This window comes from Pseudomonas sp. DSV-1, assembly GCF_035830915.1.
Lineage (GTDB): Bacteria > Pseudomonadota > Gammaproteobacteria > Pseudomonadales > Pseudomonadaceae > Aquipseudomonas.
The window spans coordinates 5213086-5258677 of the sequence record NZ_JAYMYG010000001.1; the positions used below are offsets into that span (position 1 = coordinate 5213086).

The window sequence follows — 45592 nt, forward strand, 5'->3', positions numbered from 1 at the left end:
ATGAGGCCGATATGCAGGCGTTGTATGCCTACTTTATGAAGGGCGTGAAACCTGTCGAGCAAGTGAACCAGGAGGCCGATATTCCGTGGCCGCTGAGCATGCGCTGGCCGTTGGCGATATGGCGCTGGCTGTTTGCTCCGCAGGTTGAAGACTTCAAGCCGCAAACCGGGCAAGACGCGGTGACAAGTCGCGGTGCGTATCTGGTAGAAGGCCTTGGGCACTGCGGTGCGTGCCACACGCCACGGGCACTGACCATGCAGGAAAAAGCCCTGAGTGCCAGCGACAGCCCGGCGTTTCTGTCAGGCAGCGCACCACTGGAAGGCTGGATCGCGAAGAACCTGCGCGGTGACCACAAGGACGGTCTGGGCAGTTGGAGCGAGGCGCAACTGGTGCAGTTCCTCAAGACCGGGCGCAGTGATCGCAGTGCTGTATTTGGTGGCATGAGTGATGTGATCGTGCACAGCATGCAGTACATGTCCGAGGATGATCTGACCGCTATCGCTCGATACTTGAAGTCGTTGCCTGCGGTTGATCCGGCTGACGTGCCCCATCAGTACGATCCGGCGGTAGCGGATGCCCTGTGGAACGGTGACGACAGCAAGCGCGGCGCTGCGGTGTATATCGATAACTGCGCGGCCTGCCATCGCACTGACGGTCATGGCTACACCCGAGTGTTCCCTGCCCTGGCGGGTAACCCGGTGTTGCAGTCGGCGGACCCGACGTCGCTGATTCATATCGTGCTTAAAGGTGGGACGTTGCCGGCGACGCATACGGCGCCGTCGACCTTCACCATGCCTGCTTTCGACTGGCGTTTGTCGGATCAGGAAGTGGCCGATGTGGTCAATTTCATCCGCACCAGTTGGGGTAACAAGGCGGGTGAAGTGAAAGCCGGGGATGTGAAGGCGATTCGCACACCCTGAGTATCGGTTGGGAGCGGGCTTGCTCGCGATGCAGTTGACTCGGTATGCCTGAATTACCGATTCGATCCCATCGCGAGCAAGCCCGCTCCCACAGTGGGTATTCAGGGTTGTTTTGCACCCATCCCGAACCATTTCTGCGACAAGGCCTCCAGCCGGCCATCGGCCTTGATCCGCTGCAGTGCCTTGTCCAGGCTGGCCTGGAACGCCGGGTTGCCTTTCTGGAAGGGAATGGCCAGGGCAACTTCCTCATCAGTGACCGGCGCTTTCTGCGCCACGGTTACCAATGGCCCGCGGTCGACAAACGCGTTGCCCTGAACTACGCCTAATGTCTGGCCCTGCAACATGGCAAGGCTGTTGGGTGAGCGCGGTGGTTCCTGCCGGGCTATCGTCTGCGCTTGCAGGTGGCTGTAAGGCTCGCTGAAGTCGAAACGATCCTGAAGTTCGGGAGTCAAAGCGATGTGGTTGATGGCAACGTCGTATTTGCCGCTCTCAACGCCCGGCAACAGGTCATTGCTGTCCGTCACAAGAATGGAGGGATGCACTTCCAGTTCCTGAGCCAGCAGCTCGCCCAATTCAACGTCAAAGCCGGTCAGGCGCCCGTCTTGCTTGAAGCTGAACGGGGGCATGTCGGCCTCAAGGGCGATGCGCAGTTCGCCTCGGTCGTTCACGTCGTCGATCAGTTCGGCTTGAGCAAAAGGGCTCGCCAATGGCAGTAAAAGCATCAGGCCTGGCAGGAAACGCATGGACACTCCTTGGAATTTGTTGCAAGCGATTCGCAATTGGCGTCCGCTTTGCTTTATGTTGGTCAGTTGCGGCGTTGGACAACAGATTGGCTCAAAGTTGTCCTGAGTCGAAGAATTTTGCAAAAAACCGGAGAAAAAAATGAAAGCTCTACTGTCTCGTGTTGCGTTGGCTTCTGTGTTGATGGGCGCTTCGGTCATGGCGACTGCGGCGGGCCTGGAATCGGAACCGGCTCCAAAAGGCGCCAAGGTTTTCATCGTCGAACCTAAAGACGGTGCCACCGTTGATCAAACGTTCACCGTTAAATTCGGTATCGAAGGCATGCCTTTGGCGCCTATTACCGAAGCCACTCCCCATGCTGGCCACCACCACCTGCTGATTGACGTCGACCAGTTGCCAGCCGAGAACGCACCCATTCCGGCCGATGCCAACCATATCCACTTCGGCAAGGCCCAGACCGAAACCCAGGTAACCCTGCCACCCGGCAAGCACACCCTGCAACTGGTGCTGGGCAACCAGGTGCACGTGCCGTTCAAGCCAAGCATCGTGTCGAAGAAAATCACGGTTGATGTGAAATAAGTATTTTCGACCCACAAAAAAGGGAGACCCGAGGGTCTCCCTTTTTAGTAACGCACGTTTAGAACAAAACGCGGCAACGGATCGTGCCGTTGACGGTCTGCAACTTCTCTTGCGCCAGGTCCGAAGACTCGGCATCCACGTCGATCACTACATAGCCAACTTTTTCGTTGGTTTGCAGGAACTGACCGGAGATGTTGATCCCGTTTTCGGCGAAGATCTTGTTGATCTCGCTCATCACACCCGGGATGTTCTCGTGGATGTGCAGCAGACGGTGCTTGCCAGGGTGAGCCGGCAGGGCCACTTCAGGGAAGTTCACGGACGATACCGAGGTACCGTTGTCGCTGTACTTGACCAGTTTTTCTGCCACTTCCAGACCGATGTTGGCTTGCGCTTCAGCGGTGGAACCGCCGATGTGCGGGGTCAGGATCACGTTGTCCAGGCCGCGCAGCGGGCTTTCGAACACGTCGTCGTTGGAGCGCGGCTCAACCGGGAACACGTCGATGGCGGCGCCGATCAGGTGCTTGTCCTTGATCGCGTCAGCCAGGGCATCCAGCTCAACCACGGTGCCACGTGCGGCGTTGATCAGAATCCCGCCCTTTTTGATGGCGCGGATTTCTTTCTCACCGATCATCCACTGGGTGGCTGCGGTTTCAGGAACGTGCAGGGTGACGATGTCGGACATGCCCAGCAGTTCGTGCAGATTGCCAACCTGGGTTGCGTTGCCCAATGGCAGCTTGGTCACGGTGTCGTAGAAGAACACTTGCATGCCCAGGCCTTCAGCCAGTACCGACAGCTGAGTGCCGATAGAGCCGTAACCGACGATACCCAGCTTCTTGCCACGGATTTCGAAGGAGTTGGCCGCGCTTTTGATCCAGCCACCACGGTGGCAGGAAGCGTTTTTCTCAGGGATGCCACGCAACAACAGGATCGCTTCAGCCAGCACCAACTCAGCCACCGAACGGGTGTTGGAGTACGGTGCGTTGAAAACAGCGATACCGCGTTCGCGAGCAGCGTTGAGGTCGACCTGGTTGGTGCCGATGCAGAAACAACCAACAGCGACCAATTTCTTGGCGCAGTCGAACACTTCTTCGGTCAGCTGGGTACGAGAACGGATGCCGATAAAGTGGGCATCAGCGATCTTTTCCTTCAGCTGGGCTTCAGGCAAGGAACTGGTGATGTACTCAATGCTGGTGTACCCGGCAGATTTGAGCACTTCAACAGCGGATTGGTGGACGCCTTCCAAAAGAAGGAACTTGATCTTGCTCTTATCGAGAGAAGTCTTGCTCATCTGCGTAAACCTGTGTCCCAGAGAAAAAATGGCAGGGAATGGACAGCGAGAGCTGACCTGGCCGGCGTGAAGACCGGCACCGAGAATCGTCCTACGGCTCGATTCTGCGGGGGGGTCGTATGCTAGCATAAGCGCCCCGCTAAACACCCATTCCTGCGACGTGAAGCGTTCTCAGGATGACCATGAATTGTTCGAGAGTTCTGTTGATGACCCATCCTGCCTTGATTGATGAGCTGAAGACCCTGGTAGAGCCTGGCAAGGTCCTGACCGATGCCGACTCCCTTAATGCTTACGGCAAGGACTGGACCAAGCATTTCGCCCCGGCCCCGCTGGCCATTGTGTTCCCGAAAACCACTGAACAAGTGCAGGCCATCGTGCTGTGGGCCAACGCCCATGACGTGGCGCTGGTGCCATCGGGTGGCCGTACCGGTTTGTCCGCCGCCGCCGTGGCCGCCAATGGCGAAGTGGTTGTGTCGTTCGACTACATGAATCAAGTGCTGGACATCAACCTGACCGACCGCACCGTGGTCTGCCAGCCGGGTGTGGTTACCGAGCACCTGCAAAACCTGGCCGAAGAAAACGGCCTGTACTACCCGGTGGATTTTGCTTCGGCAGGTTCCAGCCAGATTGGCGGCAACATCGGCACCAATGCTGGTGGTATCAAGGTTATTCGCTACGGCATGACCCGTAACTGGGTTGCGGGCATGAAAGTCGTGACCGGCAAGGGCGACGTGCTGGAGCTGAACAAGGACCTGATCAAAAACGCCACCGGCTACGACATGCGCCAGCTGTTCATCGGCGCTGAAGGCACCCTGGGCTTTGTGGTGGAAGCCACCATGCGCCTGGATCGCGCACCGAAAAACCTGACGGCGATGGTGTTGGGTACAGCCGATTTCGACTCCATCATGCCGGTGTTGCATGCCTTCCAGAGCAAGCTGGATCTGACGGCTTTTGAGTTCTTCTCCGACAAGGCGCTGACCAAAGTCATGGACCGTGGCGACGTGCCTTCGCCGTTCGAGACCGACTGCCCGTTCTACGCGCTGCTGGAATTCGAAGCGACCACCGAAGAAGTGGCCAATGCTGCGCTGGAAACCTTCGAACATTGCATGGAAGAAGGCTGGGTGCTTGATGGTGTGATGAGCCAGAGCGAAACCCAACTGCAGAACCTGTGGAAACTGCGCGAGTACATCTCCGAGACAATCTCCCACTGGACGCCCTACAAAAACGACATTTCGGTCACTGTGTCGAAAGTCCCGGCATTCTTGAAAGAAATTGACGCGATCGTCGGCGAACACTACCCGGATTTCGAAATTGTGTGGTTCGGTCACATCGGTGACGGCAACCTGCACTTGAACATCCTCAAGCCTGAAAACCTGAGCAAGGACGAGTTCTTCGCCAAGTGCGCGACGGTGAACAAGTGGGTGTTTGAAACCGTTGAGAAGTACAACGGTTCGATCTCTGCCGAGCACGGCGTGGGCATGACCAAGCGTGATTACCTGACCTATAGCCGCTCGCCGGTCGAGATCGAATACATGAAAGCCCTCAAGGCCGTGTTCGACCCGAAGGGCATCATGAACCCAGGCAAGATTTTTGCGGTTTAAACCCTAGCGACTACACAATCAGCATCCATCAGCGGAGTCGGTCAATGAGCTATCAGCACCAGTATGTCGACGGTACCCGGATTCACTTTCCTATCGGTAAAGTGGTGTGCATCGGCCGCAACTATGCCGAACACGCCAAGGAACTGGACAACCCGATCCCGTCTGAACCCCTGCTTTTCATCAAGCCGGGCAGTTGTGTCGTACCGCTGGACGGTGGTTTCGCGATTCCAGCCGAACGCGGTTCAGTGCACTACGAAGCAGAAATTTCGGTGTTGATCGGCAAGCCTCTGTCGAATAACCCAAGTGCTGAAGAAGTGCTGGACGCCATCTCCGGTTTTGCCCCGGGCCTGGACTTGACCCTGCGCGACAAGCAGACCGAGCTCAAGGGCAAGGGTTTGCCCTGGGAAATCGCCAAGTCGTTCGACGGCGCCTGTGTACTGGCCCCGTTCGTACAGAGCAGCACCTTTCCTGATCTGGCCGATATCGGCATTCGCCTGACCATCAATGGTGAAGTGCGCCAGGATGGCAACAGCGCCCTGATGCTCAACCCGATTGTGCCGATGATCCAGCACATGGCTGCGTGCTTCTCGCTGCAAGCCGGTGACGTCATCATGACCGGCACTCCAGTAGGCGTTGGTCCGCTGAATGTGGGCGACGAGTTGGTACTGGAACTGACCGGCGCCAGCCGCTTCGAAAGCAGCGTGCGTTAAGCGTGCGTTGTAGGAGCGGGCTTGCTCGCGATGGTCTCACCACGGTTTGCCTGACAGACCGCAGCGACTCAATCGCGAGCAAGCCCGTTCCCACAGTGTCATGAAGTCCCGGACGCGGAGCGCCTAAAACGCTATTCTGTCGAGGATATTTCCTATACAGAATGTGAACTGCCGAATGCCTAACTGGAACCTCCTCATACAGCGCGTCCTTGAGTTGATGAAGCGCTATCCGGGGCTCATTGCGGCGTTCGGTTTTTGCTCGGGCGTGGGCAGTTTTATCCTGGTGGACCGTCAACAGGGCATGGCCCGCTGGATCGCCGTGATCCTGCTGGTGAGCTGGGTCTGGTTGATGCTGGAAAACAGTTTTACCCAGCTGTTCAGCCGGGTATTCAAACGCGAGATACCCCCGCCGCTGCTACGTTATGCGACCCAGATGATCCATCAGGAAAGTCTGTTTTTCGTGTTGCCGTTTTTCTTTATCACCACCACCTGGAACAGCGGGCAGCTTGTCTTTACCGGGCTTTTGGGTGTGTGTGCCCTGATCACCATCACGGACCCGCTGTATTACAAATGGCTGGCCCCCCGGCGCTGGCTGTTTTTGGCGATGCACACCCTCGCCCTGTTCGCGGCGATGCTGACGGCGCTGCCGATCATCCTCAACCTCACCACCTCCGAGAGCTACAAGCTGGCGCTGGGCACTGCTGTGCTGCTTTCAATCCCCAGCCTGGCCGTGAGCCTGCCGCTCAAGACCTGGCGCGGCTGGCTGGTGCTGCCGCTGATTGTCCTGGCCCTGGGCGGCACCGGCTGGCTGCTGCGCTCCTGGGTGCCGCCTGCCACGCTGTGGATGACCGAAGTGGCGGTCACCACACAACTGCAAGACCGCACGCCGGGCGAGAGCATTAAAGAAATCAGCGTCAGCGAGTTGCGTGGCCGTGGCCTGTACGCTTACACCTCGGTCAACGCGCCGCGGGGTTTGAACGAGCGGATTTACCATGTATGGCAACTCAACGGCCAGGAGGTCGACCGTATCGCGCTCAATATTCAGGGCGGGCGCAAAGAGGGCTACCGCGCCTGGACCCACAAGCAGAATTTCCCGCCCAACCCGGTGGGTCGCTGGCAAGTTCGGGTATTGACTGAAGATGGGCAATTGATCGGTGTTTTGCGCTTTCGGGTTAACCCAGATCAATCCGCGCCTGTGCCTGTTCAGGCAAACTGAAACACTTTTGCAGGATTGTGCTATTACATAAGGTCTGTGTTCAAACGTACTTAGCTGGGAGCTTAAGACTATTACGGCCATGGCGGGCAATGCCCAATTAGACACTTCCAGTAACCCGGCGCGGCTGTTGATCAGCGGCGACTGGACGCTTGCCCATTACACCCGCCTCAAGCAACAGACCGAGCAACTGATGGGCAAGTACGACGCCCGGACCGCTATCAACCTGGATGACGTGACCAGTATCGATACGGCAGGTGCGTCACTGCTGGTGGAGTTGCTGGGTGCCGAGCGGGTCGGCCAGTTGACCGACACGGCACAAAAACTCCCCGCCGCAGACCGCGCCTTGTTGCAGACGGTCTATTCCTCGATGCGCGACTTTTGTGTGCCGGTCAAAGCCGCCCCGCAGAACGTCGCCATCCTGTTGCTCAGCCGCATCGGCAGCGCGGTTTACAAGCTGTGGCAAGACACCCTGCAATTGCTCGGCTTTATCGGCCTGATCCTGCAAACCCTGGCGCGTAACCTGTTCAGGCCCAAGCAATGGCGCATCACGCCGGTAGTGGCACACATCGAGCAGATCGGCCTCAACGCTGCCCCGATTGTGATGCTGCTGACCTTTATGGTGGGCGCCGTGGTGGCATTTCTGGGGGCCACGGTGCTGGCCAGCTTTGGTGCGGGGATCTTCACCGTCGACCTGGTGGCGTTTTCCTTCCTGCGTGAGTTCGGCGTGCTGCTGACCGCCATCCTGCTGGCGGGCCGTACCGCCAGTGCCTTTACGGCGCAAATCGGCTCAATGAAAGCCAACGAAGAAATCGACGCAATCCGCACCCTGGGTCTCGATCCGATGGACTTGCTGGTGCTGCCACGGGTGCTGGCCCTGTTGATCGCCCTGCCGCTGCTGACCTTCCTGGCCATGATGTCGGGCATCCTCGGCGGCGCGGTGGTGTGCGTGGTGTCGCTGGGTATTTCCCCCGACATGTTTATTTCGCTGTTGCACTCCGATATCGGCGTTCAGAACTTTTTGGTGGGCATGGTCAAGGCACCGTTCTTTGCCTTTCTGATCGCTGCGGTGGGCTGCCTTGAAGGCTTTAAAGTCAGCGGCAGCGCCGAATCGGTCGGTGCCCACACCACGTCCAGCGTGGTGCAATCGATCTTTATCGTGATCGTCCTCGACGCCGTGGCCGCGTTGTTCTTCATGGAGATGGGCTGGTGAGTACTTCCCTGCGCAAGCCCGGCGAGGCGGTGATCGAGGTGCGTGATCTGTGCAACCGCTTTGGCAGCCAGAGCGTGCACGAACACCTCGACCTTGATGTGTACAAAGGCGAAATCCTGGGAGTGGTTGGCGGCTCCGGTACCGGTAAATCGGTACTGCTGCGCAGCATTGTCGGCTTGCGTCGACCCACTGAAGGCCAGGTGCGGGTGTTTGGTCAGGACTTGATGAGCCTGCAAGAGGCCGAGCGCTCGTTGATCGAGCGGCGCTTCGGTGTGTTGTTCCAGCGCGGCGCGTTGTTTTCGTCGCTGACCGTGACGGAAAACATTGCCCTGCCCCTGATTGAACACGCGGGTCTGAGCCGCCCTGACGCCGAGCACCTGGCGTGCGTCAAGCTGGCGCTGGCCGGGTTGCCGTTGTCGGCGGCCGATAAATACCCCTCTTCGTTGTCGGGGGGGATGGTCAAGCGCGCCGCGCTGGCACGGGCACTGGCACTGGACCCGGACATCCTGTTTCTTGATGAGCCCACCGCCGGGCTTGACCCGATAGGCGCGGCGGCGTTTGACCAACTGATTCTGACCCTGCGCGATGCGCTGGGCCTGAGCGTGTTTCTGGTCACCCATGACCTGGACACGCTGTACACCATCACGGACCGGGTGGCTGTGCTGTCGCAAAAACGGGTGCTGGTGGCGGCACCCATCCGCGAGGTCGAAGACTTCGACGACCCGTGGATTCACGAATATTTCCATGGCCCCCGTGGCCGCGCCGCATACGAAGCGGCAACCCAGCTTAAGGAGCAATGACATGGAAACCCGTGCCCATCATGTATTGATCGGCTTGTTCAGCGTCCTGGTCGTCGTCGGGGGCATGCTGTTCGGTCTGTGGCTGGCCAAGGCGAGCATGGACAGCACGTTCAAGGACTACGAAGTGGTGTTCAACGAAGCCGTCAGCGGCCTGTCCAAAGGCAGTTCGGTGCAATACAACGGCATCAAGGTGGGTGACGTCATTGAGTTGCGACTGGACGACAAGGATCCGCGCCGCGTGCTGGCACGCATCCGCCTGGCCGCCAGCACCCCGGTCAAGGTCGACACCAAGGCCAAGCTGGCCCTGACCGGCGTGACGGGCACCTCGATCATCCAGCTCAGTGGCGGCGACCCGAACAGCCCGGACCTCAAGGGCAAGAACGGCAAGCTGCCGGAAATCGTGGCCTCTCCGTCTCCGATTGCCCGCCTGCTCACCGACGGCTCCGACCTGATGGCCAACGTCAACATGCTGCTGCATAACGCCAACAGCCTGTTCTCGGAAGAGAACGTCAGCCGCGTCAGCAAGACCCTGGACAACCTTGAGCAAACCACCACGGCCATTGCCGGTCAGCGTGGCGACATCAGCCAGACGCTGAAACAGCTGGCCCAGGTTGGCAAGCAGGCCAGCGCCACGCTTGAGCAGACCACCGCGCTGATGCGCAATGCCAACGGCCTGCTGAGCACCGATGGCAAGCAGATGTTTAGCAGCGCAGAGCGCGCCATGAAGTCGCTGGAACAGAGCAGTGCGACCATCAACACGCTGATCGACAACAATGAGGACTCGCTCAATAGCGGCCTGCAGGGTCTGAATCAACTGGGCCCTGCGGTCAACGAGCTGCGCGAAACCCTCGGCACACTGCGCTCGATCTCGCGGCGCCTGGAAGCCAATCCAAGCGGTTACTTGCTGGGCCGCGAACAGAACAAGGAATTCACTCCATGAAGCGTACCTATCGCCTGGCAGGCTCCATCGTGCTTGCGACAAGCCTGAGTGTGCTCAGCGCCTGTTCGATACTGCCCAAGCCCGAGATGGTCGACGTGTACCGGCTGCCGGCTGCGCAAGCGCCCATGGCTGCGAGTCACAGCGCGCCGGTGAAGTGGTCGTTGCGCCTCGACAAGCCGATGGCCAGTGGCGCCCTGAACAACCAGAACATCGCCGTGGTGCCCGAGGGCAACCTGATCAGCAACTACAAGGGCGCACGCTGGACTGACACCGCACCCGTGTTGATGCGCAATCGTCTGCTTGATGCCTTCTTGCAGGATGGCCGAATCCAGGGCCTGAGCACCGACGACAGTAACTTGCAGGCCGATTACGAGTTGGGTGGAGAGTTGCTGGCGTTCCAGACGCACTACAACGGCAAAAGCCCTGAAGTGCTGATCCAGTACAACGCCCGTCTGGTTCGCAGCAGCGATCAGCGTGTGATTGCCTCCAAACGGTTCGAAGCACGTCAGCCCCTGAGCAATCCATTGGTGCCGGGCGTGGTTGCAGGGTTTGGCCAGGCCAGTGATGTGCTGATGCCGCAAGTGGTGCAGTGGGTCATGCAGCAAGGGCAAGCGCAGCGCTGATTGCCCTTGCTTCAGATCATGTGGGAGCGGGCTTGCTCGCGACAGGAATGACGCGGTTTACCGGGTAAACCGCGCCGTCTCAATCGCGGGCAAGCCCGCTCCCACAGGGGTCATCAAACATGGGCTGGCGGCGGCTCTTTGTTCTCCTTGATCTTGTACGAGGCCACATACAGCGCTGGCAGGAACAGCAGCGTGAGTAAGGTGGCCGACAGGATGCCGCCAATCATGGCGTAAGCCATTGGTCCCCAGAACACGTCGCGGGCAATCGGGATCATCCCCAGGCTGGCCGCCGCTGCAGTCAGCAGGATCGGTCGGCGACGGTGCTGGGTGGCTTGCATCACGGCATGCCACGGGTCATAGCCGTCGCGCTCGTACTGGTCGATCTGGGTCACCAGAATCACCGAGTTGCGCACGATGATGCCCACCAGCGCCAAAATCCCCAGAATCGCCACAAAGCCCATCGGCGTCCCGGTGGGCACCAGCGCCAGCACCACCCCGATCAACCCCAGCGGCGCCACACTCACCACCAGGAACATCTTCTTCACGCTTTGCAGCTGGATCATCAGGAAGGTGGCCATCAGGAACAGCATCAACGGCACCACCTTGGCGATCGGGCCTTGGGCCTTGGCGCTTTGTTCTACCGTACCGCCGGTTTGCAAGGTGTAGCCCTGGGGCAGGCTTTCGGCAAACTTGTCGATCTCAGGCTTGAGTTGCGCCACCAGGTCGGTCGGTTGCATCGAGCCACGCACCGAGGCCTTGAGGGTCAGGGTGGGGATCCGGTCCCGGCTCCATATCAACGGTTGCTCCAGCTCGTAACTTACCGTGGCAAAGGCCAGGAGCGGAATCGAAGTGCCGCTGGGGGTGGTGATCTGCAGGTTGAGCAGGGTTTCAGGGGTGCCGCGCTCACTGCTGTTGGCCCGCCCGACGATGTTGACCAGGTAGATGTTGTCCTTGACCTGGCTGATGGCGGCACCGCTGACGATGCTGTTCATCACATGGGCCACGTCCTCGGACGACAGTCCGAACTGGCGGGCCTTGTCCTGGGCAATGTCGATGCGCAAGACCTTGCCGGGTTCGTTCCAGTTGAAAATGGTTTCGCCGACGTTGGGGTTGGCGTCGAGCACGGTGGCCAGGTCGATCGAATACTTGCGCACCAGGTCGATGTTTTTGCCGCTGACCCGGTACTGCAGCGGTTGCCCCACCGGAGGCCCCAGTTCCAGGGTATGGACGAAGCTGCCGACCCCCACGAACTCTTCGCGCAGACGCTTGTTGAGACGCTCCATCAAGGCGTCGCGGCTATCAAGCCCGGTACTGACGATGACCAGTTGGGCGTAGAAGGGGTTTTGCAGTTGCTGGTCCAGCGGCAGGTAGAAACGGATTGCACCTTCGCCGATGTACGAGCTCCAGCGCACGATATCCGGATCGCCCTTGAGTGACTCTTCAAACCGCTGGGTAACTTTGAGGGTTTCCTGAATTGAAGCGTTTTGCGGCAGGTTCAGGTCGACCAGGATTTCGGGGCGATCGGATGCCGGGAAAAACTGGTTCTGCACCAGCCCCATGCCGAACACCGACAGCACAAACATCAGCACCGTGGCGCCGATGGTCCACCAGCGATTACGCATGCACCACAGCAGAGCAGTGTTGAAAGCCCGGGCCAGGCGCCCGGGTTCTTCGGACTTGGGTTTAACCTTGGCACTCAGGATATGCACACCCAGCACTGGCGCGAACAGTACCGCCACCACCCACGACACCAGCATCGCCACGGCAATCACCGCGAACAGGGTGAAGGTGTATTCCCCCGCCGAGCTGTTGTTCAGACCGATGGGAACGAAACCTGCCACCGTCACCAGGGTGCCGGTCAACATCGGGAAGGCTGTGGAGTGATAGGCAAAGGTGGCGGCCTGCTCCTTGGTTTCCCCCAGTTCGAGGCGCGTGATCATCATCTCCACCGTGATCATCGCGTCATCCACCAACAGGCCCAGGGCGATGATCAGTGCACCCAGCGACACCCGCTGCATGGCAATGCCGGTGAATTCCATAAACACGAACACCAGCGCCAGTACCAGCGGGATCGAGATCGCCACCACCAGGCCGGCTCGCAGGCCCAGGCTGATGAAACTCACCGCCAGCACGATGACCACGGCTTCAAACAGCGCACTGGTGAAGCCGCTCACGGCTTCTTCAACCACCTGCGCCTGATCGGACACCATGTGTACGCCCACCCCCACCGGCAACTCTGCGGTCAGTTCATCGATGCGCTCCTGCAGTTGCTTGCCGAACTCCTGAATGTTGCCGCCATCAATCATGGCGATTGCCAGACCAATGGCGGGCTTGCCGTTGTAATGAAACATGGGGGCCGCCGGGTCAACGTAGCCCCGGGTGATGTCGGCGATGTCGGCCAGGCGGTAAAAACGGTCGTTGACCCGCAGGTTCACCGCGGCCAGGTCTTCAACACTGTGGAACTGCCCCGAGGTACGCACCGACATGCGTTCGGGACCCGCTTCGATGACCCCCGCAGGGGTAACGGCGTTCTGGGCTTGCAGGCTTTCCAGTATTTGCTGTTGATCAAGGCCCAGCGCTGCCAGCTTGCGGGTCGAAAAATCCAGGTAGAAGGTTTCTTCCTGCTCGCCAATGGTCATCACCTTGCCGCGATTGGGTACATCGCGAATGCCGGTGCGAACCTGCTCCACGTAATCGCGCAGCTGGCGCATGGTGAAGCCGTCGCCGGTGAAGGCGAAGATGGTGCCGTAGACATCACCGAACTCATCGTCGAACCCCGGGCCTTGAATGCCCTGGGGGAAGTCGCCGCGAATGTCGCCGATTTTCTTGCGCACCTCGTACCAGATATTCGGGATGGCATCGGCCTTGGTAGTGTCCTTGAGGAACACAAACACTGTGGACTCGCCAGGGCGGGTATAGCTTTGCACGTAGTCGAGGGAATCCAGCTCCTCGAGCTTTTTCTCGATGCGGTCGGTGATTTGCAACCGGGTTTCATCGACCGTGGCGCCGGGCCAGCGGGTCTGGATCACCATGGTTTTGATGGCAAAGGACGGGTCTTCGGCCCGGCCCAGATTGATGTACGAGAAAATCCCGGCGACCACCGCCACAAACATCAGATACCAGACGAATGACTGATGTTTCAGAGCCCACTCGGACAGGTTGAACTTCCCATTCATTGCGAGCTTTCCTTATCGAGTCTGACTTTCTGCCCAGGGGTAAGGCTATGCACGCCTGCACTGACCACCATGTCGCCGGTTTTGATGCCGCCAGATAACAACACGCTTTTTGCATCGCGCCGCAGAACCGTAACGTCACGGGGGCTGACGGTCTGGGTTGCGGCGTCGATGATCCACACGCGGGTGTGGCTGTCGGTTTCCTGCATGGCGGTCAGTGGCAGTTGAAAGTGCTCGGCGGTCGGGCTGCTGACGGTCACGCTGACCGAGCTGCCAAGTCGAAACGCCGCCGGGGTCGAGTCCAGTGTCAGGCGGGTGCGTCGTGTGCGGGTTGCACTGTCGGCCTGTGGAGCGATTTCGCGGATATGGGCGCTGGTGTTGATGTTCGGGTCGAGCTGGCCGGCAACGCGGAACTCGATGCCTTTGGGCAACGCCTCGGCCAGCGGTCCCGGCAGGTCGATCACCGCCTCTTTGATTTCAGGTCGCGCCAGGGTGACGACTTCCTGGCCGATGCTTACCACTTGCCCGGCCTCGGCCTGCCATTGCGTGATCACGGCGTCATGGTCGGCGCGCAGGTTGCAGTAACCGAGCTGATCCTGGGCCTGATTCACCGCCGCCTGTGCCTGTTGCACCGAGGCCTGGGTGGTCTTGAGGTCGGCTTGTGCCGTGTCCAGTTGGGCCTGGGCGCCCACACCACGGTCGAACAGCTCTTGCTGGCGGCGGGCGTTGGCTTTGGCGTTGATCAATTGCGCTTGTACCTTGGCCAGGTCGCCCTGTGCCGAACGCAACTGATTTTGCTGATCGGTGGGGTCGAGGTTGGCCAGAATGTCACCCTGTTTGACCACCGTTCCCACGTCGTAATAACGGCGCACGATGCGCCCCGGCACACGAAAGCCCAAGGTACTTTCGTAGCGGGCTTCGATATTGCCGGCAAAGCGTCCCAGATCTTGCGCCAGCTCTGGCTGTGCCACCACATACAGTGCGGGCCGAATGGGTTCGGGGGGCTGTTTTTCAGAGCATCCCGCCAGCAGTGCGGCGGCCAAGGGCATCATCCACAAACGCCTCATAGTTGAACTCCCTGGGCTGGAGTGGGGACGATTTCAACCTTCATGCCGGGGTGTAGCAATTGCCCGCCTGCGACCACGACTTTTTCTCCATCCTTGAGCCCTTCGCTGACGATGACGCTGCCGGTCAGGTAGCGCCCGACCTTGACCCGCTGCAGGCGCACGTTGTTTTGTTCGTCGGCGATCCATACGGCGGGCTCGCTGATGTCCTTGGTCAGGGCTGACCACGGCAACTCAATGCTGGGGCTGGAGGGCGGGGTCAGGTTGACGCTGACAATCGAACCCAGGTCCATGCCTTTGGGCAGTGCATCCAGTTGCACCTTTATTTGCAGCGTGCCGCTTTGTGCCGCCACGGTGGGGGTGATTTCGCGGATCTGGCCGTTGACCTTGATCGCCGGATTACTCAAGAGCGTGACCTGAACCGTGGGGTCCTTGGGCGGCTCGATAAACAGCGATTCGTACACGTTGAACACCGCATCCCTTGCACCATCGCGAGCCAGGGTGAATATCGGCATGGTGGCCTGCACCACTTGGCCTACCTCGGCCTGGCGCGCCGTAATAATGCCGGGCGCCTCGGCTTCAAGATTGCTGTAGCTCAATTGTTCACGGGCGTTGGCCAACTGCGCCTGGGCAGCAGTCAAGGCACTTTTGGCGCTGAGCTGGGCGGCGTTGGCAGCGTCGTATTCGCTTTGGCTGGTGTAGCCTTTTGGCAGCAGCTTTTGCTGACGAATAAACGCAGCACGGGTTTGCACCACTTGTGCCTGTTGCGCATTGACGCTGGCCTGGGCAGTTTCGACCTGGATCTTCAGGTCCTTGGGGTCGAGGCGGGCGAGCACCTGATGAGCCTGGATGTGGTCCCCCACGTCCACCTTGCGCTCGATAATCTTGCCGCCTACGCGAAATGACAGCTGGGTTTCGATCCGGGCCTGAATATCACCGCTGAGTTGAATGGGCGCAGCGAACGCTCGAGTGCTTACCTGCTGCACATACACCCTTGGGGACAAAGGCTCCTTAGGACCCTCTTTGCCGCACGCGGTGAGAAACGCCAACAGGCTCAAGCCCAAAATGCCCGTGTTCAGTGGACCTGCCATGCAAGCTCCTTTGCGTGATGCCGATTAACATGCGGATACGGGTGATAGCGTAGAACAGGGTTTTCAGTCTGTGGGACTCAATGTTCCGACAAATAAAAACGCCGACGCTATATAAGCCGTCGGCGTTTTCAGTGGAACGTGTGCTTGATCAGAACGCTGGCAGCACCGCGCCTTTGTATTTTTCAGCGATAAAGGCTTTTACTTCCGGGCTGGTCAGGGCTTTGGCCAGCTTCTGGATGGCCGGGCTGTCCTTGTTGTCCGGACGGGCGACCAGGAAGTTTACGTACGGTGAGTCAGCACCTTCGATGATCAGTGCGTCGGTGGCCGGGTTCAGGCCAGCTTCCAGCGCGTAGTTGGTGTTGATCATGTCCAGGTCGACCTGGTCCAGTACCCGTGGCAGCAGTGCCGACTCAAGCTCTTTGAACTTGAAGTTGTGCGGGTTCTTGGCGATGTCTTTTGGGGTGGACACAGCGTTGGTCGGGTCTTTGAGTTCGATCAGGCCGGCCTTTTGCAGCAGGATCAACGCACGACCGCTGTTGCTGCCTTCGTTAGGGATGGCGATGGTTGCGCCGTCTTTAAGCTCGGACAGGTGTTTGATTTTTTTCGAGTAGCCGCCAAACGGTTCAACGTGAACGCCGATCACGGTTTGCAGATTGGTGCCTTTGCCTTTATTGAAGCTTTCGAGGTAAGGCAGGGTCTGGAAGTAGTTGGCATCCAGGTGTTTCTCGGCAACCTGGACGTTAGGTTGCACGTAGTCGGTGAACACTTTGATTTCCAGATCCACGCCTTCTTTGGCGAGGGTCGGTTTGATCAGCTCAAGGATTTCGGCGTGGGGAACAGGGGTGGCAGCCACCACCAGTTTTTCGCCAGCCTGTGCCAGGCCTGCCGTCAGAGCAGCCGCCAATGCGGTAAACAACAGAACCTTTTTCATGCAATACCCTTAAGTGTGTGACCGTTCGCAGGACGGTTTTATTGGAAGACGAAACAGACAATACCGAGATTCTTTATTCCAGAACAATAACTTTTATTCAGCTTGTTATGCCTTTTTGTTCACTTGAGTTTTATTCAGCTCAAGGCCTGTGGGAGCAATTGCTTGATTGCCGCCAACTCCTGTCCTGTCGCCCCCTTGATAAACAGCTCAATCTGGCTCAGTGCGTCGGGCAGGTTCAGGTGCTCGGGCTGGATCTCGTCGCCGGTGCTGACCAACAGCGCAAAATGAATCACGTTTTCCAGCTCCCGGGTGTTGCCCGGCCAGCTATAGCGCTCAAGCACCCGCTGCGCGCCGTCGCTGATAAACGGTACGGGCAGGTTCAGGCGCTGGCTGTAGATGCCTAAAAAGTATTCGGCCAGCGACAGGATGTCACCGGGCCGTTCGCGCAAGGCGGGTAACTCCAGCCTTCCTTCGCTGAGGTAGTGATACAGCCGCTCGTGGAATTTGCCGGCACTGACCGCCTGCGCCAGATCGATGCTGGTGGCCGCCACCAGGCGCACGTCCACAGGGCTGGGTTGATGAGCGCCTACGCGAGTGACTTCGTGGGTTTCCAGAGCCGCCAGCAGCTTGATCTGAATCGCCAGGGGCAAGTCGCCAATTTCGTCCAGATACAGGGTGCCGCCATTGGCCGAGCCAAACCAGCCGGCGCGGCTGCTGGCCGAACTGTTGTGTGCTCCGGCGGCATAGCCGAACAGTTCGGCGTCTGCGTAGGTGGGGCTGATCGCGCCGCAGTTGACCGACACGAACAAGCCGGTGCGATCGCTGGCGCGGTGGATATGCCGGGCCAGCAGTTCCTTGCCGCTGCCGGTTTCGCCACGAATCAACACCGGTAGCGCACGGGGCGCCAACAGTTCCAGATCGTTGCGCAGTGTGCGTGAGCGAGGGTCGACAAACACCAGCGCCTTGGCGCGAATGCTCAGCGGGCTTTTTTCCGCGTCGGGAAAGGTCAGCAATGGCTGGCCAAAAGTTTCATGCAGGCTCATGACAGGCTCCCACCCGCAGCCGTTGGGTGGGCGCGGGCGTTTCAAAAATTCATGCTCGGCGCAGGGCACCGTGCTCGATGCGGGTTTGCAGGCGGTACAAAAAGGCGAAGCCTTGCTCCCAGCGCTGGTGTCCGGATTTGACGTTGATATGCCCAGCGCCGCTGATCACGCCAATTTCGGCGCCCCACTGGCGGGCGAACTCCATCGCCCGTGGCGCACTGACCGCCCCATCGTTATCCGAGGTGACAATCTGGCTGGGGAACGGCAAAGGCTGGCTCGGGATAGGGGCAAAGTTGCGCAAGGCGGGCGCACAGGCGGGACGTTCGACATCTGCCGGGGCCACCAGCAATGCGCCGCGTACTTGGCCAAGCAGGCTTTCTGGCGCACGCTCGGCCCAATGGGCTACCGTGATGCAACCCAGGCTGTGGGCAATCAGAATCACGGGGGTGCTGTCGGCGGCAATGGCTTCGGCCAAGGCAGCGATCCAGTCTTCGCGTCGAGGCGTGAGCCAGTCGGCCTGCTCCACCCGGGCACTGTTCGGTAAGCTGTTTTGCCAGTGGGTTTGCCAATGATCGTCGGACGAACCTTGCCAGCCCGGCACTATCAAATAGCGAATCGAATCGTTGCCCATGGGTCTGCGTCTCCAGCGGTATGTGTGTTACCGAGTCAGTATAGGGACGGTTTTTAGATTCGCTAAGGAATAAGAAGCTATTTGTTTATAACCAAAAATAAGATAGTGAGGGTTCTGCACCATGAAAAGCCTGGTCGACCATCTGAGCCAATATGCGGCCTATCACCGTGATCCGCACAATATCGCCACCCATTTCGTGGGTATTCCGCTGATTGTGATTGCCGTGGCGACGCTGCTATCGCGTCCGCAATGGGCAGGTATTTCCCCGGCGGTGCTGGTGATGCTGGCCAGCGCGGTATTTTATCTGCGCCTTGAGCTGCGTCTTGGGGTGTTGATGACGGTGCTGCTGGGGTTGAGCGTCTGGCTGGGGCACACGCTGGCGGCGTTGAGCACCGCCGCCTGGCTGGGCTGGGGCGTGGGTTTATTTGTCGTGGGCTGGGTGTTCCAGTTTGTGGGGCATTACTACGAGGGGCGTAAACCGGCGTTTATCGATGACGTGACCGGGCTGATCGTGGGGCCGCTGTTTGTGGTGGTGGAGCTCGGTTTTCTGCTGGGCTGGCGCGAAGATTTGCGCCGCGCGATCGAACTGCGCAGAGCATAGGTAGTCGCTGCCGAAGGCTGCGAAGGGGGGCGCAGCCCGCCGTTTCCCTGAGATCCATGCAGATCCCCTCGCAGCCTTCGTACCTCGTCAGCGACTACCCGTCCGGGGTTACTTGAACGCCTGATGCAGCTGCGCCAGCGTTTCAAAGTGGTATTTGGGCGCAAACGAGTTCAGTTCTTCGAAACTCCCAAAGCCATAACCCACAGCCGCTGCGTCCATGCCGTTGTCGCGGGCACCGATCAAATCGTGCTTGCGGTCGCCGATCATCAGGGTCTGGGCGGGGTCCAGTCCTTGCTCGCTGATCAAGTGAGCAATCAGCTCGACCTTGTTGGTGCGGGTGCCATCCAGTTCACTGCCGTAAATCACGTTGAAGTACTTGGCGAAGTCAAAGTGACGGGCGATTTCACGGGCATACACATGGGGTTTTGACGTGGCGATAAACAGTTGGCGACCCTGTGCCACCAGCTCTTCAAGCAAGGGTGTGACGCCCTCGAATACGTGGTTTTCATACAACCCGGTCACGGCAAAACGCTCGCGGTAGAACCCCATCGCTTCCCACGCCTTTGCCTCGTCAAAGCCATAGGTGGCCATGAACTGCTGCAGCAGCGGCGGCCCGATAAAGTGCTCAAGCCGGGTGAGGTCAGGCTCGTCAATGCCCAGCTTGCCCAGGCCGAACTGGATCGAACGGGTGATGCCTTCCCGTGGGTCGGTCAGGGTGCCGTCAAGGTCGAACAATACGTTTTGGTAATGCATGCAGAGCTCCAGAATAGGTGACTTAAACGGGCTGGTCGTAGCCTTCGGCCAAATGCTGGTCCTTGAGCTTTACGTAATTGCCCGCGCTGTAGGTGAAGAAGGCTTTTTCTTTTTCTGTCAGTTCGCGCACCTGTTTGACCGGGCTGCCCACATACAGAAAACCGCTGGCCAGTCGCTTGCCCGGTGGCACCAGGCTGCCTGCACCAACGATCACGTCGTCTTCAATAATGGCGCCGTCCATCACGATGCTGCCCATGCCGATCAGGATCCGGTTTCCCACGTGACAGCCGTGCAGCATGACTTTGTGGGCGATGGTCACGTCATCGCCGATCAGCAGCGGGAAACCCTCGGGGTTGAACGGGCCTGCGTGGGTGATGTGGAGCACGCAGCCGTCTTGAACGCTGGTGCGTGCACCGATGCGGATGCGGTGCATGTCGCCGCGAATCACGGTCAGCGGCCAGATAGAACTGTCGTCGCCGATCTCGACGTCGCCGATCACCACTGCCGAGCGGTCAACAAAGGCGCGCTCGCCCAGGGTCGGTGTGTGCTGCTGGAACGGACGAATGGACACGAATAGCTTCCTTCTTTAGCAGTGATAGCGGGGCTGATTGCTGCGCAGTGCGTCGATTGTAATTAAGATGGCCCAATGTTTCTTCAAGCCAAGGTGCCAAACGTGAGCGAGAACAACCCTCTTTTGCAGCCCTACGACCTGCCGCCGTTCTCGGCGATCCGTCCTGAGCACGTACAGCCGGCCATCGAACAGATCCTCGCCGACAACCGTGTCGGCATTCAAAACATCCTCAAAGATCAGGGCCAGAACCCGACATGGGCGGGACTGGTGTTGGCGATGGATGAGCTGAATGACCGACTGGGCGCGGCCTGGAGCCCGGTCAGCCACCTTAACGCGGTGTGCAACAGCAGCGAACTGCGTGAAGCCTATGAGGCTTGCTTGCCTGCCTTGAGCGCCTATTCCACCGAGATGGGCCAGAACCGCGAACTGTTCCAGGCTTTCGAAGCGTTGGCCCACAGCCCGCAAGTGGCTGGTTTCGACCAGGCGCAAAAAACCATTCTTGAGCACTCGCTGCGTGACTTCCGCCTGTCGGGTATTGACCTGCCGGAGGCTGAGCAAAAGCGTTATGCCGAAGTCCAGAGCAAACTGTCGGAGCTGGGCAGCAAGTTCTCCAACCAGTTGCTGGACGCGACCCAGGCCTGGACCAAGCACATCACCGATGAAGCCGCACTGGCGGGCCTGACCGATTCGGCCAAGGCGCAAATGGCCGCTGCTGCACAGGCCAAAGGCCTGGATGGCTGGCTGATCAGTCTGGAGTTCCCGAGCTACTTCCCGGTCATGACCTACGCACAGGACCGCGCCCTGCGCGAAGAAGTCTATGCCGCGTATTGCACCCGGGCGTCAGATCAAGGCCCGAATGCCGGCAAGTTCGACAACGGCCCGGTCATGGAAGAAATCCTCGACCTGCGTCAGGAACTGGCAAAACTTTTGGGTTTTGGCAGCTTTGCAGAGCTGAGCCTGGCCACCAAAATGGCCGAGACACCGGATCAGGTGCTGACCTTCCTGCGGGATCTGGCCAAGCGCAGCAAGCCATTTGCCGCTCGTGACCTTGAGCAGCTGCAAGCGTACGCCGCCGAGCAAGGCACCCCGGAGCTTAAAAGCTGGGACACAGGCTTCTTCGGCGAAAAACTGCGCGAGCAGCGCTACAGCGTGTCGCAAGAGGCACTGCGTGCCTACTTCCCGATCGACAAGGTACTGGGCGGCCTGTTTGCCATTGTGCAGAAGTTGTACGGGATCGAGATTGCCGAGATCAAAGGCTTCGACACCTGGCACCCGGATGTTCGCCTGTTCGAAATCAAGGAAAACGGCCAGCACATCGGGCGCTTCTTCTTTGACCTCTATGCCCGTGCCAACAAGCGCGGCGGTGCCTGGATGGACGGCGCCCGCGACCGTCGTCGCACGGCAGCCGGCACGCTGCAAAGCCCGGTGGCGAACCTTGTGTGCAACTTCACCCCGGCGGTTGCGGGCAAGCCTGCGCTGTTGACCCACGATGAAGTGACCACCCTGTTCCACGAGTTCGGCCACGGCTTGCACCACATGCTGACCGAAATCGAACACGCGGGCGTATCGGGCATCAACGGCGTGGCCTGGGATGCGGTCGAGTTGCCGAGCCAGTTCATGGAAAACTGGTGCTGGGAGCCTGAAGGCCTGGCGCTGATTTCCAGCCATTACGAAACCGGCGAAGCATTGCCCAAAGACCTGCTGGACAAGATGCTCGCCGCCAAGAACTTCCAGTCCGGGCTGATGATGGTTCGCCAGCTGGAGTTCTCCCTGTTCGACTTCGAGTTGCACGCCACCCACGGTGACGGTCGCAGTGTGGCGCAGGTGCTGGACGGCATCCGCGACGAGGTTTCGGTCATGCGCCCACCGGCGTACAACCGCTTCCCCAACAGCTTTGCGCATATTTTTGCCGGTGGTTACGCAGCGGGTTACTACAGCTACAAGTGGGCTGAAGTGCTGTCGGCCGATGCGTTCTCGCGCTTTGAAGAAGAAGGCGTATTCAACCCGCACACGGGCAAGGCGTTCCGTCAGGCGATTCTGGCCCGTGGCGGTTCGAAGGCTCCAATGGAGCTGTTCAAGGACTTCCGTGGTCGTGAGCCGTCGATTGACGCGCTGTTGCGCCACAGCGGCCTGACTGAGGATTCGGCGGCATGAGTGATGCACCTGTGAATGTGACCAAAAAACGCTTTATCGCCGGGGCTGTCTGCCCGGCGTGCAGCGAGCCCGACAAGTTGATGATGTGGAACGAAGACGAAGTGCCGCACCGCGAGTGTGTGGCCTGCGGTTATTCGGATACGTTGAATGAACAAGGTTTGTCGGTGCCCAAGGAATTGGGTACGCGGGTCAATGTTTCGGCGTTGAAAAAAGCACCGGACCCTAAAGTGCAGGCGGTGCAGTTTTTTCCGAATCCGAAGCTGAAAAAGCCTTAGATCCACTCTGAAACTGTGGGAGCGAGCAAGCCCGCTCCCACAAGGGCAGTGGGCTTACGCCTTTTGCCATACCTTCGGCTTGAAGAACAGCGTCTCGCCGCGCGCCAGATTGGTCAGGCTGTCGTGGTCCTTGACCACTTCAACTTCGATCAACTCGCTTTGCCCTTCAACTTTCAGTGTCACCCGGGTGGTCGCGCCCAATGGGCGGATGTCGCGTACCTGCGCGGCATGGTGGTCTTCGATCTCGTGACGGGACAACGACACTTCGTGCGGACGGAACAGCAGGTGCTGATCTTCACCGATGTGCAGGCGGTTGGAGTCGCCCAGGAAGTGGTAAACAAAATCGCTGGCCGGGTTTTCGTAGACTTCGCCCGGTGAGCCGATCTGCTCGATCACGCCCTTGTTCATCACCACGATACGGTCGGCCACTTCCATGGCTTCTTCCTGGTCGTGGGTCACGAATACCGAGGTCAGGTTGATGTCTTCGTGCAGGCGCGCCAACCAGCGGCGCAGCTCTTTACGGACCTTGGCGTCCAGCGCGCCGAACGGTTCGTCCAGCAGCAGTACCTTGGGTTCTACGGCCAGTGCGCGGGCCAGGGCGATACGCTGGCGCTGACCGCCTGAGAGCTGCTCAGGGTAGCGATCCGACAACCAGTCCAGTTGCACCATGTTCAGCAGTTCGTGGACTTTTTCGGCGATGCGGGTTTCGCTCGGGCGTTCCTTTTTCGGCTTCATGCGCAGGCCGAAAGCGACGTTGTCGAACACCGTCATGTGGCGGAACAACGCGTAATGCTGGAACACAAAGCCGACGTTACGATCACGCACGTCGTGCCCCGAGACGTCTTCACCGTGGAACACGATGTTGCCTTCGTCCGGGGTTTCCAGGCCGGCGATGATGCGCAGCAAGGTGGTTTTGCCGCAGCCCGACGGGCCGAGCAGGGCGACCAGTTCGCCGCTGTGGATATCCAGGTTGATGCTGTTCAGCGCCTTGAAGGCGTTGAAGTTCTTGCTGACGTTACGGACTTCGATCGACATGGTTTATTCCTCCGCGGCGCTGGCGCGCAGGCGGTTAATACGGGATTCGCTCCACTGCTTAAGCAGCAGGATGAAGAGCGCCATAATCAGCAACAGGGTCGCCACAGCGAAGGCGGCAACGTGGTTGTATTCGTTGTAGAGGATCTCGACGTGCAACGGCAGCGTGTTGGTCACCCCGCGAATGTGCCCGGAAACCACCGACACCGCACCGAACTCACCCATCGCCCGTGCAGTACACAGCACCACGCCGTAGATCAGGCCCCATTTGATATTGGGTACGGTCACGTGCCAGAACATTTGCCAGCCGTTGGCGCCCAGCAGGCGTGCGGCTTCTTCTTCCTGGGTGCCCTGCTCCTGCATCAGCGGGATCAGTTCACGGGCCACGAACGGTACGGTGACGAAGATGGTTGCCAGCACGATGCCCGGCAAGGCGAAGACGATCTGGATGTCGTGCTCTTGCAGCCACTTGCCGAAGAAGCCCTGGGCGCCAAACATCAGCACGTAGACCAGACCGGCGATCACCGGCGAGACCGAGAACGGCAGGTCGATCAGCGTGACCAGGATGCTCTTGCCGCGAAAGCTGTATTTGCTCACGCACCAGGCCGCGCTGACGCCGAATACCACGTTCAGCGGAACGGAAATCACCACCGCAATGATGGTGAGCTTCAGGGCTGACAAGGCGTCGGGTTCGATGATGGCGTCGACGAACGTGCCGATCCCCATTTTCAAGCCCTGGGACACCACGATCAGCAGCGGCAGCAGCAGGAACAGGATGAAAAACAACCAGCCGAAACCGATCAGCAGGCGCCGTGACGTCGGGCTCCCCCGGCGGGCGGCGTTGGCTACGGATGAGGCACTTGGTGTTGAACTGGACATGGTCAGGCCTCCTTCACGGTTTTTCGATGCGGCGCTGAATCAAGTTGATGATCAGCAGCAAAATGAAGGAAACCACCAGCATCATCACGCCAATGGCCGTGGCACCGGTGTAGTCGTATTGGTCCAGCTTGACCATGATCAGCAACGGCAGGATTTCGGTTTTGAACGGCATGTTGCCCGCGATGAAAATCACCGAGCCGTACTCACCGACACCCCGGGCAAACGCCAGGGCAAAGCCGGTCAGCCAGGCGGGCAGCAGGGCTGGCACCAGAATGTAGCGGAACACCTGCAGCGGCTTGGCGCCCAGGCAGGCAGCCGCTTCTTCGATTTCTCGCGGAATATCGGCCAGTACCGGCTGCACCGTACGCACCACAAACGGCAGGGTGACGAAGGTCAGTGCCAGGGTGATACCCATCGGGGTGTAGGCGATCTTGAAGCCCAGGTCGGTGGCGAACTGGCCAATCCAGCCGTTGGGAGCGTACAGGGCGGTCAGGGCGATACCGGCGACGGCGGTCGGCAGGGCAAACGGCAGGTCGATCATGGCGTCGATGACCTTGCGTCCCGGGAAGGTATAACGCACCAGCACCCAGGCCAGCACGGTGCCGATGATGCCGTTGATGATGGCCGCGACAAAGGCGGTACCAAAGCTCAGTTGCAGCGCAGCCAGCACCCGTGGAGCGGTGATGATGGCCCAGAACTGGTCCCAGGTCAGTTGAGCGGCATGCACGAACATCGCCGCCAGTGGAATGAGCACAATCAGGCTGAGGTACACCAAGGTGTAGCCCAGCGTCAGCCCGAAGCCGGGTATGACGGGGGAGATACGACGCGACATAAAAGTCCTTGGGTTAACGCACGAGGCCCGCAACCAATTGCGGGCCTGATGTTCTAGCTTTAAGCGTGGCCTGAAGGCCCGCCCCGCAGGTTATTGCGCCTGGTAAATCTGGTCGAACACGCCGCCGTCATTAAAGAATTTCGGCTGCGCAGTTTTCCAGCCACCGAAGTCTTTGTCGATAGTCACCAGTTCCAGTTTCGGAAATTGTTTGGCGTATTTGGCAGCAACGGCCGCGTCACGTGGACGGTAGAAGTTCTTCGCCGCGATTTCCTGGCCAGCCGGGCTGTAGAGGTGTTCCAGGTAGGCTTTGGCGATTTCGGAGTTGCCTTTTTTCTCGGCGTTTTTGTCGACTACAGCCACCGGTGGCTCAGCCAGAATCGACAGCGAAGGCACGACGATATCGAACTTGTCACCGCCACCGTCTTCCTTGAGTGCCAGGAACGCTTCGTTTTCCCAGGCCAGCAACACGTCACCCTGACCGTTGTTGACGAAGGTAATGGTCGAACCGCGTGCGCCGGTATCCAGCACGGGTACGTGTTTGAACAGCTCTTTTACGTATTCCTTGGCTTTTTCCTCGTTACCACCGTTGGCTTTAAGGCCGTAGGCGTATGCCGCAAGGAAGTTCCAGCGAGCGCCGCCGCTGGTTTTAGGGTTCGGGGTAATGACCGATACGCCTTCTTTGGTCAGGTCGCCCCAGTCCTTGATGCCTTTAGGGTTGCCCTTGCGTACCAGGAACACGATGGTCGAGGTGTACGGGGTGCTGGCGTCCGGCAGGCGGGTTTGCCAGTTTTCCGGCAGCGAGCCTTTGTTGATTTTGGCAATTTCGTCAATGTCACCGGCCAGGGCCAGGGTCACGACGTCGGCACGCAGGCCGTCGATCACGCCGCGAGCCTGTTTGCCCGAGCCGCCGTGGGATTGCTGGATTTTGACGTTATCGCCGGGGTGGCTGGCTTTCCAGAAGTGGGTGAATTCGGTGTTGTAATCCTGGTACAGCTCGCGAGTCGGATCGTAGGAAACGTTGAGCAACTCATAATCTTTGGCTACAGCGGAGCCAGCAAAAATGGCACTGGCCAGCGCGGCCAAAGCGTAACGGCGTAGGGACATAGGTGAGGCTCCAAAGCTTTTTCTAGTTTTTTTATGAGGCGCACTCGCGTGAATGCGCTTTCTATTGATCAGGCGTTTTTTTGACTCGGGTTTTGCAGACGGAATTTTTCTTTACGTTCGATCTGAACCACTTGAGCGTTGTGCACAGTGATTTCAACAGCACCAAAGCGCAGGTCTCGCAGCGCGCTCTGGATTTCCCGAAGGATGGTTGCTTGGTCCTGGCCGTCAACGCTACGCAGAGATGCGCTCATGGTGCTGCTCCTGAAAATATGGGTGCCGACAGGGTTGCTGGCGTAGGGCAATAGTAGTGAGGCAGGGATATTCTTAAAAATACTATTTAAGAATGTTTATATAACTGAAAGCTCAAAACGGTCCCGTCATAGTAGTCGCTGCCGAGGCACGAAGGCTGCGAGCGCTTAAAAATCAATAGCTCGCAGCCTTCGTTCCTCGGCAGCGACTACACTCCAACTGCCTTATAACGACAGGCTGTTTTATAAAGGTGGGAACTGTCACTGGACAGTCAGCGCGAGTGCGATCACCTTAGAGCGGCTGTCGTCTTTTCCTGCATAGTCTGGAGTCTTTATGTCGTTTACCCCTGAGTTGGTTGCCGAACTGGAAGTCCTTGCACTGTTTGACTTGGAAAGTACCCTTGAGGGCCTGAAGATCCATCAACACGCGGCACCCGAAAAAGTGGCTGCTGCACGTCGTTTGTATGACAAGAAGCTCATTGACCAACCCGATGGCGGTTACCTGACTAGCCTGGGCCGTGATGCTGCTCAGAGTGTTCAAGTACTGCTGACAATTCTTGTAGAGTCCAAAGAAATCGCCTGACGCCACGCCGCGCCCTCGGGATCTGAACGACCAATGATTCCGCGGGCACACTTCTTCGCGCAGTAAAATTCTGACCTCAAACACCCATTCCTCCTGAGTCTTTGATACGGCTGGCTGTAGACTCCCACTCCCTTTTGTCTTGTGGCGAGCCGGTCTGAGCGTGAAATGACGTGCCCTCCTGAAACACTCCCCATGCCGAGCGATGGAGTCGAGCGACAGACTCTCCTGCAACTTCGTGGGCGGTTTCTCACCGTCAATCAGGGTCGCATGGCCCGTGCAATGGAAGGCCTTGCACCCCATCAGCAATCGCTGCTGAGGCTGTTGGCGCTGTGTTTTCACGTGAATCACCCGCTGTTGCCCGGCTATGTTTCGGACTGCACCCCGGCCGGGGTGTCGGGCTATGAACCTGACGCCTCCACCCTTGGCGCAGCGCAGCAACTGATCCGGGACTTTTCCTGCAGCACGGGCCGCGCCTGCACTTCAAAACCGATTCATGGGCTTTTTTTGATGGGCAGTCTGGGGACTTTGGCCCAGACCGATCAAAGCGATATGGACGTGTGGATTTGTCTGGGGCCGGACTTGAGCGACATGGCGGTGGCGGCGTTGCGCAAAAAATGTCGACGGCTGGAAGTCTGGGCGGCAAGCCTGGGGGTTGAAGCGCATTTTTTTCTGATTGATGCGCAGCGTTTCGCCCAGGGCGAATGTGACTCCCAACCGAGCAACGACGGGAGTGCAGAGCCTCGCAACAGGTTGTTGCTGGATGAGTTTTATCGCACCGCTATCTGGCTCGCGGGGCGTACGCCGATGTGGTGGTGGGTGCCGGCATATCAGGAGGCTCGCTACGCCGAATGTGCCCAAGGGCTATTGGCCAATGACGTTGTGGGTCACGATGAAACCATTGATCTCGGGCACCTGGCGCAGATTGCCCCCGCAGAACTGCTGGGCGCCGGGCTGTGGCAATTGTTCAAGGGCATTGAGTCGCCGTACAAGTCAGTGCTCAAGCTGTTGCTGGTCGAGGTGTATGCCAGCGAGCACCCACGGGTGAACTGTCTGAGTATGGGGTTCAAGAAGAGGGTGTACGCCGATCGGCTCGACCTTGATGAGCTGGACCCCTACGTGGTGGTGTACCGGCGAATCGAGCAGTACCTGCAGGGGCGCGGCGAGTTGCAGCGTCTGGAACTGGTTCGCCGCAGCCTGTACCTGAAGGTCGGCCACACGCTGAGCAGTGGCGCGACGGGTATGCAGTGGCAGCGGTTGCTGCTGCAGCGCCTGACCCGCGAGTGGGGCTGGGATGAGCAGCAATTGGCAATGCTCGACAATCGCTCGCAGTGGGGGGCGCAGCAGGTCAGTCATGAGCTGCGGGCTTTGGCCCGTGAGCTGAGTGTCAGCTACCGGTCCTTGTGCACGTTTGCCCGCGACGAGAGGCCATCAACCAAACTTAAGCGTTGAAGTCACTTGCGGCTTTTGGCTGGTATTCAACTTCAAGCAGTTCCAGTTTCAGGGTTTTGCCGCCTGGAGCTGGCCAGTTGATGTGTTGACCGACCTGCAAACCCAGCAGTGCGCTGCCGACAGGGGCCAGAATCGAAACCTTGCCTTCGTCGGCGTTGGCGTCTTTCGGGTACACCAATGTCAGGCGGTAGTCCTTGCCACTGCTTTCTTCGCGGCAGTGCACACGCGAATTCATGGTCACAACACCAGCAGGCACCTCTTCGTGGCCGACGATGGTTTCGGCGCGATCGAGTTCGGCTTGCAATGCCTCAATGCCAGGAGTCGTTTCTGGCAAGCTGTCGATGAGTTGCTCCAGACGCTGTACGTCCAGGCGAGTGAGGATGAGTGGGGTTGGGGTGCTCATGACCTGGCAGACTCCTTTTTTCTGCACGAAAAAGCAAAACCCCGCCGGAAAATGGCGGGGTTTTGACGAACCTCGTTAGTGCGAGGCGTACCCGGACACTACCACAGCAAAATAAATACACAAGCCATGCCAAATCCCGTAGTCGCTGCCGCAGGCGGGGAAGGGTTGCGCAGCAACCCGTTTACCCAAGCGCCCTGCAAATCCCTTCGCAGCCTTCGGCGGCGGCTACACGTTGCCGGGCCTGTTCACAAATGACCCGGCGCCGCTGGTCGTCTGCCGAACGCCATTCGCGAATATCTTCGACGTGCCGAAAACAGCCCAGGCAGACTTTGTGTTCATCCAGCCGGCAGGTGCTGATGCAGGGGGACGGCACTGCCGGACTGACGTTGCTGTAGAGCGGTTTTGCAGGTTTAACAGGAGCGGTCACTATCAGATCTCTTCAAATTCCAGCTCGGCGCCAGCGTGTTCCAGTGTCAGGCGTTGAACCATTTCGCTGAGCAGTTCGTCGGTTTTGTCGCACTTCCACGAGCTGCGCTTTTCATCGTAGTCGAAGTGGAAACCGCCGTTGGGAGCAGCCAGCCAGAGCTGTAGCACGGGTGCCTGACGGCTGAAGATCAGGGCTTTGCCATTCTCGAATTTGATCGTCAGGATTCCCGCGGAATTCTCCACATCTACATCCAGATCACAGTCGTCGAAGATGTCTTCCAGATTTTCCTGGGTGGCATCGACCAGATCGTGAAAACGGGCTTCAGTCAAACTCATGGTGGAACCTCGTAATATCTAGTCATGCTCGGAGCTCGCAAGATACGGGCGCTCCAGGCCGATTGCAAACCCCATGACAGCCTTGTGCCAACCACCACTGATCATCCAGACAGGGCGTTACGCTCGGCCGCTCTGCTGCATAGGCAAGCTGGTGGGTGCTCGGTATACTCGGGCGCAATTAATGCTTTTCAAAGGATTTCGCCATGAAGCGCCTGATCTCTTCTCTTGCTGCGCTCGTCGCGGTCGCCTGCCTTGTTTCTGCCTGTGGTCAAAAAGGACCGCTGTATCTGCCCGATGACAGCAAATCCCCTGAAGACCAAGCGAAGTCGTCGCAATCGCAATCGCAATCGCACAAGCACCAATAAGGGAACACCATGGACGCTTTTAATTACCGGGACGGCGAGCTGTTCGCCGAAGGTGTTGCGCTGACGGCCATTGCCGAGCGTTTTGGCACGCCGACTTATGTTTACTCCCGGGCGCACATCGAAGCGCAATACAACGCTTACGCCGATGCTCTGGACGGCACGCCGCACCTGGTGTGTTTCGCCGTCAAGGCCAACTCCAACCTGGGTGTACTCAATGTCCTGGCGCGTTTGGGTGCCGGTTTTGACATCGTTTCCCGTGGCGAGCTGGAACGTGTGCTGGCTGCAGGTGGTTCGGCCGACAAGATCGTGTTTTCGGGTGTAGGCAAGACCCGTGACGACATGCGTCGCGCCCTGGAAGTGGGCGTGCACTGCTTCAACGTCGAGTCCACCGACGAGCTTGAGCGCCTGCAGGTCGTGGCCGCCGAAATGGGTGTTCGTGCGCCGATTTCTCTGCGCGTGAACCCGGACGTTGATGCGGGCACGCACCCGTACATCTCCACCGGCCTCAAGGAAAACAAGTTCGGTATTGCCATCGCTGACGCCGAGGGTGTCTACATCCGCGCCGCGCAGTTGCCTAACCTGGAAGTGGTCGGCGTCGATTGCCATATCGGCTCGCAACTGACCACCCTCGAACCCTTTATCGATGCCCTGGACCGTTTGTTGGCCCTGATCGATCGCTTGGGCGATTGCGGCATTTACCTGCGTCACATCGACTTGGGTGGCGGCCTGGGCGTGCGCTATCGCGATGAAGAGCCGCCTCTGGCTGGCGATTACATCAAGGCCGTGCGCGAACGCATCGATGGGCGCGATCTGGCGCTGGTGTTCGAACCAGGCCGCTTTATCGTGGCCAACGCGGGCGTGCTGTTGACTCAGGTCGAGTACCTCAAGCACACCGAGCACAAAGACTTTGCCATCGTCGATGCGGCGATGAACGACCTGATTCGTCCGGCGTTGTACCAGGCCTGGATGGACGTGACCGCGGTTCGCCCGCGTGACACCGAGGCTCGCAACTACGACATCGTCGGCCCGATCTGCGAAACCGGCGACTTCCTGGCCAAGGACCGCCAACTGGCACTGGCTGAAGGCGATTTGCTGGCGGTGCATTCGGCCGGTGCTTATGGCTTTGTCATGAGTTCGAACTACAACACCCGTGGCCGCGCCGCCGAAGTTCTGGTGGATGGCGATCAGGCGTTTGAAGTACGTCGTCGCGAGACCGTAGCCGAGTTGTTTGCTGGCGAAAGCCTGCTGGCGGAGTAAACCCATGTTGCTGCGTTTTACCAAAATGCACGGCCTGGGCAATGATTTCATGGTTCTCGACCTGGTCAGCCAGCACGCGCATATCCTGCCCAAGCACGCCAAGCAATGGGGTGATCGGCACACGGGCGTCGGTTTTGATCAACTGCTGCTGGTTGAGGCGCCGAGCAACCCGGAAGTTGATTTCCGTTACCGGATCTTCAACTCCGACGGTTCGGAAGTTGAGCAATGCGGCAACGGGGCGCGCTGTTTCGCGCGTTTCGTGCTCGACAAGCGCTTGACCACCAAGCGTCAGTTCAAGGTCGAAACCAAAGGCGGCATCATCGAACTGAACGTGCGCAGTGATGGGCAAATCAGTGTCGATATGGGCCCTCCGCGCCTGATTCCGGCCGAGATCCCGTTTGTTGCCGACGCTCAGGCGCTGAGCTACGAACTGGATGTCGACGGCCAGACCGTTGAGCTGGCGGCCGTGTCGATGGGCAATCCCCATGCGGTGCTGCGTGTCGACGATATCAACGCTGCGCCGGTGCATGAGCTGGGGCCAAAAATTGAACATCACCCGCGCTTTCCGGCGCGGGTCAATGTCGGCTTTCTTCACGTGATTGATCGCCAGCGCGGACAGCTACGGGTCTGGGAACGCGGCGCCGGGGAAACCCAGGCGTGCGGTACCGGGGCGTGTGCCGCTGCTGTGGCTGCGATCAGCCAGGGCTGGATGGACTCACCGCTGATCCTCGATTTGCCGGGTGGCCGTTTGTCTCTCGAATGGGCTGGTCCCGGCCATTCAGTGATCATGACCGGCCCGGCGATGCGAGTTTACGAAGGACAAGTCCGTTTATGAGCGAGCGCAACTGATGACCGACAAAACGCAGCCTGCAGCACTCGAAGTACCTGTGGATAACTCGCAAGCAGCAATGGTTGCGGCGTATCTGCAGGAACATCCGGATTTTTTCGGCCAGCGCGAAGAGCTGCTGCTGTCGCTGCGTATTCCTCACCAGCGTGGCGATACGATTTCGCTGGTGGAGCGTCAACTGGAGTTGTTGCGTGGTCGTAACATCGAGATGCGTCATCGCTTGTCTCAGTTGATGGACGTGGCCCGCGACAACGACCGCCTCTTTGAAAAAACCCGTCGTCTTAACCTCGCCCTGATGGACGCCACCAGTCTCGATGAGCTGGTGATTGCCGTCGAAGACAGCTTGCGTCAGGACTTCCAGGTGCCTTTTGTCAGCCTGGTACTGTTCGGTGACAACCCGATGCCGGTCGGACGCTGGGTCAGCAGCGCCGATGCGCAACGTGCACTGGGTGGCTTGTTGACGGAAGGCAAGACGGTCAGCGGCAGCCTGCGTGAGCATGAGCTGGACTTCCTGTTTGGCGAAGATCAGCGCAAGCAGATCGGTTCGACGGCCGTAGTCGCGCTCAATCATCTGGGGTTGCACGGTGTACTGGCGATTGCCAGTCGCGATCCGCAGCACTACAAAAGCTCGGTGGGCACGCTGTTCCTCGGTTATATCGCCGAGGTGCTGGGCAGGGTTCTGCCGCGCTTTACCAACGCTTTGCGCTCGGTACGTTAGATGGAACGGCAACTGGACGCTTACTGCATTCACCTGCGCAGTGAGCGCCAGGTGTCGCCCCATACGCTTGAGGCCTACCGCCGCGACCTGAACAAGGTGCTGGCGTTTTGCGCCAAGGAGTCAATCGTCAGCTGGACGGCACTGGATATCCAGCGCATGCGCCAACTGGTTTCGCGTCTGCATCAGCAAGGTCAATCCTCGCGCAGCATTGCCCGTCTGTTGTCGGCGGTGCGCGGGCTTTATCACTATCTCAACCGAGAAGGCTTGTGCGACCACGACCCGGCAAACGGTCTGGCTCCACCCAAAGGCGAGCGCCGCCTGCCCAAGACCCTGGATACCGATCGTGCCCTGCAATTGCTGGAGGGGGGTGTCGAGGACGACTTTCTGGCGCTGCGGGACCAGGCCATTCTGGAGTTGTTCTATTCGTCGGGGCTGCGATTGTCGGAGTTGACCGGGCTTGACCTGGATCAGCTGGATTTGGCCGATGGGCTGGTCGAGGTGCTCGGCAAGGGCAGCAAGACCCGAGTTTTGCCCGTCGGTCAAAAGGCCCGAGAGGCGCTACAGGCCTGGTTGCCCTTGCGGGCACTGGCCAACCCCGGGGATGGCGCCGTGTTCGTCAGCCAGCGCGGTACACGCCTTGGGCCGCGGGCCATTCAAGTGCGGGTCAAGGCAGCCGGTGAGCGCGAGCTGGGGCAGAATCTGCACCCCCATATGCTGCGCCATTCATTTGCCAGCCACTTACTGGAGTCCTCCCAGGATTTGCGTGCCGTGCAAGAGTTGCTCGGGCATGCGGACATCAAAACCACGCAAATCTATACTCATCTGGATTTCCAGCATCTGGCATCGGTCTACGACAGCGCCCATCCACGGGCCAAACGCAGTAAGGACAGTGAATGACGATTGAGCTGATTACCTTCGACCTCGACGACACCCTGTGGGATACCGCCCCGGTGATTGTCAGCGCCGAAGCCGTTTTGCGTCAGTGGCTTGGCAATAACGCACCAAAACTGGGCGTCGTCGAGGTCGGGCATTTCCAGGCGATTCGCGAACGGGTGTTAAGTGAGGAGCCCCAGCTCAAGCACCGGATCAGCGCGCTGCGTCGGCGGATCCTGTTTCATGCGTTGAACGAAGCAGGTTACGTGAACGCAGCAGCCTTGGCTGATGACGCCTTTGAAGTCTTTATTGAGGCGCGTCACGCATTGGACGTGTTCCCGCAGGCTGAGCCGACCCTGATTGCACTGGCCCGTGATTACAGCTTGGGTGTGGTCACCAATGGCAACGCCGATGTGCGGCGAATCGGTTTGGGGCACCACTTCAAATTTGTGTTGTGTGCTGAAGATATCGGCATCGCCAAGCCGGATGCGCGACTGTTCCACGAAGCGTTGTTGCGCGGTGGTGTGGTAGCGGGTGCAGCGGTACACGTGGGCGACCATCCGGGGGACGACATCGCCGGTGCCCAACGGGCAGGCCTGCGAGCGGTGTGGTTCAACCCTGGCGGCAAGCACTGGGACGGCGAGAAGGCCCCGGATGCGGAAATTGGCTGCTTGAGTGAGTTGCCGGCGGTGTTGAAGCACTTGTAATTGTGGGAGCGGGCTTGCCTGCATCGCGAGCAAGCCCGCTCCCACAGGGTCATGTCAGTCTTCTTTCCGTCACCCACAAAAAAACCCGCAGCGACGGCGGGTTTTTTCTTCAAGCAAACATCTGTCCCTTAGATAGGACGGCTGCCGTACTTGTTGTCAGGCTTCTTGGGTGGGTCAGCCACCACGTTAGCCTCAACTTCCTGCACTTTGCCGCCTTTGGACAGAAACTCTTCCATGGCGCGAGCCAGAGCATCACGCTCTTTGTTCTTGGCTTCTACACTGGGCAGGTCGTCAACTGACACGGCAGCCTTGGATTTGCCTTTGGCCGCAGGGGCCGGCACATCGTCGCCACCATCGTCGTCTGCAACGTCCTCGGCGGCCGTTTCCAGGCCCTCTTCGGTATCGTCGTCTTCGCCTACTTCGAGGTCATCATTTTCCAGATCGTCGTCGCTCATGTTCTACCCCATGACATACGTAAAGCAGATTAGTTATAGACCAGTTGTGGCAACTGTCGACCACCGCTGGTGAAAAAGTAGCCTTGGGCAAACCGCGGCTTACACCTCTTCATCGTTGTAAGGTGAAGAGGGTTTGACGCACACCGCTATCATCACGGCGCGTGCCTGAATAAACACCTTGCCAGGCGCCCAGTGCCAGATACTCCGGCAGCACGGATCACGGGCCTTGAAAGCGTCGGGAGATCATCCTCGCCTTCGTCGTACTCGAGCATTGTTTCCTGCCCTTGGGCGCGCATTCTAGCGTGCTGAATAAAAAAGCAAAGCAGCTAATAGTCGAGTTGTGTCGCAAGTACGGGTGGCATTCACAAGCGTAGAACTTGGTGAACCCTTTAACCTGTAGGGCAAATCATTCCATTGCCGAGAATATCGTCTTTTTATGAGCAAAAAAAAACCCGGCACGCCGGGTTTTTTATAGGGATATTTACAGGTTGTAGCCACGCTCGTTGTGCTGAGCCAGATCGAGGCCCACAGCCTCTTCCTCTTCAGTCACTCGCAGACCCATCACGGCATCCAGCACTTTGAGAATGATGAACGTCACAATCGCGGTGTAGACCACGGTGAAGGCGACGCCTTTGAACTGGATCCAGACTTGGGCCGGGATGTCGGTCACGGTGCCGAAGCCACCCAGTACAGGGGCGGCAAACACGCCAGTCAGGATGGCGCCGACGATGCCGCCGATGCCGTGTACGCCGAACGCATCCAGTGAGTCGTCGTAGCCCAGTTTGCGCTTGAGGCTGGTGGCGCAGAAGAAGCAGATCACGCCAGATGCCAGACCGATCACGACCGAGCCCATTGGGCCTACGGTGCCAGCGGCCGGGGTGATTGCCACCAGGCCTGCGACTACGCCCGAAGCAATACCCAGTGCGCTTGGCTTGCCGTGGGTAATCCACTCGGCAAACATCCAGCCCAGTGCCGCGGCAGCGGTAGCGATCTGAGTGACCAGCATCGCCATGCCGGCAGTGCCGTTGGCGGCCGCTGCGGAGCCGGCGTTAAAGCCGAACCAGCCGATCCACAGCATGGCAGCGCCCATCAGGGTGTAACCCAGGTTGTGCGGAGCCATTGGGGTGGACGGGTAGCCTTTACGCTTGCCAAGCACGATGCACGCGACAAGACCTGCGATACCGGCGTTGATATGCACCACTGTGCCGCCTGCGAAATCGAGGACGCCCCAGTCCCACATCAGGCCGCCGTTACCGCTCCATACCATGTGCGCGATTGGCGCATAGACCAGGGTGAACCACACGCCCATGAAAATCAGCATGGCCGAGAACTTCATGCGCTCGGCAAAGGCACCGACGATCAGCGCCGGGGTGATGATGGCGAAGGTCATCTGGAAGGTAATGAACACGGCTTCCGGGAACAGTGCGGTAGGTGAGGTCAGGCTTTCAGGCGTTACACCCGCCAGGAAGGCTTTGCCGAACCCGCCGATGAACGAATTGAAATTGGTGACGCCCTGCTCCATGCCCGTGGTGTCGAACGTGATGCTGTAGCCATAAATGACCCACAGAATGCTGATCAGACCGGTAATGGCGAAGCACTGCATCATTACGGAAAGAATGTTTTTGGAGCGCACCATGCCGCCGTAGAACAGCGCCAGGCCGGGAATGGTCATGAACAGCACTAAAGCGGTAGCAGTCAGCATCCAGGCGGTATCGCCCGAGTTGAGGACTGGAGCAGCCACTTCGTCTGCCGCCATGGCCAGGCCAGGCATTACGACAGACAGCAGGGCTCCGAGCCCTGCGATTTTACGCAGAGTCATAGTGTTTTCTCCTGGGGCGTTGGGGTTTGGCGGCTTAGATTGCGTCGGTATCGGTTTCGCCGGTACGGATGCGAATAGCCTGTTCCAGATTGACCACGAAAATCTTGCCGTCACCAATCTTGCCGGTGTTGGCAGCCTTGGTTATCGCCTCGATAACCCGATCAAGATCCTTGTCGTCAATGGCGACATCAATCTTCACTTTTGGCAGAAAATCGACCACGTATTCCGCGCCGCGATACAGCTCGGTGTGACCCTTCTGCCGGCCGAAGCCTTTGACCTCAGTAACAGTAATGCCTTGTACGCCGATCTCAGACAGCGATTCGCGCACGTCATCCAACTTGAACGGCTTGATAATGGCGGTGACTAGCTTCATGAAACTTCTCCCGAATTGGTGGACTTGCCCCAGGAAAACAAACCCGGCTCAAGTCTAAGCGCAGTGTCTGGCTTTGTAACGCATCGTCAGCCTTCTTCAGGCTGTACAACGTGTGTAAATCGCTGGTGACGAAAACACTCCCTGAACCACCTGCCGCACTGCCTTCGTCACAGCTACTGCATCAGTGCATGAGTCATATACGCCTAAGCAGAAACCTTGCCATGTCTGGAAAAATCAACAATTACAGCGGTTTAGAAGAAGTTGATGGCTTTTGGCCTGATTTGTCGGGATGTTTGTGCTCGATGATGGTGCGCAGCCTGCAGGGAAGGTGCGCGAAAAACGTGCAGAAAGCCGTCGGCAGTGAGCGCCAACCCCCCGTGATACACTCGCCGCCATCAGTTTTAAGGACTTTATCCATGCTCGCGCCCAAAGATTTTCTCGACGCCCTTGGTGGCCACGCCTCCCGTTTGTTCAGTGGCGAAACCGCGCTGCCGCGCAACGAAATCGAAAGCCAGTTCAAAGCCTTGCTGCAAAGTGGTTTCAGCAAGCTGGATCTGGTGAGCCGCGAAGAGTTCGACAGCCAAATGGTGGTTCTGGCCCGTACCCGTGCTCGTCTTGAGAGCCTGGAGGCCAAAGTGGCCGAACTGGAAGCCAGGCTGCTGCCGCCGACGCAATAACGCTCGAAGGCGGTGCGTCGATCATTGAAACAAGGATGTTTTAGTATGTTGGTGATGAACCCGCTGGTACCCGAGATGATCGTCTCGGACCTCTCGCGTAGCCTGGGCTTTTACTGTGAAGTGCTCGGATTCAAGATCGAGTACCAGCGCCCGGAGCATTTTTTTGCGTTTTTGTCGTTTCATGGCAGCCAGTTGATGCTGGAACAGGATGACCTTGAAGAGTCTTCCTGGCGTGTCGGGCCGCTGGAGCAGCCGTTTGGTCGCGGCATGAACCTGTCGATCAAATGCCCGGATGCCCAGGGGCTGATCCAGCGCCTTGAAGCCGCGGGTCACAGTTTGCGAAAACCCCTGGAAGAACGCTGGTACCGCAGTAACGACGTGTTGTTCGGCGAGCACAATTTTTTGGTGCTCGACCCCGATGGCTACCTGTTGCGCTTTGCTGAAGATCTGGGCACCAAGGCGCTGGAGGCGTGAATCAGGCGCAGTGATGAATGGGTTCAACCTGCTCGCGAATCGCTGCACCACGTTCAATTTGTGCTTTGCGCAGATCGTAAGTGGTTTGCAGGTTCAGCCAGAACTCAGGCGTTGTCTCAAGGCAAATCGCCAGCCGCAAGGCCATATCGGCACTGACACCACGGCGCTGCAGCACGATATCGTTCACCGTCGGTGTGGACACCTTGAGCGCTCTGGCCAGCGCAGCGGCCGAGAGACTCAGTGGCTCCAGGTATTCCTCTTTGAGGATTTCACCCGGATGAACCGGGCGCATGCCGTTCTTGATCATGATGACCTCAGTGATAATCAACGATTTCTACCGCTTCAGGGCCATTCGCGCCCCAAATGAAGCAGATTCGCCATTGTGCGTTGATGCGAATGCTGTGCTGGCCTTTGCGGTTGCCGTCCAATGCTTCGAGCCGATTGCCAGGAGGCGACAGTAAATCGGCCAGCACGGATGCAGCATCTAGCATCGTTAGTTTGCGTTCTACCACATTGATAATGTCTGACCATGCGCGGGTCTTGCCACTTCGGAACAGACGTTCAGTTCTGCAGCACTTGAAGTTTATTATCATAGTTAATGGATAACGTTATTCGTTAATTTTAGAGGGTTGTGCGTTTAATGCAACCGAACTTTGGCAGCTCGCCGGTCGTGTTTGCATGCACATTCACATCCCGTATCCATTACACCCCTGCCCTCGGCTCCTGATTCGCGCAGGATGAGTTTTTTGCGAGCTCAAGGAATGAGTCATGGCTCTGGCTATCGTTTACAGCCGCGCCCAGGTGGGTGTCGAGGCGCCTGCCGTCATGGTCGAGGCGCATCTGGCCAATGGATTACCCGCGTTAACACTGGTCGGCTTGCCTGAAGCGGCCGTCAAGGAAAGCAAAGACCGGGTGCGCAGCGCGATCCTCAATTGCGGGCTGGATTTCCCGGCCCGGCGAATCACTCTTAATCTGGCGCCCGCCGATCTGCCCAAGGACGGCGGGCGTTTTGATGTGGCCATTGCCCTGGGAATCCTGGCGGCCAGCGGGCAAATACCGGCCGCAGCGTTGGAGCAGGTGGAGTGCCTGGGCGAATTGGCGTTGTCGGGTGCAATCAGGTCTGTCCAGGGCGTTTTGCCAGCGGCGTTGGCGGCCCGTGCTGCGGGACGGGCCCTGGTGGTGCCGCTGGCCAATGCCGAAGAGGCCTGCCTTGCATCCGGGCTTGAAGTGATCGCGGTCGAGCACTTGTTGCAGCTGGTGGCACATTTCGCAGCGCGTGAGGTGATTGAGCCTTATATCGCCAGCGGCTTATTGCAGTTGAGCAAACCTTATCCTGATCTGATCGATGTCCAGGGGCAGCTTTCGGCAAAGCGGGCGTTATTGATTGCCGCCGCAGGCAGCCACAATCTGTTGTTTTGCGGCCCGCCCGGTACCGGCAAGACCTTGTTGGCCAGCCGCCTGCCCGGGTTGTTGCCGCCGCTCAACGAACAAGAGGCGCTTGAGGTTGCGGCCATTCAGTCGGTGGTCAGCCATGTGCCGCTGAACTGCTGGCCACAGCGCCCGTTTCGTCAGCCTCACCACTCGGCCTCCGGCCCTGCGCTGGTGGGTGGCGGCTCAAAGCCACAACCCGGCGAGATCACGCTGGCGCATCACGGCGTGTTGTTTCTTGATGAGCTTCCCGAGTTTGATCGCAAGGTGCTGGAAGTCCTCAGGGAGCCAATGGAGTCCGGCTTTATCGTGATTGCCCGCGCCCGGGATCGAATGCGCTTTCCGGCGCGCTTCCAACTGGTCGCGGCCATGAACCCCTGCCCCTGTGGATATCTTGGTGAGCCCACAGGCCGCTGCCGTTGTACCCCGGAGCAGATCCAGCGGTATCGCAACAAACTTTCCGGACCGTTGCTCGACCGCATTGATTTGCATCTGACCGTGGCGCGCGAGACCACGTCGCTCAACCCGCCCCTTGCCTCTGGCGATACCACGGCCATCTCGGCGGCATTGGTGGCAGCAGCACGTGAGCGTCAGTTACAGCGTCAGGGGTGTGCCAATGCCTTTCTCGATCTGCCGGGGGTGCGTACACAGTGCCGGCTGAGTGAGGTGGACAACGCCTGGCTGGAGACCGCCTGCGAGCGGATGACGTTGTCGCTGCGGGCGGCACACCGGATATTGAAGGTGGCAAGGACCTTGGCCGATCTGGAGCAGCTGCAAGGCATTGAGCGCAGGCACCTGGCGCAGGCGTTGCAGTATCGGCCGGTAACAGGGTGATAGGCCCGGCTACTTCATTCGCTCCACCTCTGGCAGCTCCATCGCGGCGACTTCATGTTGCAGAAAGTCGCTCAGACGGCGCAGGCGCTCACCACCAGGACGGGTTTTTGGCCAGACCAGATAGTAATTTTCGCCGCTGGCCACGGCGGCCGGGAATGGCAGGCTAAGGCGACCCTGAGCAACGTCTTCGGCAACCATCAGCAAGTCGCCCATGGAGATGCCATACCCCCGGGCGGCAGCGATCATGCCCAGCTCCAGGGTGTCAAAAACCTGCCCGCCCTTGAGTGAAACCTGCCCGCTCAGGCCCATGCAGTCGAGCCAGCGGCGCCAGTCACGGCGATCGGGAGTGGGGTGCAGCAGTTCGGTGGCAGCCAGGCGCGTGACGTCCCAAGGCGTGTCGTCCTGTACGGCGGGCGCGCCGACCGGGATCAGCATCTCGGGAAACAACAGCGTGGCCTCCCAGTCAGGCGGAAAGTGTCCATTGCTTAGCAGTACGGCGCAGTCGAATGGCTCCTGATTGAAGTCCACATTGTCGATGTCCATCCAGGCGCTGGTCAGTTGCACCTCGTTACCGGCCTGCAGGTGGCGAAATCGGCTCAGACGGGCCAGTAGCCAACGCATGGTCAGGGTCGAGGGGGCCTTCATGCGCAAGGTGTCATCTTCGGCGCGTAAAGTGGTGCAGGCACGTTCCAGGGCGGCAAAGCCTTCGCGCACACCCGGCAGCAGCAAGCGGGCGGCTTCGGTGAGTTGCAGGCTGCGGCCATTGCGCTGGAACAACCGGCAGGCGAAATGCGCTTCCAGGGTCTTGATATGTCGGCTGACGGCGCTTTGGGTGATCGACAGCTCTTCTCCCGCTCGGGTAAACGAGCTATGGCGAGCTGCCGCTTCAAAGGCGCGCAAGGCATAAAGAGGAGGAAGGCTACGAGACATTGAGATTGTTCCTATCGTGTCACAGTCGGTGGTGAGAACTATAAGCTTACGCATGAGTTTTAGTCATGCTACGGATCGTTTTTATCCCTTTGCTTAAAACACTCAACGCGCCGAGAATCAGGCCTTTCAACGCACCTATAGAAATCTGACTGATGACCAAACAGCATCCTGCACGTATCGAACTCTGGGCAATCATGCGGCTGGCAGGGCCGCTGATCGCCTCTCAGTTGGCTCACATGCTGATGGTGCTGACCGATACGCTGATGATGGCGCGCCTGAGCCCAGAGGCTCTGGCTGGCGGGAGTCTGGGTGCGGCCAGCTACTCGTTCGTGTCGATTTTTTGCATTGGTGTCATTGCTGCCGTGGGTACGCTGGTGTCGATTCGCCAGGGCGCGGGTGACATTGAAGGCGCGACCCGTCTTACACAGGCGGGTCTGTGGCTGGCCTGGGGGCTGGCGCTGGGGGGCGCGGTGATGCTGTGGAATATCAAGCCGCTGTTGCTGTTGTTCGGCCAGACGCCCACCAACGTTGAGGCCGCTGGCCAGTTCCTGATGCTGTTACCGTTCGCTTTGCCCGGCTACATGACGTTTATGGCCCTGCGCGGTTTTACCAGTGCAATGGGCCGGGCCACGCCAGTGATGGTAATCAGCCTGATCGGCACTGTGGCCAACTTCCTGCTCAATTACGCACTGATTACCGGCATGTTCGGCCTGCCTAAGCTGGGCTTGATGGGCATCGGCCTGGTCACGGCGATTGTGGCGACCTTCATGGCGCTGGGCCTGGCCTGGCATATCCACCGTCATCCGGCCTACGACGCGTATCCGATCAGCAAAGGCCTGTCGCGGATCAATCTGACTTATTTGCGTGAGCTGTGGCGCCTCGGCCTGCCGATTGGCGGTACGTACGCGGTGGAGGTCGGGCTGTTTGCGTTCGCGGCGCTGTGCATGGGCACCATGGGCAGCACGCAACTGGCTGCGCACCAGATTGCGCTGCAAATCGTATCGGTGGCGTTTATGGTGCCGGCGGGCATGTCGTACGCCATCACCATGCGTATTGGTCAGCACTATGGCGGCGGAGACTTGCTGCGGGCGCGCCTGGCGGGCCGGGTCGGGATCGGCTGCGGTGCGGTGATCATGCTGGGCTTCTCTGTGGTGTTCTGGTTCTTGCCGACCCAACTCATCGGTTTGTTCCTGGATTACAACGATCCGGCGTTCCGCCCGGTATTCGAGTTGGCGGTGAGCTTGTTGGCGGTGGCTGCCTGGTTTGAGCTGTTTGATGGAGCACAGACCATCGCGATGGGTGCCATTCGCGGGCTCAAGGATGCCAAGACAACGTTTCTGGTGGGGCTGTTTTGCTATTGGGTGATTGGTGCGCCGATGGCCTGGATGCTGGCGTTTACTTTCGAGTGGGGCCCGACCGGGGTGTGGTGGGGCCTGGCACTGGGCCTGGCCTGTGCCTCGATCAGCCTGACGCTGGCGTTCGAGTGGAAGATGCGGCGCATGATCAAGCAGGAGCGCAAGGCGGCGAAAGTGGCGGGCTTGAGTGCGGCATAACCGCTTGGGAGAGGGTCAGGCTTTTGTGGGCGCGGGCTTGCTCGCGATGCAGGACCCGCGGTCTGTCAGGTAAGCCTGGGTGATGCCATCGCGAGCAAGCCCGCTCCCACAGATAGATCCCACCGTTTCACAGGTTATGTTGTGGGCTAGATCGCCTGCGGCACCTGCTGCTGAGCCCCAAACGTCAAGTATTCCACCAGATCCGCCAACGGCAGCGGTTTGCTGATGAAGTAACCCTGTACCTGATCGCAGCCAAAGTCGCGCAAAAGGGCAAGTTGTTCAGGGGTTTCGACGCCTTCGGCGACTACTTCCAGCTTCAGGTTATGGGCCAGGTTGATCATGGCGTGGACCAGCTTGCGGTTCTCTTCGCGGCCTTCCATGCCGCCAACAAAGCTTTTGTCGATCTTGAGCAGCGCAATCGGCAGGCTGTTGAGATGCACAAACGATGAGAACCCCGTACCAAAATCATCCAGCGAAAAACGCACGCCGAGTCTGCCCAGTGCATCCATCGTCTGCTTGACCAGGTCACTGCGCCGCATCACGGCTGTTTCTGTCAGTTCGAATTCCAGCCATTGCGCTTCAACACCGCGCTCGATGATCAGGCGGCTGAGGGTCGAGAGCAACTGGCTGTCCTGAAACTGGCGAAACGACAGGTTGACCGCCATGTGCAACGGTTCCAGCCCGCGTTCACGCAGCGACTGCATATCGCGAAGAGCCCGGGAGATGACCCAGTAACCCAGCGGTACAATCAGCCCGCTCTGCTCTGCAAGAGGCACAAACTCACTGGGCGCCAGCAGGCCACGCTCGGCGTGGCGCCAGCGTACCAGCGCCTCCAGCCCGACGATCTGCCCCGTGCCCAGATCCAGGCGCGGCTGGTAATGCAGTTCCAGTTCATCGCGGCGCAGGGCGCGGCGAAGCTCGCTTTCGAGGTCGGCCAGGCTGCGGGCATTGCGATTGATGCGTTCGTTGAAGACGTGGAAGGTGCAGCCCTGGGTGCTTTTGGCCTGCTGCATGGCGATATGCGCGTGCCACATCAGCGGGTCGGCCCCGGCGTTGGCCCGCGCATGGGCGATGCCCAGGCTGCAGCCAATCAGCAGGCTTTCGCCGTCGACCCAGTAGGGCTCAGCCATCACCTCGGTGATCCGCTCGGCCATCCACTCGGCACGCTCGGGCGCACGATGGGTATTGATCAAGAGCGCGAACTCGTCGCTTCCCAGCCTCGCCAACTGGTCGCCGGCTTCGAGCTGGCTTTTGAGGCGCGCCACCACCTGCAGGATCAGGCGATCGCCAGCCTGATGGCCCAGTGCATCGTTGGCGTGGCGAAAGTTGTCCAGGTCCAGATGGCCGAGGGCGATGCCGCGACCGTCACTTTCGGCCAGGCGCACTGCCAGCAGGGTCTGGAAGCCCTGACGGTTGGCGATGCCGGTCAGCGGGTCTTCTTCGGCCAGACGTTGCAGCGTGTGCTCGAGCACGCCGCGTTCGCGTACATGGCGCAGGCAACGGCGCAGGACATCGGGAGTCAGGCTGGTGCTGACCAGCCAGTCGCTGACACCCCGGGGTGACGTTGCAGGTTCGGTGTCGAGCAGCAAAACCGTGGGCAAGCGGCAGCGGCCCGCTGAAGGCTGCAGGTCCGCCGTGGTCAGGAGCAGCGCATTGCGATCGTTCTCGAACAGATGGCTGACAGATTCCCAGCTCGGCGCGGCTATCATGACGGCCGCAGTTCCCATGGGCGCCAGACATTCACGTAATAACGTTGCCCATGATGGCTCTTCGGCCAATAGCAGTAAACGCAAGGGTTCGACAGGCGTAGACAAGCTAGCTCCCTAGACTCTGCAAAAATTCGGGCGGTGGGCATTATGACGTGCCAGCAACCAATGGCAATGACACTGGTTATCAAATACGTATTTGCTGTATTAATCCTACGGTAGCTGCAAATACTCATGGCATCCTGCGCGAAAGTAACAAAAGCGGCAAATTAAGATGATGTGGCATGTCACACCGTCGCACAGAGGCAGCAATATTTGCTCAGCCTGTTAAAATGCCCGCCCTTTTTACACACGACCCCTGATCTCGTC

Annotated in this window: 48 protein-coding genes and 1 pseudogene (1 of these 49 cut by a window edge); 24 read left to right on the forward strand and 25 right to left on the reverse strand. The window is 59.1% G+C overall.

The genetic code is table 11. The annotated features are described in order from the left end of the window. On the forward strand, positions 1 to 920 hold the 3' portion of the coding sequence (locus tag VSQ83_RS24195; RefSeq protein ID WP_133075002.1) for a c-type cytochrome. Its footprint begins 337 nt before the window's first position; only the last 920 of its 1257 coding nucleotides appear in the window; its start codon lies off the left edge, out of view; the stop codon is at positions 918 to 920. 101 nt (positions 921 to 1021) lie between these two features. Here the strand turns inward: VSQ83_RS24195 and VSQ83_RS24200 are convergent, their stop codons facing one another. Further along, complete coding sequence (locus VSQ83_RS24200; protein WP_133075004.1) at positions 1022 to 1663, reverse strand: transporter substrate-binding domain-containing protein; 642 nt, start codon at positions 1661 to 1663, stop codon at positions 1022 to 1024. Between the two features lie 139 nt (positions 1664 to 1802). Here VSQ83_RS24200 and VSQ83_RS24205 point away from each other — a divergent pair, with 139 nt between their 5' ends. After that, positions 1803 to 2240, forward strand: coding sequence for a DUF4399 domain-containing protein (locus tag VSQ83_RS24205; RefSeq protein WP_037032682.1), 438 nt, complete (start codon positions 1803 to 1805; stop codon positions 2238 to 2240). Positions 2241 to 2298: 58 nt separating this feature from the next. Here VSQ83_RS24205 and serA read toward each other — a convergent pair whose 3' ends face one another. Further along, complete coding sequence (gene serA, locus VSQ83_RS24210) at positions 2299 to 3528, reverse strand: phosphoglycerate dehydrogenase (RefSeq protein ID WP_133075005.1); 1230 nt, start codon at positions 3526 to 3528, stop codon at positions 2299 to 2301. 206 nt (positions 3529 to 3734) lie between these two features. On the opposite strand from serA, the gene VSQ83_RS24215 reads away from it, so the two are divergent. The 7 genes from VSQ83_RS24215 to VSQ83_RS24245 all read left to right on the forward strand — a co-directional run bounded on the left by VSQ83_RS24215 (position 3735) and on the right by VSQ83_RS24245 (position 10628). Further along, positions 3735 to 5129 carry an FAD-binding oxidoreductase gene (locus VSQ83_RS24215; protein WP_019828298.1) on the forward strand — a complete coding sequence of 465 codons (1395 nt, stop codon included), beginning with the start codon at positions 3735 to 3737 and terminating at the stop codon, positions 5127 to 5129. A gap of 44 nt (positions 5130 to 5173) precedes the next feature. Further along, positions 5174 to 5839, forward strand: coding sequence for a fumarylacetoacetate hydrolase family protein (locus VSQ83_RS24220; protein WP_133075006.1), 666 nt, complete (start codon positions 5174 to 5176; stop codon positions 5837 to 5839). A gap of 175 nt (positions 5840 to 6014) precedes the next feature. Further along, the gene (locus tag VSQ83_RS24225; RefSeq protein WP_219261996.1) at positions 6015 to 7055 is read left to right on the forward strand and encodes a DUF5924 family protein; all 1041 of its coding nucleotides are present in this window, start codon (positions 6015 to 6017) and stop codon (positions 7053 to 7055) included. Positions 7056 to 7134: 79 nt separating this feature from the next. Continuing rightward, positions 7135 to 8265 (forward strand): ABC transporter permease, encoded by a 1131-nt coding sequence (locus VSQ83_RS24230; RefSeq protein ID WP_326427659.1) that lies wholly within the window; start codon positions 7135 to 7137, stop codon positions 8263 to 8265. Between the two features lie 8 nt (positions 8266 to 8273). Beyond that, entirely contained in the window at positions 8274 to 9065 is a 792-nt protein-coding gene (locus VSQ83_RS24235; RefSeq protein ID WP_219262038.1) for an ABC transporter ATP-binding protein, read from the forward strand. A 1-nt stretch (position 9066) separates the two neighbouring features. Further along, positions 9067 to 10005, forward strand: a complete 939-nt coding sequence (locus VSQ83_RS24240; RefSeq protein ID WP_219261998.1) for an MlaD family protein — start codon at positions 9067 to 9069, stop codon at positions 10003 to 10005. Beyond that, positions 10002 to 10628 carry an ABC-type transport auxiliary lipoprotein family protein gene (locus VSQ83_RS24245; RefSeq protein WP_326398839.1) on the forward strand — a complete coding sequence of 209 codons (627 nt, stop codon included), beginning with the start codon at positions 10002 to 10004 and terminating at the stop codon, positions 10626 to 10628. Before VSQ83_RS24240 ends, VSQ83_RS24245 begins: the two co-directional genes overlap by 4 nt. A 113-nt stretch (positions 10629 to 10741) precedes the next feature. On the opposite strand, the gene VSQ83_RS24250 is transcribed toward VSQ83_RS24245, so the two are convergent. From VSQ83_RS24250 to VSQ83_RS24275, 6 genes are all read right to left on the reverse strand, one after another. Further along, positions 10742 to 13804, reverse strand: a complete 3063-nt coding sequence (locus VSQ83_RS24250; protein ID WP_219262000.1) for an efflux RND transporter permease subunit — start codon at positions 13802 to 13804, stop codon at positions 10742 to 10744. Then, on the reverse strand, positions 13801 to 14868 hold the full coding sequence (locus VSQ83_RS24255; RefSeq protein WP_326398836.1) for an efflux RND transporter periplasmic adaptor subunit: 1068 nt from the start codon (positions 14866 to 14868) through the stop codon (positions 13801 to 13803). The genes VSQ83_RS24250 and VSQ83_RS24255 overlap by 4 nt, the downstream gene beginning before the upstream one ends. Further along, positions 14865 to 15956 (reverse strand): efflux RND transporter periplasmic adaptor subunit, encoded by a 1092-nt coding sequence (locus VSQ83_RS24260; RefSeq protein WP_133075014.1) that lies wholly within the window; start codon positions 15954 to 15956, stop codon positions 14865 to 14867. Before VSQ83_RS24260 ends, VSQ83_RS24255 begins: the two co-directional genes overlap by 4 nt. A 148-nt stretch (positions 15957 to 16104) precedes the next feature. Beyond that, positions 16105 to 16887: a MetQ/NlpA family ABC transporter substrate-binding protein gene (locus tag VSQ83_RS24265; protein WP_133075015.1), complete on the reverse strand. Its 783-nt coding sequence runs from the start codon at positions 16885 to 16887 to the stop codon at positions 16105 to 16107. 134 nt (positions 16888 to 17021) lie between these two features. After that, complete coding sequence (locus VSQ83_RS24270) at positions 17022 to 17930, reverse strand: sigma 54-interacting transcriptional regulator (protein ID WP_133075016.1); 909 nt, start codon at positions 17928 to 17930, stop codon at positions 17022 to 17024. Positions 17931 to 17979: 49 nt separating this feature from the next. Further along, positions 17980 to 18561: an alpha/beta hydrolase gene (locus VSQ83_RS24275; RefSeq protein WP_133075017.1), complete on the reverse strand. Its 582-nt coding sequence runs from the start codon at positions 18559 to 18561 to the stop codon at positions 17980 to 17982. A 121-nt stretch (positions 18562 to 18682) separates the two neighbouring features. Here VSQ83_RS24275 and VSQ83_RS24280 point away from each other — a divergent pair, with 121 nt between their 5' ends. After that, positions 18683 to 19162, forward strand: coding sequence for an Mpo1 family 2-hydroxy fatty acid dioxygenase (locus VSQ83_RS24280; protein WP_133075018.1), 480 nt, complete (start codon positions 18683 to 18685; stop codon positions 19160 to 19162). Positions 19163 to 19270: 108 nt separating this feature from the next. Here VSQ83_RS24280 and VSQ83_RS24285 read toward each other — a convergent pair whose 3' ends face one another. Further along, on the reverse strand, positions 19271 to 19915 hold the full coding sequence (locus VSQ83_RS24285) for an HAD family hydrolase (protein WP_133075019.1): 645 nt from the start codon (positions 19913 to 19915) through the stop codon (positions 19271 to 19273). Positions 19916 to 19937: 22 nt separating this feature from the next. After that, positions 19938 to 20486, reverse strand: coding sequence for a gamma carbonic anhydrase family protein (locus VSQ83_RS24290; RefSeq protein WP_133075020.1), 549 nt, complete (start codon positions 20484 to 20486; stop codon positions 19938 to 19940). Positions 20487 to 20561: 75 nt separating this feature from the next. On the opposite strand from VSQ83_RS24290, the gene prlC reads away from it, so the two are divergent. Together prlC and VSQ83_RS24300 are read left to right on the forward strand one after the other, a co-directional pair. Beyond that, positions 20562 to 22640: an oligopeptidase A gene (gene prlC, locus VSQ83_RS24295; RefSeq protein ID WP_219262002.1), complete on the forward strand. Its 2079-nt coding sequence runs from the start codon at positions 20562 to 20564 to the stop codon at positions 22638 to 22640. After that, positions 22637 to 22915: a YheV family putative zinc ribbon protein gene (locus tag VSQ83_RS24300; RefSeq protein WP_019828279.1), complete on the forward strand. Its 279-nt coding sequence runs from the start codon at positions 22637 to 22639 to the stop codon at positions 22913 to 22915. The genes prlC and VSQ83_RS24300 overlap by 4 nt, the downstream gene beginning before the upstream one ends. 54 nt (positions 22916 to 22969) lie before the next feature. Here the strand turns inward: VSQ83_RS24300 and VSQ83_RS24305 are convergent, their stop codons facing one another. The 5 genes from VSQ83_RS24305 to oscA all read right to left on the reverse strand — a co-directional run bounded on the left by VSQ83_RS24305 (position 22970) and on the right by oscA (position 27013). Continuing rightward, positions 22970 to 23950, reverse strand: a complete 981-nt coding sequence (locus VSQ83_RS24305) for a sulfate/molybdate ABC transporter ATP-binding protein (protein ID WP_133075022.1) — start codon at positions 23948 to 23950, stop codon at positions 22970 to 22972. A 3-nt stretch (positions 23951 to 23953) separates the two neighbouring features. Next, positions 23954 to 24826: a sulfate ABC transporter permease subunit CysW gene (cysW, locus tag VSQ83_RS24310; RefSeq protein ID WP_133075023.1), complete on the reverse strand. Its 873-nt coding sequence runs from the start codon at positions 24824 to 24826 to the stop codon at positions 23954 to 23956. A 13-nt stretch (positions 24827 to 24839) separates the two neighbouring features. Next, a complete protein-coding gene (cysT, locus tag VSQ83_RS24315; protein WP_133075024.1) occupies positions 24840 to 25658 on the reverse strand; it encodes a sulfate ABC transporter permease subunit CysT in 819 nt (272 codons plus the stop codon). Between the two features lie 90 nt (positions 25659 to 25748). Further along, complete coding sequence (locus tag VSQ83_RS24320) at positions 25749 to 26762, reverse strand: sulfate ABC transporter substrate-binding protein (protein WP_133075025.1); 1014 nt, start codon at positions 26760 to 26762, stop codon at positions 25749 to 25751. A gap of 68 nt (positions 26763 to 26830) precedes the next feature. Further along, on the reverse strand, positions 26831 to 27013 hold the full coding sequence (gene oscA, locus VSQ83_RS24325) for a sulfur starvation response protein OscA (protein WP_326427662.1): 183 nt from the start codon (positions 27011 to 27013) through the stop codon (positions 26831 to 26833). 331 nt (positions 27014 to 27344) lie between these two features. On the opposite strand from oscA, the gene VSQ83_RS24330 reads away from it, so the two are divergent. Together VSQ83_RS24330 and VSQ83_RS24335 are read left to right on the forward strand one after the other, a co-directional pair. Further along, positions 27345 to 27593, forward strand: coding sequence for a TIGR02647 family protein (locus VSQ83_RS24330; protein ID WP_019828271.1), 249 nt, complete (start codon positions 27345 to 27347; stop codon positions 27591 to 27593). A gap of 165 nt (positions 27594 to 27758) precedes the next feature. After that, a pseudogene (locus tag VSQ83_RS24335) lies at positions 27759 to 29018 on the forward strand (class I adenylate cyclase); the annotation flags it as partial. A 13-nt stretch (positions 29019 to 29031) separates the two neighbouring features. Here VSQ83_RS24335 and rnk read toward each other — a convergent pair. The 3 genes from rnk to cyaY form a co-directional block, all read right to left on the reverse strand. Next, positions 29032 to 29445: a nucleoside diphosphate kinase regulator gene (gene rnk, locus VSQ83_RS24340; protein WP_133075027.1), complete on the reverse strand. Its 414-nt coding sequence runs from the start codon at positions 29443 to 29445 to the stop codon at positions 29032 to 29034. Between the two features lie 181 nt (positions 29446 to 29626). Further along, on the reverse strand, positions 29627 to 29878 hold the full coding sequence (locus VSQ83_RS24345) for a DUF1289 domain-containing protein (protein ID WP_219262039.1): 252 nt from the start codon (positions 29876 to 29878) through the stop codon (positions 29627 to 29629). Next, complete coding sequence (gene cyaY / locus VSQ83_RS24350) at positions 29875 to 30207, reverse strand: iron donor protein CyaY (RefSeq protein ID WP_133075029.1); 333 nt, start codon at positions 30205 to 30207, stop codon at positions 29875 to 29877. The genes VSQ83_RS24345 and cyaY overlap by 4 nt, the downstream gene beginning before the upstream one ends. 203 nt (positions 30208 to 30410) lie before the next feature. Here cyaY and lptM point away from each other — a divergent pair, with 203 nt between their 5' ends. Genes lptM through VSQ83_RS24380 form a run of 6 tightly spaced genes read left to right on the forward strand, consistent with a single transcriptional unit; the run spans position 30411 to position 34974 of the window. Next, entirely contained in the window at positions 30411 to 30572 is a 162-nt protein-coding gene (lptM, locus tag VSQ83_RS24355; RefSeq protein WP_326427663.1) for an LPS translocon maturation chaperone LptM, read from the forward strand. A 9-nt stretch (positions 30573 to 30581) separates the two neighbouring features. Next, on the forward strand, positions 30582 to 31829 hold the full coding sequence (lysA, locus tag VSQ83_RS24360; RefSeq protein WP_326427664.1) for a diaminopimelate decarboxylase: 1248 nt from the start codon (positions 30582 to 30584) through the stop codon (positions 31827 to 31829). 4 nt (positions 31830 to 31833) lie between these two features. Continuing rightward, positions 31834 to 32664: a diaminopimelate epimerase gene (dapF, locus tag VSQ83_RS24365; protein ID WP_133075032.1), complete on the forward strand. Its 831-nt coding sequence runs from the start codon at positions 31834 to 31836 to the stop codon at positions 32662 to 32664. Positions 32665 to 32677: 13 nt separating this feature from the next. Continuing rightward, positions 32678 to 33394 carry a DUF484 family protein gene (locus VSQ83_RS24370; protein WP_133075033.1) on the forward strand — a complete coding sequence of 239 codons (717 nt, stop codon included), beginning with the start codon at positions 32678 to 32680 and terminating at the stop codon, positions 33392 to 33394. After that, positions 33395 to 34291, forward strand: coding sequence for a tyrosine recombinase XerC (gene xerC, locus VSQ83_RS24375; RefSeq protein WP_133075034.1), 897 nt, complete (start codon positions 33395 to 33397; stop codon positions 34289 to 34291). It abuts the gene before it with no gap. Next, on the forward strand, positions 34288 to 34974 hold the full coding sequence (locus VSQ83_RS24380; RefSeq protein ID WP_133075035.1) for an HAD family hydrolase: 687 nt from the start codon (positions 34288 to 34290) through the stop codon (positions 34972 to 34974). Before xerC ends, VSQ83_RS24380 begins: the two co-directional genes overlap by 4 nt. 128 nt (positions 34975 to 35102) lie before the next feature. On the opposite strand, the gene sutA is transcribed toward VSQ83_RS24380, so the two are convergent. From sutA to glnK, 3 genes are all read right to left on the reverse strand, one after another. Next, positions 35103 to 35429 (reverse strand): transcriptional regulator SutA, encoded by a 327-nt coding sequence (sutA, locus tag VSQ83_RS24385; RefSeq protein ID WP_095027614.1) that lies wholly within the window; start codon positions 35427 to 35429, stop codon positions 35103 to 35105. A gap of 481 nt (positions 35430 to 35910) precedes the next feature. Further along, the gene (locus VSQ83_RS24390; RefSeq protein WP_133075036.1) at positions 35911 to 37248 is read right to left on the reverse strand and encodes an ammonium transporter; all 1338 of its coding nucleotides are present in this window, start codon (positions 37246 to 37248) and stop codon (positions 35911 to 35913) included. A 34-nt stretch (positions 37249 to 37282) separates the two neighbouring features. Next, complete coding sequence (gene glnK, locus VSQ83_RS24395; RefSeq protein ID WP_002555808.1) at positions 37283 to 37621, reverse strand: P-II family nitrogen regulator; 339 nt, start codon at positions 37619 to 37621, stop codon at positions 37283 to 37285. A 416-nt stretch (positions 37622 to 38037) separates the two neighbouring features. Between glnK and VSQ83_RS24400 the strand changes: the two genes are divergently transcribed. Both VSQ83_RS24400 and VSQ83_RS24405 read left to right on the forward strand, forming a co-directional pair. Then, positions 38038 to 38298 carry an accessory factor UbiK family protein gene (locus VSQ83_RS24400; RefSeq protein ID WP_326398816.1) on the forward strand — a complete coding sequence of 87 codons (261 nt, stop codon included), beginning with the start codon at positions 38038 to 38040 and terminating at the stop codon, positions 38296 to 38298. Between the two features lie 45 nt (positions 38299 to 38343). After that, the gene (locus tag VSQ83_RS24405; protein ID WP_326427666.1) at positions 38344 to 38772 is read left to right on the forward strand and encodes a bleomycin resistance protein; all 429 of its coding nucleotides are present in this window, start codon (positions 38344 to 38346) and stop codon (positions 38770 to 38772) included. 1 nt (position 38773) lies between these two features. Here VSQ83_RS24405 and VSQ83_RS24410 read toward each other — a convergent pair whose 3' ends face one another. Both VSQ83_RS24410 and VSQ83_RS24415 read right to left on the reverse strand, forming a co-directional pair. After that, entirely contained in the window at positions 38774 to 39079 is a 306-nt protein-coding gene (locus VSQ83_RS24410; RefSeq protein WP_048352553.1) for a HigA family addiction module antitoxin, read from the reverse strand. 7 nt (positions 39080 to 39086) lie between these two features. Next, a complete protein-coding gene (locus VSQ83_RS24415) occupies positions 39087 to 39365 on the reverse strand; it encodes a type II toxin-antitoxin system RelE/ParE family toxin (RefSeq protein WP_326427667.1) in 279 nt (92 codons plus the stop codon). Between the two features lie 175 nt (positions 39366 to 39540). Between VSQ83_RS24415 and VSQ83_RS24420 the strand changes: the two genes are divergently transcribed. Further along, the gene (locus VSQ83_RS24420; protein WP_326427668.1) at positions 39541 to 41034 is read left to right on the forward strand and encodes a YifB family Mg chelatase-like AAA ATPase; all 1494 of its coding nucleotides are present in this window, start codon (positions 39541 to 39543) and stop codon (positions 41032 to 41034) included. A gap of 9 nt (positions 41035 to 41043) precedes the next feature. Here VSQ83_RS24420 and VSQ83_RS24425 read toward each other — a convergent pair whose 3' ends face one another. Then, positions 41044 to 41964 carry a LysR substrate-binding domain-containing protein gene (locus tag VSQ83_RS24425; RefSeq protein ID WP_219262009.1) on the reverse strand — a complete coding sequence of 307 codons (921 nt, stop codon included), beginning with the start codon at positions 41962 to 41964 and terminating at the stop codon, positions 41044 to 41046. 152 nt (positions 41965 to 42116) lie between these two features. Here VSQ83_RS24425 and VSQ83_RS24430 point away from each other — a divergent pair, with 152 nt between their 5' ends. Then, on the forward strand, positions 42117 to 43517 hold the full coding sequence (locus VSQ83_RS24430) for a NorM family multidrug efflux MATE transporter (RefSeq protein WP_326427669.1): 1401 nt from the start codon (positions 42117 to 42119) through the stop codon (positions 43515 to 43517). Positions 43518 to 43663: 146 nt separating this feature from the next. Here the strand turns inward: VSQ83_RS24430 and VSQ83_RS24435 are convergent, their stop codons facing one another. Next, a complete protein-coding gene (locus tag VSQ83_RS24435) occupies positions 43664 to 45331 on the reverse strand; it encodes a putative bifunctional diguanylate cyclase/phosphodiesterase (protein WP_133075043.1) in 1668 nt (555 codons plus the stop codon). Positions 45332 to 45592: the final 261 nt, after the last annotated feature.

What these genes read in the sequence shown, in the direction of transcription:
- VSQ83_RS24200 (WP_133075004.1), bottom strand. Translation starts at nt 1,663, where the DNA reads ATGCGTTTCCTGCCAGGCCTGATGCTTTTACTGCCATTGGCGAGCCCT.
- VSQ83_RS24205 (WP_037032682.1), top strand. Translation starts at nt 1,803, where the DNA reads ATGAAAGCTCTACTGTCTCGTGTTGCGTTGGCTTCTGTGTTGATGGGC.
- serA (WP_133075005.1), bottom strand. Translation starts at nt 3,528, where the DNA reads ATGAGCAAGACTTCTCTCGATAAGAGCAAGATCAAGTTCCTTCTTTTG.
- VSQ83_RS24215 (WP_019828298.1), top strand. Translation starts at nt 3,735, where the DNA reads ATGACCCATCCTGCCTTGATTGATGAGCTGAAGACCCTGGTAGAGCCT.
- VSQ83_RS24220 (WP_133075006.1), top strand. Translation starts at nt 5,174, where the DNA reads ATGAGCTATCAGCACCAGTATGTCGACGGTACCCGGATTCACTTTCCT.
- VSQ83_RS24225 (WP_219261996.1), top strand. Translation starts at nt 6,015, where the DNA reads ATGCCTAACTGGAACCTCCTCATACAGCGCGTCCTTGAGTTGATGAAG.
- VSQ83_RS24230 (WP_326427659.1), top strand. Translation starts at nt 7,135, where the DNA reads ATGGCGGGCAATGCCCAATTAGACACTTCCAGTAACCCGGCGCGGCTG.
- VSQ83_RS24240 (WP_219261998.1), top strand. Translation starts at nt 9,067, where the DNA reads ATGGAAACCCGTGCCCATCATGTATTGATCGGCTTGTTCAGCGTCCTG.
- VSQ83_RS24245 (WP_326398839.1), top strand. Translation starts at nt 10,002, where the DNA reads ATGAAGCGTACCTATCGCCTGGCAGGCTCCATCGTGCTTGCGACAAGC.
- VSQ83_RS24250 (WP_219262000.1), bottom strand. Translation starts at nt 13,804, where the DNA reads ATGAATGGGAAGTTCAACCTGTCCGAGTGGGCTCTGAAACATCAGTCA.
- VSQ83_RS24255 (WP_326398836.1), bottom strand. Translation starts at nt 14,868, where the DNA reads ATGAGGCGTTTGTGGATGATGCCCTTGGCCGCCGCACTGCTGGCGGGA.
- VSQ83_RS24260 (WP_133075014.1), bottom strand. Translation starts at nt 15,956, where the DNA reads ATGGCAGGTCCACTGAACACGGGCATTTTGGGCTTGAGCCTGTTGGCG.
- VSQ83_RS24265 (WP_133075015.1), bottom strand. Translation starts at nt 16,887, where the DNA reads ATGAAAAAGGTTCTGTTGTTTACCGCATTGGCGGCTGCTCTGACGGCA.
- VSQ83_RS24270 (WP_133075016.1), bottom strand. Translation starts at nt 17,930, where the DNA reads ATGAGCCTGCATGAAACTTTTGGCCAGCCATTGCTGACCTTTCCCGAC.
- VSQ83_RS24275 (WP_133075017.1), bottom strand. Translation starts at nt 18,561, where the DNA reads ATGGGCAACGATTCGATTCGCTATTTGATAGTGCCGGGCTGGCAAGGT.
- VSQ83_RS24280 (WP_133075018.1), top strand. Translation starts at nt 18,683, where the DNA reads ATGAAAAGCCTGGTCGACCATCTGAGCCAATATGCGGCCTATCACCGT.
- VSQ83_RS24285 (WP_133075019.1), bottom strand. Translation starts at nt 19,915, where the DNA reads ATGCATTACCAAAACGTATTGTTCGACCTTGACGGCACCCTGACCGAC.
- prlC (WP_219262002.1), top strand. Translation starts at nt 20,562, where the DNA reads ATGTTTCTTCAAGCCAAGGTGCCAAACGTGAGCGAGAACAACCCTCTT.
- VSQ83_RS24300 (WP_019828279.1), top strand. Translation starts at nt 22,637, where the DNA reads ATGAGTGATGCACCTGTGAATGTGACCAAAAAACGCTTTATCGCCGGG.
- VSQ83_RS24305 (WP_133075022.1), bottom strand. Translation starts at nt 23,950, where the DNA reads ATGTCGATCGAAGTCCGTAACGTCAGCAAGAACTTCAACGCCTTCAAG.
- cysW (WP_133075023.1), bottom strand. Translation starts at nt 24,826, where the DNA reads ATGTCCAGTTCAACACCAAGTGCCTCATCCGTAGCCAACGCCGCCCGC.
- cysT (WP_133075024.1), bottom strand. Translation starts at nt 25,658, where the DNA reads ATGTCGCGTCGTATCTCCCCCGTCATACCCGGCTTCGGGCTGACGCTG.
- VSQ83_RS24320 (WP_133075025.1), bottom strand. Translation starts at nt 26,762, where the DNA reads ATGTCCCTACGCCGTTACGCTTTGGCCGCGCTGGCCAGTGCCATTTTT.
- oscA (WP_326427662.1), bottom strand. Translation starts at nt 27,013, where the DNA reads ATGAGCGCATCTCTGCGTAGCGTTGACGGCCAGGACCAAGCAACCATC.
- VSQ83_RS24330 (WP_019828271.1), top strand. Translation starts at nt 27,345, where the DNA reads ATGTCGTTTACCCCTGAGTTGGTTGCCGAACTGGAAGTCCTTGCACTG.
- rnk (WP_133075027.1), bottom strand. Translation starts at nt 29,445, where the DNA reads ATGAGCACCCCAACCCCACTCATCCTCACTCGCCTGGACGTACAGCGT.
- cyaY (WP_133075029.1), bottom strand. Translation starts at nt 30,207, where the DNA reads ATGAGTTTGACTGAAGCCCGTTTTCACGATCTGGTCGATGCCACCCAG.
- lptM (WP_326427663.1), top strand. Translation starts at nt 30,411, where the DNA reads ATGAAGCGCCTGATCTCTTCTCTTGCTGCGCTCGTCGCGGTCGCCTGC.
- lysA (WP_326427664.1), top strand. Translation starts at nt 30,582, where the DNA reads ATGGACGCTTTTAATTACCGGGACGGCGAGCTGTTCGCCGAAGGTGTT.
- dapF (WP_133075032.1), top strand. Translation starts at nt 31,834, where the DNA reads ATGTTGCTGCGTTTTACCAAAATGCACGGCCTGGGCAATGATTTCATG.
- VSQ83_RS24370 (WP_133075033.1), top strand. Translation starts at nt 32,678, where the DNA reads ATGACCGACAAAACGCAGCCTGCAGCACTCGAAGTACCTGTGGATAAC.
- xerC (WP_133075034.1), top strand. Translation starts at nt 33,395, where the DNA reads ATGGAACGGCAACTGGACGCTTACTGCATTCACCTGCGCAGTGAGCGC.
- VSQ83_RS24380 (WP_133075035.1), top strand. Translation starts at nt 34,288, where the DNA reads ATGACGATTGAGCTGATTACCTTCGACCTCGACGACACCCTGTGGGAT.
- sutA (WP_095027614.1), bottom strand. Translation starts at nt 35,429, where the DNA reads ATGAGCGACGACGATCTGGAAAATGATGACCTCGAAGTAGGCGAAGAC.
- VSQ83_RS24390 (WP_133075036.1), bottom strand. Translation starts at nt 37,248, where the DNA reads ATGACTCTGCGTAAAATCGCAGGGCTCGGAGCCCTGCTGTCTGTCGTA.
- glnK (WP_002555808.1), bottom strand. Translation starts at nt 37,621, where the DNA reads ATGAAGCTAGTCACCGCCATTATCAAGCCGTTCAAGTTGGATGACGTG.
- VSQ83_RS24400 (WP_326398816.1), top strand. Translation starts at nt 38,038, where the DNA reads ATGCTCGCGCCCAAAGATTTTCTCGACGCCCTTGGTGGCCACGCCTCC.
- VSQ83_RS24405 (WP_326427666.1), top strand. Translation starts at nt 38,344, where the DNA reads ATGTTGGTGATGAACCCGCTGGTACCCGAGATGATCGTCTCGGACCTC.
- VSQ83_RS24410 (WP_048352553.1), bottom strand. Translation starts at nt 39,079, where the DNA reads ATGATCAAGAACGGCATGCGCCCGGTTCATCCGGGTGAAATCCTCAAA.
- VSQ83_RS24415 (WP_326427667.1), bottom strand. Translation starts at nt 39,365, where the DNA reads ATGATAATAAACTTCAAGTGCTGCAGAACTGAACGTCTGTTCCGAAGT.
- VSQ83_RS24420 (WP_326427668.1), top strand. Translation starts at nt 39,541, where the DNA reads ATGGCTCTGGCTATCGTTTACAGCCGCGCCCAGGTGGGTGTCGAGGCG.
- VSQ83_RS24425 (WP_219262009.1), bottom strand. Translation starts at nt 41,964, where the DNA reads ATGTCTCGTAGCCTTCCTCCTCTTTATGCCTTGCGCGCCTTTGAAGCG.
- VSQ83_RS24430 (WP_326427669.1), top strand. Translation starts at nt 42,117, where the DNA reads ATGACCAAACAGCATCCTGCACGTATCGAACTCTGGGCAATCATGCGG.